Annotated in this window: 64 protein-coding genes (2 of these 64 running past the window's edge); 45 read left to right on the forward strand and 19 right to left on the reverse strand. The window is 67.8% G+C overall.

Annotated elements, in window-relative coordinates:
• From rplC to rplQ, 29 genes are all read left to right on the forward strand, one after another.
• Window positions 1-241, forward strand: partial view of a 50S ribosomal protein L3 gene (gene rplC / locus AB0259_RS12770; RefSeq protein ID WP_248170017.1) — the 3' end only. The gene continues 419 nt to the left of window position 1, outside the view; only the last 241 of its 660 coding nucleotides appear in the window; the start codon falls outside the window, past its left edge; it ends in the stop codon at window positions 239-241.
• Between the two features lie 2 nt (window positions 242-243).
• Window positions 244-906, forward strand: coding sequence for a 50S ribosomal protein L4 (gene rplD, locus AB0259_RS12775; RefSeq protein ID WP_251581798.1), 663 nt, complete (start codon window positions 244-246; stop codon window positions 904-906).
• Window positions 903-1202 (forward strand): 50S ribosomal protein L23, encoded by a 300-nt coding sequence (gene rplW, locus AB0259_RS12780; RefSeq protein WP_018187350.1) that lies wholly within the window; start codon window positions 903-905, stop codon window positions 1200-1202. Before rplD ends, rplW begins: the two co-directional genes overlap by 4 nt.
• A gap of 24 nt (window positions 1203-1226) precedes the next feature.
• Complete coding sequence (gene rplB, locus AB0259_RS12785) at window positions 1227-2066, forward strand: 50S ribosomal protein L2 (RefSeq protein ID WP_251581802.1); 840 nt, start codon at window positions 1227-1229, stop codon at window positions 2064-2066.
• A gap of 12 nt (window positions 2067-2078) precedes the next feature.
• Window positions 2079-2360, forward strand: a complete 282-nt coding sequence (gene rpsS / locus AB0259_RS12790; protein WP_018187348.1) for a 30S ribosomal protein S19 — start codon at window positions 2079-2081, stop codon at window positions 2358-2360.
• 40 nt (window positions 2361-2400) lie between these two features.
• A complete protein-coding gene (gene rplV / locus AB0259_RS12795; protein ID WP_064003329.1) occupies window positions 2401-2799 on the forward strand; it encodes a 50S ribosomal protein L22 in 399 nt (132 codons plus the stop codon).
• Complete coding sequence (rpsC, locus tag AB0259_RS12800) at window positions 2799-3554, forward strand: 30S ribosomal protein S3 (protein ID WP_064003328.1); 756 nt, start codon at window positions 2799-2801, stop codon at window positions 3552-3554. The genes rplV and rpsC overlap by 1 nt, the downstream gene beginning before the upstream one ends.
• Window positions 3554-3973 (forward strand): 50S ribosomal protein L16, encoded by a 420-nt coding sequence (gene rplP, locus AB0259_RS12805; RefSeq protein WP_064003327.1) that lies wholly within the window; start codon window positions 3554-3556, stop codon window positions 3971-3973. The genes rpsC and rplP overlap by 1 nt, the downstream gene beginning before the upstream one ends.
• Complete coding sequence (gene rpmC, locus AB0259_RS12810) at window positions 3973-4287, forward strand: 50S ribosomal protein L29 (RefSeq protein WP_018187344.1); 315 nt, start codon at window positions 3973-3975, stop codon at window positions 4285-4287. Before rplP ends, rpmC begins: the two co-directional genes overlap by 1 nt.
• Window positions 4287-4619, forward strand: a complete 333-nt coding sequence (gene rpsQ, locus AB0259_RS12815; protein ID WP_251581804.1) for a 30S ribosomal protein S17 — start codon at window positions 4287-4289, stop codon at window positions 4617-4619. Before rpmC ends, rpsQ begins: the two co-directional genes overlap by 1 nt.
• A gap of 3 nt (window positions 4620-4622) precedes the next feature.
• On the forward strand, window positions 4623-4991 hold the full coding sequence (gene rplN, locus AB0259_RS12820) for a 50S ribosomal protein L14 (RefSeq protein WP_064003326.1): 369 nt from the start codon (window positions 4623-4625) through the stop codon (window positions 4989-4991).
• Between the two features lie 2 nt (window positions 4992-4993).
• Window positions 4994-5353, forward strand: coding sequence for a 50S ribosomal protein L24 (gene rplX, locus AB0259_RS12825; RefSeq protein WP_064003325.1), 360 nt, complete (start codon window positions 4994-4996; stop codon window positions 5351-5353).
• A gap of 2 nt (window positions 5354-5355) precedes the next feature.
• Window positions 5356-5946, forward strand: a complete 591-nt coding sequence (gene rplE, locus AB0259_RS12830; RefSeq protein ID WP_251581806.1) for a 50S ribosomal protein L5 — start codon at window positions 5356-5358, stop codon at window positions 5944-5946.
• Window positions 5947-6080: 134 nt separating this feature from the next.
• Window positions 6081-6479 carry a 30S ribosomal protein S8 gene (rpsH, locus tag AB0259_RS12835; protein WP_064003323.1) on the forward strand — a complete coding sequence of 133 codons (399 nt, stop codon included), beginning with the start codon at window positions 6081-6083 and terminating at the stop codon, window positions 6477-6479.
• A 6-nt stretch (window positions 6480-6485) separates the two neighbouring features.
• Window positions 6486-7022, forward strand: a complete 537-nt coding sequence (rplF, locus tag AB0259_RS12840; RefSeq protein ID WP_251581808.1) for a 50S ribosomal protein L6 — start codon at window positions 6486-6488, stop codon at window positions 7020-7022.
• A 2-nt stretch (window positions 7023-7024) separates the two neighbouring features.
• The gene (gene rplR, locus AB0259_RS12845) at window positions 7025-7384 is read left to right on the forward strand and encodes a 50S ribosomal protein L18 (protein WP_251581810.1); all 360 of its coding nucleotides are present in this window, start codon (window positions 7025-7027) and stop codon (window positions 7382-7384) included.
• A gap of 20 nt (window positions 7385-7404) precedes the next feature.
• Window positions 7405-8061: a 30S ribosomal protein S5 gene (gene rpsE, locus AB0259_RS12850; RefSeq protein ID WP_308222255.1), complete on the forward strand. Its 657-nt coding sequence runs from the start codon at window positions 7405-7407 to the stop codon at window positions 8059-8061.
• Window positions 8061-8246: a 50S ribosomal protein L30 gene (gene rpmD, locus AB0259_RS12855; RefSeq protein WP_020098644.1), complete on the forward strand. Its 186-nt coding sequence runs from the start codon at window positions 8061-8063 to the stop codon at window positions 8244-8246. Before rpsE ends, rpmD begins: the two co-directional genes overlap by 1 nt.
• Window positions 8246-8806: a 50S ribosomal protein L15 gene (gene rplO / locus AB0259_RS12860; RefSeq protein WP_251581812.1), complete on the forward strand. Its 561-nt coding sequence runs from the start codon at window positions 8246-8248 to the stop codon at window positions 8804-8806. The genes rpmD and rplO overlap by 1 nt, the downstream gene beginning before the upstream one ends.
• Before the next feature lie 100 nt (window positions 8807-8906).
• Window positions 8907-10232, forward strand: a complete 1326-nt coding sequence (secY, locus tag AB0259_RS12865) for a preprotein translocase subunit SecY (RefSeq protein ID WP_064003319.1) — start codon at window positions 8907-8909, stop codon at window positions 10230-10232.
• Window positions 10229-10822, forward strand: coding sequence for an adenylate kinase (locus AB0259_RS12870; protein ID WP_366222927.1), 594 nt, complete (start codon window positions 10229-10231; stop codon window positions 10820-10822). Before secY ends, AB0259_RS12870 begins: the two co-directional genes overlap by 4 nt.
• On the forward strand, window positions 10822-11655 hold the full coding sequence (gene map / locus AB0259_RS12875) for a type I methionyl aminopeptidase (RefSeq protein WP_366222928.1): 834 nt from the start codon (window positions 10822-10824) through the stop codon (window positions 11653-11655). Before AB0259_RS12870 ends, map begins: the two co-directional genes overlap by 1 nt.
• A 13-nt stretch (window positions 11656-11668) precedes the next feature.
• Window positions 11669-12346, forward strand: a complete 678-nt coding sequence (locus tag AB0259_RS12880) for a thioredoxin domain-containing protein (protein ID WP_366222929.1) — start codon at window positions 11669-11671, stop codon at window positions 12344-12346.
• A 139-nt stretch (window positions 12347-12485) separates the two neighbouring features.
• A complete protein-coding gene (infA, locus tag AB0259_RS12885) occupies window positions 12486-12707 on the forward strand; it encodes a translation initiation factor IF-1 (RefSeq protein ID WP_017201569.1) in 222 nt (73 codons plus the stop codon).
• 66 nt (window positions 12708-12773) lie between these two features.
• Complete coding sequence (gene rpmJ / locus AB0259_RS12890) at window positions 12774-12890, forward strand: 50S ribosomal protein L36 (protein WP_005050492.1); 117 nt, start codon at window positions 12774-12776, stop codon at window positions 12888-12890.
• 148 nt (window positions 12891-13038) lie between these two features.
• A complete protein-coding gene (rpsM, locus tag AB0259_RS12895; protein ID WP_251581832.1) occupies window positions 13039-13413 on the forward strand; it encodes a 30S ribosomal protein S13 in 375 nt (124 codons plus the stop codon).
• 34 nt (window positions 13414-13447) lie between these two features.
• Window positions 13448-13846 carry a 30S ribosomal protein S11 gene (rpsK, locus tag AB0259_RS12900; RefSeq protein WP_018171470.1) on the forward strand — a complete coding sequence of 133 codons (399 nt, stop codon included), beginning with the start codon at window positions 13448-13450 and terminating at the stop codon, window positions 13844-13846.
• 117 nt (window positions 13847-13963) lie between these two features.
• On the forward strand, window positions 13964-14953 hold the full coding sequence (locus AB0259_RS12905; RefSeq protein WP_251581834.1) for a DNA-directed RNA polymerase subunit alpha: 990 nt from the start codon (window positions 13964-13966) through the stop codon (window positions 14951-14953).
• Between the two features lie 56 nt (window positions 14954-15009).
• Window positions 15010-15579 (forward strand): 50S ribosomal protein L17, encoded by a 570-nt coding sequence (rplQ, locus tag AB0259_RS12910; RefSeq protein ID WP_251581836.1) that lies wholly within the window; start codon window positions 15010-15012, stop codon window positions 15577-15579.
• Window positions 15580-15812: 233 nt separating this feature from the next.
• On the opposite strand, the gene AB0259_RS12915 is transcribed toward rplQ, so the two are convergent.
• A complete protein-coding gene (locus tag AB0259_RS12915) occupies window positions 15813-17756 on the reverse strand; it encodes an acyltransferase family protein (protein ID WP_366222930.1) in 1944 nt (647 codons plus the stop codon).
• A gap of 189 nt (window positions 17757-17945) precedes the next feature.
• Here AB0259_RS12915 and AB0259_RS12920 point away from each other — a divergent pair, with 189 nt between their 5' ends.
• The 3 genes from AB0259_RS12920 to truA are packed head-to-tail and all read left to right on the forward strand — an operon-like array spanning window position 17946 to window position 20601.
• Window positions 17946-18788: a universal stress protein gene (locus tag AB0259_RS12920; protein WP_251581840.1), complete on the forward strand. Its 843-nt coding sequence runs from the start codon at window positions 17946-17948 to the stop codon at window positions 18786-18788.
• 42 nt (window positions 18789-18830) lie between these two features.
• The gene (locus AB0259_RS12925) at window positions 18831-19736 is read left to right on the forward strand and encodes a PfkB family carbohydrate kinase (RefSeq protein ID WP_366222931.1); all 906 of its coding nucleotides are present in this window, start codon (window positions 18831-18833) and stop codon (window positions 19734-19736) included.
• Window positions 19737-19758: 22 nt separating this feature from the next.
• Window positions 19759-20601, forward strand: a complete 843-nt coding sequence (gene truA, locus AB0259_RS12930; protein ID WP_366222932.1) for a tRNA pseudouridine(38-40) synthase TruA — start codon at window positions 19759-19761, stop codon at window positions 20599-20601.
• Between the two features lie 74 nt (window positions 20602-20675).
• On the opposite strand, the gene AB0259_RS12935 is transcribed toward truA, so the two are convergent.
• On the reverse strand, window positions 20676-21242 hold the full coding sequence (locus tag AB0259_RS12935) for a hypothetical protein (protein WP_366222933.1): 567 nt from the start codon (window positions 21240-21242) through the stop codon (window positions 20676-20678).
• A 229-nt stretch (window positions 21243-21471) separates the two neighbouring features.
• Here AB0259_RS12935 and AB0259_RS12940 point away from each other — a divergent pair, with 229 nt between their 5' ends.
• The 3 genes from AB0259_RS12940 (at window position 21472) to AB0259_RS12950 (ending at window position 24829) form a co-directional block, all read left to right on the forward strand.
• Window positions 21472-22089: a hypothetical protein gene (locus AB0259_RS12940; RefSeq protein WP_251581853.1), complete on the forward strand. Its 618-nt coding sequence runs from the start codon at window positions 21472-21474 to the stop codon at window positions 22087-22089.
• Window positions 22090-22250: 161 nt separating this feature from the next.
• Entirely contained in the window at window positions 22251-23087 is an 837-nt protein-coding gene (locus AB0259_RS12945) for a fructose 1,6-bisphosphatase (RefSeq protein ID WP_366222934.1), read from the forward strand.
• Window positions 23088-23107: 20 nt separating this feature from the next.
• Window positions 23108-24829 carry a glycosyltransferase family 2 protein gene (locus tag AB0259_RS12950; protein ID WP_251581857.1) on the forward strand — a complete coding sequence of 574 codons (1722 nt, stop codon included), beginning with the start codon at window positions 23108-23110 and terminating at the stop codon, window positions 24827-24829.
• A gap of 190 nt (window positions 24830-25019) precedes the next feature.
• Here the strand turns inward: AB0259_RS12950 and AB0259_RS12955 are convergent, their stop codons facing one another.
• Window positions 25020-26090, reverse strand: coding sequence for a response regulator (locus AB0259_RS12955; RefSeq protein ID WP_251581859.1), 1071 nt, complete (start codon window positions 26088-26090; stop codon window positions 25020-25022).
• 85 nt (window positions 26091-26175) lie between these two features.
• Window positions 26176-27186: a glycoside hydrolase family 6 protein gene (locus AB0259_RS12960; protein WP_366222935.1), complete on the reverse strand. Its 1011-nt coding sequence runs from the start codon at window positions 27184-27186 to the stop codon at window positions 26176-26178.
• 31 nt (window positions 27187-27217) lie between these two features.
• On the opposite strand from AB0259_RS12960, the gene AB0259_RS12965 reads away from it, so the two are divergent.
• Window positions 27218-27913, forward strand: coding sequence for an endonuclease/exonuclease/phosphatase family protein (locus AB0259_RS12965; RefSeq protein ID WP_366222936.1), 696 nt, complete (start codon window positions 27218-27220; stop codon window positions 27911-27913).
• A 1-nt stretch (window position 27914) separates the two neighbouring features.
• Here AB0259_RS12965 and AB0259_RS12970 read toward each other — a convergent pair whose 3' ends face one another.
• The 6 genes from AB0259_RS12970 to AB0259_RS12995 all read right to left on the reverse strand — a co-directional run bounded on the left by AB0259_RS12970 (window position 27915) and on the right by AB0259_RS12995 (window position 36444).
• On the reverse strand, window positions 27915-28472 hold the full coding sequence (locus AB0259_RS12970) for a cell wall protein (RefSeq protein WP_366222937.1): 558 nt from the start codon (window positions 28470-28472) through the stop codon (window positions 27915-27917).
• Between the two features lie 93 nt (window positions 28473-28565).
• Window positions 28566-30365 (reverse strand): DUF4012 domain-containing protein, encoded by a 1800-nt coding sequence (locus AB0259_RS12975; RefSeq protein WP_366222938.1) that lies wholly within the window; start codon window positions 30363-30365, stop codon window positions 28566-28568.
• A 36-nt stretch (window positions 30366-30401) separates the two neighbouring features.
• Complete coding sequence (locus AB0259_RS12980) at window positions 30402-31532, reverse strand: hypothetical protein (RefSeq protein WP_366222939.1); 1131 nt, start codon at window positions 31530-31532, stop codon at window positions 30402-30404.
• Window positions 31529-33166, reverse strand: coding sequence for an ATP-binding protein (locus AB0259_RS12985; RefSeq protein WP_366222940.1), 1638 nt, complete (start codon window positions 33164-33166; stop codon window positions 31529-31531). Before AB0259_RS12985 ends, AB0259_RS12980 begins: the two co-directional genes overlap by 4 nt.
• 45 nt (window positions 33167-33211) lie before the next feature.
• Window positions 33212-34726, reverse strand: a complete 1515-nt coding sequence (locus AB0259_RS12990) for a sugar transferase (RefSeq protein ID WP_366222941.1) — start codon at window positions 34724-34726, stop codon at window positions 33212-33214.
• Between the two features lie 86 nt (window positions 34727-34812).
• Window positions 34813-36444 carry an ATP-binding protein gene (locus tag AB0259_RS12995; RefSeq protein WP_366222942.1) on the reverse strand — a complete coding sequence of 544 codons (1632 nt, stop codon included), beginning with the start codon at window positions 36442-36444 and terminating at the stop codon, window positions 34813-34815.
• 109 nt (window positions 36445-36553) lie between these two features.
• On the opposite strand from AB0259_RS12995, the gene AB0259_RS13000 reads away from it, so the two are divergent.
• A complete protein-coding gene (locus AB0259_RS13000; protein ID WP_366222943.1) occupies window positions 36554-36919 on the forward strand; it encodes a response regulator in 366 nt (121 codons plus the stop codon).
• A gap of 9 nt (window positions 36920-36928) precedes the next feature.
• On the opposite strand, the gene AB0259_RS13005 is transcribed toward AB0259_RS13000, so the two are convergent.
• From AB0259_RS13005 to AB0259_RS13020, 4 genes are all read right to left on the reverse strand, one after another.
• Window positions 36929-38668: a hypothetical protein gene (locus AB0259_RS13005; protein WP_366222944.1), complete on the reverse strand. Its 1740-nt coding sequence runs from the start codon at window positions 38666-38668 to the stop codon at window positions 36929-36931.
• A 19-nt stretch (window positions 38669-38687) separates the two neighbouring features.
• Window positions 38688-39563, reverse strand: a complete 876-nt coding sequence (locus AB0259_RS13010) for a hypothetical protein (RefSeq protein WP_366222945.1) — start codon at window positions 39561-39563, stop codon at window positions 38688-38690.
• 3 nt (window positions 39564-39566) lie between these two features.
• Window positions 39567-41081: a polysaccharide biosynthesis tyrosine autokinase gene (locus tag AB0259_RS13015; protein WP_366222946.1), complete on the reverse strand. Its 1515-nt coding sequence runs from the start codon at window positions 41079-41081 to the stop codon at window positions 39567-39569.
• A gap of 112 nt (window positions 41082-41193) precedes the next feature.
• Window positions 41194-42381 carry a hypothetical protein gene (locus tag AB0259_RS13020; protein ID WP_366222947.1) on the reverse strand — a complete coding sequence of 396 codons (1188 nt, stop codon included), beginning with the start codon at window positions 42379-42381 and terminating at the stop codon, window positions 41194-41196.
• 141 nt (window positions 42382-42522) lie between these two features.
• On the opposite strand from AB0259_RS13020, the gene AB0259_RS13025 reads away from it, so the two are divergent.
• A complete protein-coding gene (locus tag AB0259_RS13025; protein WP_366222948.1) occupies window positions 42523-43023 on the forward strand; it encodes an NUDIX hydrolase in 501 nt (166 codons plus the stop codon).
• On the opposite strand, the gene AB0259_RS13030 is transcribed toward AB0259_RS13025, so the two are convergent.
• From AB0259_RS13030 to AB0259_RS13045, 4 genes are read right to left on the reverse strand one after another with little or no spacing between them, the layout of a single operon-like run.
• Window positions 43016-43282, reverse strand: a complete 267-nt coding sequence (locus AB0259_RS13030) for a Dabb family protein (protein ID WP_366222949.1) — start codon at window positions 43280-43282, stop codon at window positions 43016-43018. The genes AB0259_RS13025 and AB0259_RS13030 overlap by 8 nt on opposite strands.
• 21 nt (window positions 43283-43303) lie before the next feature.
• The gene (locus AB0259_RS13035; RefSeq protein ID WP_366222950.1) at window positions 43304-44287 is read right to left on the reverse strand and encodes a GDP-L-fucose synthase; all 984 of its coding nucleotides are present in this window, start codon (window positions 44285-44287) and stop codon (window positions 43304-43306) included.
• A complete protein-coding gene (gmd, locus tag AB0259_RS13040) occupies window positions 44284-45312 on the reverse strand; it encodes a GDP-mannose 4,6-dehydratase (RefSeq protein ID WP_366222951.1) in 1029 nt (342 codons plus the stop codon). Before gmd ends, AB0259_RS13035 begins: the two co-directional genes overlap by 4 nt.
• Before the next feature lie 28 nt (window positions 45313-45340).
• The gene (locus AB0259_RS13045; RefSeq protein ID WP_366222952.1) at window positions 45341-46618 is read right to left on the reverse strand and encodes a glycosyltransferase; all 1278 of its coding nucleotides are present in this window, start codon (window positions 46616-46618) and stop codon (window positions 45341-45343) included.
• A gap of 591 nt (window positions 46619-47209) precedes the next feature.
• On the opposite strand from AB0259_RS13045, the gene AB0259_RS13050 reads away from it, so the two are divergent.
• From AB0259_RS13050 to AB0259_RS13060, 3 genes are all read left to right on the forward strand, one after another.
• A complete protein-coding gene (locus AB0259_RS13050) occupies window positions 47210-48388 on the forward strand; it encodes a glycosyltransferase (RefSeq protein WP_366222953.1) in 1179 nt (392 codons plus the stop codon).
• A gap of 340 nt (window positions 48389-48728) precedes the next feature.
• Window positions 48729-49598 carry a glycosyltransferase family 4 protein gene (locus tag AB0259_RS13055; RefSeq protein WP_366222954.1) on the forward strand — a complete coding sequence of 290 codons (870 nt, stop codon included), beginning with the start codon at window positions 48729-48731 and terminating at the stop codon, window positions 49596-49598.
• Window positions 49599-49652: 54 nt separating this feature from the next.
• The gene (locus AB0259_RS13060) at window positions 49653-50807 is read left to right on the forward strand and encodes an oligosaccharide flippase family protein (RefSeq protein ID WP_366222955.1); all 1155 of its coding nucleotides are present in this window, start codon (window positions 49653-49655) and stop codon (window positions 50805-50807) included.
• On the opposite strand, the gene AB0259_RS13065 is transcribed toward AB0259_RS13060, so the two are convergent.
• Entirely contained in the window at window positions 50804-51313 is a 510-nt protein-coding gene (locus tag AB0259_RS13065; RefSeq protein WP_366222956.1) for an acyltransferase, read from the reverse strand. The two genes, AB0259_RS13060 and AB0259_RS13065, sit on opposite strands and share 4 nt — an antisense overlap.
• Before the next feature lie 235 nt (window positions 51314-51548).
• Here AB0259_RS13065 and AB0259_RS13070 point away from each other — a divergent pair, with 235 nt between their 5' ends.
• From AB0259_RS13070 to glmM, 4 genes are all read left to right on the forward strand, one after another.
• Entirely contained in the window at window positions 51549-52958 is a 1410-nt protein-coding gene (locus AB0259_RS13070; RefSeq protein ID WP_366235834.1) for a hypothetical protein, read from the forward strand.
• A 240-nt stretch (window positions 52959-53198) separates the two neighbouring features.
• A complete protein-coding gene (rplM, locus tag AB0259_RS13075) occupies window positions 53199-53645 on the forward strand; it encodes a 50S ribosomal protein L13 (protein WP_064003290.1) in 447 nt (148 codons plus the stop codon).
• Between the two features lie 29 nt (window positions 53646-53674).
• The gene (gene rpsI, locus AB0259_RS13080) at window positions 53675-54160 is read left to right on the forward strand and encodes a 30S ribosomal protein S9 (RefSeq protein WP_064003289.1); all 486 of its coding nucleotides are present in this window, start codon (window positions 53675-53677) and stop codon (window positions 54158-54160) included.
• Between the two features lie 7 nt (window positions 54161-54167).
• On the forward strand, window positions 54168-54986 hold the 5' portion of the coding sequence (gene glmM, locus AB0259_RS13085) for a phosphoglucosamine mutase (protein WP_366222958.1). 525 nt of this gene lie beyond the right edge of the window; 819 of the gene's 1344 nt are visible here — the first part of the coding sequence; it begins with the start codon at window positions 54168-54170; the stop codon falls past the right edge of the window.

Raw genomic sequence — 54986 nt, forward strand, 5'->3', positions numbered from 1 at the left:
GGCTTCGCACGGTGCGCACCGCAACCACCGCAAGCCCGGCTCGATCGGCGCATCGTCGACCCCGAGCCGCGTCTTCAAGGGCATGCGCATGGCCGGCCGTATGGGTGGCGAGCGCGTGACCGTCCTCAACCTCACGGTGCACGCCGTCGACGCCGAGAAGGGTCTGCTGCTCGTCAAGGGCGCCGTCCCCGGTGCTCGTGGCCGCATCGTCTACGTCCGCAACGCAGTGAAGGGTGCCTGATCATGGCTGACTCGACTCTCGCGCTCGACGTCGTGAAGGCAGACGGCAAGAAGGCCGGCTCCGTGGAGCTGCCCGCCGCACTGTTCGACGTCAAGACGAACATCCCCCTCATCCACCAGGTCGTCGTCGCGCAGCTCGCGGCGGCTCGCCAGGGCACCCACTCGACCAAGCGTCGCGGTGAGGTCTCCGGTGCCGGCCGCAAGCCCTTCAAGCAGAAGGGCACGGGTAACGCCCGTCAGGGCTCGATCCGCGCGCCGCACATGACCGGTGGTGGCATCGTCCACGGACCGAAGCCGCGCAACTACTCGCAGCGCACCCCCAAGAAGATGGTCGCCGCCGCCCTGCTGGGCGCGCTCAGCGACCGGGCTCGCGGCGGGCGTCTGCACGTCATCGACTCGTTCGGCATCGAGGGCGCGCCGTCGACCAAGGCCGCTGCTGCGGTCCTGGGTCAGCTCGCCCCCACCAAGAACGTCATGGTCGTCATCACCCGTGATGACGAGCTGAGCATCAAGAGCGTCCGCAACCTCGCGTACGTCCACGTGCTCACGTTCGACCAGCTCAACGCCTACGACGTTCTCGTCTCCGACGACATCGTCTTCACCAAGGCGGCCTACGACGCGTTCGTCGCTGCGAAGGCCGGCGCCACCGAGGAGGTCTCGGCATGACCGCCGTCAACAAGGACCCGCGCGACATCATCCTGAAGCCGGTCGTCTCCGAGAAGAGCTACGGGCTCATCGACGAGGGCAAGTACACGTTCCTCGTGGACCCGCGCGCCACCAAGACCGAGATCAAGCTCGCCATCGAGAAGATCTTCGGCGTCAAGGTCGCGTCGGTGAACACGCTCAACCGCCCGGGCAAGGCCCGCCGCACCCGCTTCGGCACCGGTAAGCGCAAGGACACCAAGCGCGCCATCGTGAGCCTGAAGTCGGGCACCATCGACATCTTCACGGCCGTCGGCTGACAGCTGGGATAGAGGACTAGAGACATGGCTATTCGCAAGTACAAGCCCACGACCCCGGGTCGTCGCGGTTCGTCGGTCGCCGACTTCGCTGAGATCACGCGGTCGACGCCCGAGAAGTCGCTCCTTCGCCCGCTGGCGAAGACCGGTGGTCGCAACAACCAGGGCCGCATCACGACCCGTCACATCGGTGGTGGCCACAAGCGCCAGTACCGCGTGATCGACTTCCGTCGCAACGACAAGGACGGGATCAACGCCAAGGTCGCTCACATCGAGTACGACCCCAACCGCACCGCGCGCATCGCGCTGCTGCACTACGTCGACGGCGAGAAGCGGTACATCCTCGCCCCGAACAAGCTGTCGCAGGGTGACATCGTCGAGTCGGGTGCCGGCGCCGACATCAAGCCCGGCAACAACCTGCCGCTGCGCAACATCCCGACCGGTACGGTCATCCACGCCATCGAGCTCCGTCCCGGTGGCGGCGCGAAGATGGCGCGCTCGGCCGGTGCGTCCGTCCGCCTCGTGGCGAAGGACGGCCCGTACGCGCAGCTGCGTCTGCCCTCGGGTGAGATCCGCAACGTCGACGCGCGCTGCCGCGCCACCATCGGCGAGGTCGGCAACGCCGAGCAGTCCAACATCAACTGGGGCAAGGCCGGCCGTAACCGCTGGAAGGGCATCCGCCCGACCGTCCGCGGTGTCGCCATGAACCCGGTCGACCACCCGCACGGTGGTGGTGAGGGTAAGACCTCCGGTGGACGTCACCCCGTCACTCCTTGGGGCCAGGCCGAGGGTCGTACCCGCCACCCCAACAAGGAAAGCGACAAGTTGATCGTTCGCCGTCGCAACGCCGGCAAGAAGCGGAAGTAGGAGTAGAGGAAGATGCCTCGCAGCCTTAAGAAGGGCCCCTTCGTCGACGAGCACCTGCTTCGCAAGGTCGTCTCGCAGAACGAAGCCGGTACTAAGAACGTCATCAAGACCTGGTCGCGTCGTTCGATGATCATCCCGGCGATGCTGGGTCACACGATCGCCGTGCACGACGGACGCAAGCACATCCCCGTGTTCGTGTCCGAGACCATGGTCGGTCACAAGCTGGGCGAGTTCGCGCCCACCCGCACCTTCCGCGGCCACGAGAAGGACGACAAGAAGGGCCGTCGCCGCTGACGCGGCGACGCTCTCAGAGAGAGGAAGAGGAGGAGTACAAATGGTGGAATCCATCGCACGCGTGAAGCACATCCGCGTGACCCCTCAGAAGGCTCGTCGTGTCGTCGCGCTCATCAAGGGCAAGCAGGCTCAGGAGGCACTCGCCATCCTGAAGTTCGCTCCCCAGGGTGCCAGCGAGCCCATCTACAAGCTCGTGGCCGCTGCGGTCGCGAACGCTCGTGTGAAGGCCGACAAGGACAACGAGTTCCTGGACGAGCAGGACCTGTACGTGAAGAACGCGTACGTGGACGAGGGCACGACGCTCAAGCGTTTCCAGCCCCGCGCCCAGGGTCGCGCGTTCCAGATCAAGAAGCGCACCAGCCACATCACGGTCGTGCTCTCGACCCCCGAGGTCGCCGAGTCCGCCCCGGCTGCCCAGACCAAGAAGGCGAGCAAGTAATGGGACAGAAGGTCAACCCGTACGGCTTCCGCCTCGGCATCACCACCGACCACGTGTCGCGTTGGTTCTCGGACTCCACCAAGCCCGGGCAGCGCTACGCCGACTACGTGGCGGAGGACGTCAAGATCCGTCGCCTCCTGACGACGTCGCTCGACCGTGCCGGCGTGAGCAACATCGAGATCGAGCGCACGCGTGACCGCGTTCGCGTCGACATCCACACCGCCCGTCCGGGCATCGTGATCGGCCGCCGCGGCGCCGAGGCCGAGCGCATCCGCGCCGACCTCGAGAAGCTCACCGGCAAGCAGATCCAGCTGAACATCCTCGAGGTCAAGAACCCCGAGGCCGACGCTCAGCTGGTCGCGCAGGGCATCGCCGAGCAGCTCTCCGCACGTGTGGCCTTCCGCCGCGCGATGCGCAAGGGTCTGCAGGGTGCGCAGCGCGCCGGTGCCAAGGGTGTCCGCATCCAGGTCTCCGGCCGCCTCGGCGGCGCCGAGATGAGCCGGTCGGAGTTCTACCGCGAAGGCCGTGTGCCCCTGCACACGCTTCGCGCGAACATCGACTACGGCTTCTACGAGGCGAAGACCACCTTCGGCCGCATCGGCGTGAAGGTCTGGATCTACAAGGGCGACCTCACCAACAAGGAGCTCGCTCGCGAGCAGGCCAACGCGCCGAAGTCACGCCGTGACGACCGCGGTGGCGACCGTCGCCGTGGCCCGCGCAGCGAGGCCCCCGTCGCAGAAGGAGCGTCTGCCTGATGCTTATTCCCCGCAAGGTCAAGTACCGCAAGCAGCATCACCCGAAGCGTGACGGCGCCGCCACCGGCGGCACCGCGGTCACGTTCGGTGAGTTCGGCATCCAGGCCCTCACGCCCGCCTACGTGACGAACCGTCAGATCGAGTCCGCTCGTATCGCCATGACGCGTCACATCAAGCGTGGTGGAAAGGTGTGGATCAACATCTACCCCGACCGTCCGCTCACCAAGAAGCCGGCCGAAACCCGCATGGGTTCCGGTAAGGGTTCGCCGGAGTGGTGGGTCGCCAACGTCAAGCCGGGTCGCGTCCTCTTCGAGGTCGCGGGCGTCAACGAGCAGCTCGCTCGCGAGGCCCTGACCCGTGCCATCCACAAGCTGCCGCTCAAGGCACGCATCATCAAGCGCGAGGAGGGCGACGCGTAATGGCCGTCGGCACCAAGACGCTCGCCCCGAGCGAGCTGGACACGTTCGAAGACCAGCGCCTCGTGGAGGAGCTGCGCAAGGCCAAGGAAGAGCTGTTCAACCTGCGCTTCCAGTCGGCCACCGGCCAGCTCGAGAGCCACGGCCGCATCCGTGCGGTCAAGCGCGACATCGCGCGGCTCTACACCGTCATCCGCGAGCGGGAGCTCGGCATCCGTGCCACCCCCGCCCCGGTCGAGACGGCCACCAAGGCGAAGAAGAGCAAGGCCAAGAAGGCGGACGAGTCCGCTGAGGCCGCGAAGGAAGAGGCCGAGTGATGGCTGAGAAGAAGGATGCCGCTGCGGCGCCCGTGGCCGCCGGTCACGAGTCCGCCGAGCACGACGTCCGCGACGTCAACGCCCGTGGGTACCGCAAGGCCCGCCGTGGCTACGTCGTCAGCGACAAGATGGACAAGACGATCGTCGTCGAGGTCGAGGACCGCGTGAAGCACCCCCTCTACGGCAAGGTCATCCGCCGCACGTCGAAGGTCAAGGCTCACGACGAGCAGAACACCGCCGGCATCGGCGACCTCGTCCTCATCAACGAGACCCGTCCGCTCAGCGCCACCAAGCGCTGGCGCCTGGTCGAGATTCTCGAGAAGGCGAAGTAAGCAATGATCCAGAACGAGTCTCGCCTCAAGGTCGCCGACAACACCGGCGCCAAGGAGCTCCTCACGATCCGTGTCCTCGGTGGTTCCAACCGCCGTTACGCGGGCGTCGGGGACGTCATCGTGGCGACCGTCAAGGACGCGATCCCGGGCGGCAACGTCAAGAAGGGCGATGTGGTCAAGGCCGTCATCGTCCGCACCGTCAAGTCGACCCGTCGTCCCGACGGTTCGTACATCAAGTTCGACGAGAACGCCGCCGTCATCCTGAAGAACGACGGGGAGCCCCGCGGCACCCGCATCTTCGGCCCGGTCGGCCGTGAGCTTCGCGACAAGAAGTTCATGAAGATCGTCTCGCTGGCACCGGAGGTCATCTGATCATGGCGCACATCAAGAAGGGTGACCTGGTTCAGGTCATCAGTGGCCGTAAGCAGGACAAGGGCGGCGACCGCGGCAAGCAGGGCAAGGTCCTCGAGGTCCTCGTCGAGCAGAACCGCGTCGTGGTGGAGGGCGTGAACTACGTCACCAAGCACACCCGCGTCGGCCAGTCGCAGCGCGGCACCAAGACGGGCGGCATCGAGACGATGGAAGCCCCGATCCACATCTCCAACGTGGCGCTGGTCGACCCGTCGACCAAGAAGCCGACCCGTGTCGGCCACCGCGTCGAGGAGCAGACGAAGGACGGCGTCAAGCGCACCGTCCGCGTCCGCTACGCCAAGAAGAGCGGCAAGGACCTCTGAACATGAGCAACGCAACTGCCGCGGAGGCTGGCAAGATCCAGCCCCGCCTGAAGCAGAAGTACCAGAGCGAGATCAAGAAGGCTCTGCAGGACGAGTTCGGCTACGCCAACGTCATGCAGATCCCCGGTCTCGTCAAAGTCGTCGTCAACACCGGTGTCGGTGAGGCTGCGCGCGACAGCAAGGTGATCGATGGTGCGGTCGACGACCTCACCAAGATCACCGGCCAGAAGCCGGTCGTCACCAAGGCCCGCAAGTCCATCGCGCAGTTCAAGCTGCGTGAGGGCCAGGCCATCGGCGCCCACGTCACCCTCCGCGGTGACCGCGCGTGGGAGTTCGTCGACCGCCTCGTCAACCTCGCCCTGCCCCGCATCCGCGACTTCCGCGGACTGTCGGCCACGCAGTTCGACGGCAACGGCAACTACACCTTCGGTCTCCAGGAGCAGTCCGTGTTCCACGAGATCAACCAGGACAAGATCGACCGCGTCCGCGGTTTCGACATCACCATCGTCACGACGGCGAAGACGGATGACGAGGGTCGGGCGCTCCTGAAGCACCTGGGCTTCCCGTTCAAGTCGGCTGACGCTCAGGCGTGATCCGATAAGATCGATCGTTCGGCCTCGGGGCGTGCTCCGGGGCCGAACGACTGCACAACTGAATATCGCTCATTCATAGAAGGTCGCCTGTCGTGTAACGGCAGTCGAAACCTCATGACTAAAGGACAACACCTATGACGATGACAGACCCGGTCGCAGACATGCTGACCCGTCTGCGCAACGCGAACTCCGCGCACCACGACACCGTCGCGCTGCCGAGCTCGAAGCTCAAGACGCACATCGCCGAGATCCTCCAGCAGGAGGGCTACATCTCCGGCTGGGAGGTCTCCGACGCGCGTGTCGGCCAGACCCTCACCCTGACCCTGAAGTACGGCCCGAACCGCGAGCGGTCGATCGCCGGCATCAAGCGCGTCTCGAAGCCCGGTCTCCGTGTGTACGCGAAGTCGAACGAGCTTCCCAAGGTCCTCGGTGGCCTCGGCGTCGCGATCCTGTCCACCTCCTCTGGCCTCCTCACGGACCGCCAGGCCGAGCAGAAGGGCGTCGGCGGGGAAGTCCTCGCCTACGTGTGGTGATCTGACATGTCGCGTATTGGACGTCTTCCCATCGACATCCCCGCCGGCGTGACCGTTTCGGTCAACGGCCAGGACGTCGCCGTCAAGGGCCCCAAGGGTGAGCTGAACCTCACCGTGGCGCAGCCCATCGAGGTCAAGGTCGAGGAGAACCAGGTTCTGGTCTCGCGCCCCGACGACGAGCGCGAGTCGCGTGCTCTCCACGGGCTCACCCGCACCCTCATCAACAACAACATCATCGGCGTGACCCAGGGCTACACCAAGGGCCTCGAGGTCGTCGGCACCGGTTACCGCGTCGCTCAGAAGGGCACGGCGGTCGAGTTCGCTCTCGGCTTCTCGCACCCCGTCCTGGTCGAGGCTCCGGAGGGCATCACGCTCACCGTCGAGGGCAACAACAAGCTCACCGTCGCCGGTATCTCGAAGCAGGCCGTCGGCGAGGCAGCCGCCAACATCCGCAAGATCCGCAAGCCCGAGCCCTACAAGGGCAAGGGTGTGCGGTACGCGGGCGAGGTCGTTCGCCGCAAGGCCGGAAAGAGTGGTAAGTAACCATGGCTCTGAAGTCGAAGTCCGACGCACGTTCGCGTCGTCACGCCCGTCTTCGCAAGAAGATCGTGGGCACCGAGGCGCGTCCGCGTCTCGTCGTGACCCGTTCCGCCCGCCACGTCTTCGTCCAGCTGGTCGACGACAGCAAGGGCTTCACCGTCGCATCGGCCTCCACCCTCGAGGTCGACCTGCGCACGTTCGAGGGTGACAAGACCGCCAAGGCCCGCAAGGTCGGCGAGCTCGTCGCTGAGCGTGCGAAGGCTGCCGGCATCGACACGGTCGTCTTCGACCGTGGCGGCAACCGCTACGCGGGCCGCGTCGCTGCGATCGCCGACGGCGCTCGCGAAGGAGGTCTGAACCTGTGACCGAGAACAAGGAGAACGAAGTGACCGCGACCGAGCAGCCCGCTGCGGCTGCGGCCGAGGCGCCCGCCGAGCGCGAGCGCGAGCCGCGTCGCGGTGGCCGCGAGCGCAGCCAGACCCGCGACCGCAACTCGCGCGACCGCGGCGACAACCAGTTCCTGGAGCGTGTCGTCACGATCAACCGCGTGTCCAAGGTCGTCAAGGGCGGTCGTCGCTTCAGCTTTACGGCGCTCGTCGTCGTGGGCGATGGCAACGGACTCGTCGGTGTCGGCTACGGCAAGGCGCGTGAGGTCCCCCTCGCCATCTCGAAGGGTGTCGAAGAGGCCAAGCGCAACTTCTTCCGCGTGCCGCGTGTCGGCTCCAGCATCCCGCACCCCGTCCAGGGTGAGGCTGCTGCCGGTGTCGTGCTGCTCCGTCCGGCTGCTGCCGGTACCGGTGTTATCGCCGGTGGCCCGGTCCGCGCCGTCCTCGAGTGCGCAGGCATCCACGATGTGCTGTCGAAGTCGCTGGGTTCGTCGAACACGATCAACATCGTGCACGCGACCGTCGCGGCGCTGAAGTCGCTCGAGGAGCCGCGCGCCGTCGCCGCTCGTCGTGGTCTCGACTTCGACCAGGTCGCGCCCGCGCGTCTGGTCCGTGCCGAGGCCGACGCTGCCAAGGCTGCAAAGGTGGGTGCATGATGGCTGCTCGTCTGAAGGTGACCCAGGTCAAGTCCAAGGTGAGCGAGAAGCAGAACCAGCGTGACACGCTGCGTTCGCTCGGTCTGAAGCGGATCAACGACTCGGTCGTTCGTCCGGATGACGCGCAGACGCGCGGCTACATCAAGACCGTCGCGCACCTCGTGAAGGTTGAGGAGATCGACTGATGGCTGAGAAGAAGGACGAGACGGTCGAGACCGTCGAGCCCAAGGCCAAGAAGCCGGCAACCCGGAAGGCTGCGGCCAAGCCCGCCGCCGACAAGGCTGCCCCGAAGAAGGATGCGGCGCGCCCCGGCGTGCTGAAGGTCCACCACCTGCGTCCGGTCCCCGGCGCCAACGTCGCGAAGACCCGTGTCGGTCGCGGTGAGGGCTCGAAGGGTAAGACGTCGGGCCGCGGTACCAAGGGTACGAAGGCTCGTTACCAGGTCAAGGTGGGCTTCGAGGGTGGGCAGATGCCCCTCCACATGCGTACGCCGAAGCTGCGCGGGTTCAAGAACCCGTTCCGCGTCGAGTACCAGGTGGTCAACCTCGACAAGCTCGCGGAGCTCTACCCCAACGGTGGCGACGTCACCGTGACCGACCTCGTCGCCAAGGGCGCCGTCCGCAAGAACGAGAAGGTCAAGGTGCTCGGCACCGGCGACATCTCGGTCGCGCTGACGGTCTCCGTCGACAAGGTCTCGGGTTCGGCCGAGCAGAAGATCGTTGCCGCCGGCGGCTCGATCAAGTAATCACGTGCCAGGGGCCGGAGGATAACCTCCGGCCCCTGTTGCCGTATGTTGGAATGCGGCGTGCCTCGGCGCGCCCGGCATCCCACTGGAGGAAATCCCTTTGTTCAGCGCCATCGCGCGGGTCTTCCGCACTCCGGATCTCCGTCGGAAGATCGGTTTCACGCTCGGCATCATCGCCATCTACCGATTCGGCGCGCACATCCCGGCTCCGTTCGTGGACTTCCCGAACGTGAAGACCTGTCTCGACCAGTCCGGGTCGACCGAGGGACTGCTCTCGCTGGTCAACCTGTTCTCTGGTGGCGCGCTGCTGCAGCTGTCGATCTTCGCGCTCGGCGTCATGCCCTACATCACCGGCACGATCATCGTGCAGCTCCTCCGCGTGGTGATCCCTCACTTCGAGACCCTGTACAAGGAGGGCCAGGCCGGCCAGGCCAAGCTCACCCAGTACACGCGCTATCTGACGATCGCCCTCGCTCTGCTGCAGTCGACGACCCTCGTCACGGTCGCCCGCTCCGGACAGCTCTTCGGCATCACCGGTGTCGCCGAGTGCCAGCAGCTCCTCACCGACGAGGCGTGGTGGGCGCAGCTCCTCATGATCGTCACGCTGACCGCCGGCACCGGCCTCATCATGTGGATGGCCGAGCTCGTCACCGAGCGCGGCATCGGCAACGGCATGTCGCTCCTCATCTTCACCTCCATCGCGGCGACCTTCCCGTCGGCGCTGTGGAGCATCGCCGTCGCCCGCAGCTTCGAGATCTTCCTCCTCGTGCTCGCCGTCGGCATCGCCACCGTCGCCCTCGTCGTCTTCGTCGAGCAGTCGCAGCGCCGCATCCCGGTGCAGTACGCCAAGCGCATGGTCGGCCGCCGCACCCTCGGGGGCAGCAACACGTACATCCCGATCAAGGTGAACATGGCCGGCGTCGTGCCCGTCATCTTCGCCTCGTCGCTCCTCTACATCCCCGCGCTCATCGCGCAGTTCAACGCCAACCCGGCGGCGGACGGCAGCGTCCCGGGCTGGGTCTCGTGGATCCAGGCGAACTTCGTCAACGGCGACCACCCGCTCTACATGGCGGTGTACTTCCTGCTCATCATCGGGTTCACCTACTTCTACGTCGCGATCACGTTCAACCCGGTCGAGGTCGCCGACAACATGAAGAAGTACGGCGGGTTCATCCCCGGCATCCGTGCGGGTCGTCCCACCGCGGAGTACCTGGACTACGTCCTCACCCGCATCACCCTGCCGGGTTCCATCTACCTGGGCCTCATCGCCCTGCTCCCGCTCCTGGCCCTCGCGACGGTCGGTGCCAACCAGAACTTCCCGTTCGGTGGCGCATCGATCCTCATCATCGTCGGTGTCGGTCTCGAGACCGTGAAGCAGATCGACGCCCAGCTTCAGCAGCGCCACTACGAAGGACTCCTCCGATGACGCAGACCCCCGCCCGCCTCCTGATCATCGGCCCGCAGGGCTCGGGCAAGGGGACGCAGGGGGCTCGGATCGCCGACCTCCTCGGCATCCCGACCGTCTCCACCGGCGACGTCTTCCGCGCCAACGTCAAGGACGGCACCGACCTGGGTCTCAAGGTCAAGGCGATCATCGACGCCGGCGACCTCGTGCCCGACGAGCTGACGAGCGAGATCGTCCGCGACCGGCTGTCGCAGGAGGATGCCGCGCACGGCTTCCTGCTCGACGGATACCCGCGCAACCTCGCGCAGGTCGGTCACCTCGACGCGTTCCTCGACGGTCGAGGCGAGCCGCTGACCGCGGTCATCGAGCTGTCGGTCCCGCGGGACGAGTCGATCGCCCGCCTCTCGCGCCGCGCCGCCGAGCAGGGCCGCGCCGACGACAACGAGGAGTCGATCGCGAAGCGACTCTCGATCTACGAGTCCGAGACAGCGCCGATCCTCGACGTGTACCGCGAGCGTGGCATCGTCGACGAGATCGACGGCGTCGGGTCGCTCGACGAGATCACGGCGCGCATCACCGCAGCGCTCACGGCGCGCGGCATCACGGCCTGATGGTCTTCCGCCGCTCCATCTACAAGACGCCCGCGCAGCTGCGCGCGATGGTCGAGCCGGGTCTCATCACCGCCGCGGCGCTGGATGCCGTGCGTCCCGCTGTCCGCGCCGGTGCGACCACCGCGGAGCTCGACGCGATCGCGGAGCGCACGATCCTCGCCCGCGGCGCCGAGTCGAACTTCCAGCTCGTCCGCGGGTACCACCACACGACGTGCATCTCGGTGAACCAGGAAGTCGTCCACGGCATCCCCGGCGACCGGGTCCTGGAGCCGGGTGACATCGTCTCCATCGACTGCGGCGCGCAGTTCGAGGGGTGGAACGGCGATTCGGCGATCACGATCGTCGTGCCCGATCCCGACCGCCCCGAGCTCGTCGAGCGTCGTCAGCGACTCTCCGACGTGACCGAGGGTTCGCTGTGGGCCGGTATCGCCGCGCTCGCATCCGCCTCGCGTGTCGGCGAGGTCGGCGACGCGGTGCAGACCTATGTCGAGGCCTCGGGGGAGGGCTACGGCATCCTCCGCGACTACGTCGGTCACGGGATCGGCCGCAAGATGCACGAGGGCCCGACCGTGTTCAACTACCGTGTCGCGGACCTCGGGCCGGAGGTGCGCCCGGGGCTGTGCGTCGCGATCGAGCCCATGATCGTCGCCGGCGACGAGGCGACCCTGGTCGAGGACGACGACTGGACCGTCAGCACCGTCGACGGTCAGGACGGCTCCCATTGGGAACATAGCGTCGCGGTGCACGATGGAGGGATCTGGGTGCTGACCGCCCCCGACGGCGGCGCCGCGGGGCTCGCGGCATTCGGCGTCACCCCCACACCGATCTCCTGAGGAGGATACGCACATGGCGACGGCCACCGGCAAGACCAACTGGTTCGCGATCTGGGTCAGCGTCGCGGTGGTCGCGGTCCTCGCGGGTGTCGTGGCGGTGGTCGCGGTGTTGAACACCCAGGCGTCGGACCCGGGCCCCGTCCCGCAGGGCAGCGGCATCGATCGCGAGACGGGGGCGATCACCTTCGGCGACGGACCCGACACCGTCGCGACCTACGTGGACTTCATGTGCCCCTACTGCGGTCAGTTCGAGGAGACCGAGGGCAAGACCATCTCGGGTCTCGTGGATGACGGCAGCATCACGCTCGAGGTGCACCCCGTCACGATCCTCGACCGGCTCTCGCAGGGAACGGAGTACTCGAGCCGTGCGGCATCCGCCATGTACGCCGTCGCCGAGGCCGACCCGGACAACGCGTACGCCTTCTTCCGGGCACTGTGGGACAACCGGCCCCAGGAGCAGACACCGGGTCTGACCGACGATGAGCTCATCCAGATCGCGAAGGACGCGGGCGTCGACATGACGGCCAGCCTCGAGAAGTCGATCGCAGACCACGAGTACATGAGCTTCGCCCAGTCGCAGGAGCTGCCCGAAGGCGCCACCGGAACGCCCACGCTCGTCGTCAACGATGAGCTCGTCCCCGTCACCTACGACCCGCAGGCCGACATCGTCTCGCGCCTGTCCGCACGCTGAGCTCCGAGGCGACACGCCGAGTGGCGGGTCCGTCCGATATCACGTACACTAAATCTTTGGTGCGTTGCGCCTGCTTCGGCGTGTCACCACAATCCCCACTCACCGCAGACCGACCGGTCTGCCAACTGTAAGCGAGCGTATGGCGAAGAAAGACGGTGTCATCGAGATCGAGGGTGTGATCTCCGAGGCTCTCCCGAACGCGATGTTCCGCGTCGAGCTGAGCAACGGTCACAAGGTCCTGGCCACGATCTCCGGAAAGATGCGGCAGAACTACATCCGCATCATCCCCGAAGACCGCGTCGTCGTGGAGCTCTCGCCTTACGACCTCACGCGCGGTCGCATCGTCTACCGCTACCGCTGAGACCGGTCGAGAAGTAACGCCCCGCACACCCGTGTGCGCCGGCGAAGACAGCGAATCAGGAAAATCATGAAGGTCAACCCCTCCGTCAAGCCCATCTGCGACCACTGCAAGGTCATCCGCCGCCACGGTCGCGTCATGGTCATCTGCAAGTCGAACCCGCGTCACAAGCAGCGCCAGGGCTGATGGGATGCCGCGTTCCGGCGCGGCCTCGCAGGCTCACAACTGAACACATCTCGGCAGGATCAGAACCCGCTCAGCGGGGGACACCTCGGGTCGGAGGCCCGGGCACCGATCCTGCTCCACACCTCCACTCACTCCTAGGAGACATCGCATGGCACGTCTTGCCGGCGTTGACATCCCGCGCGACAAGCGCGTGGTGATCGCCCTCACCTACATCTACGGCATCGGCCGTACCCGCTCCGTCGAGATCCTCAGCTCGACCGGCATCGACGAGTCGATCCGCGTCAAGGACCTCACCGACGAGCAGCTGGTCGCCCTCCGCGACCACATCGAAGGCACCTACAAGGTGGAGGGTGACCTGCGCCGCGAGGTCGCCGCAGACATCCGCCGCAAGGTCGAGATCGGCTCGTACGAGGGTATCCGCCACCGTCGCGGCCTGCCCGTGCGCGGCCAGCGCACGAAGACCAACGCGCGTACCCGCAAGGGTCCCAAGCGCACCGTCGCCGGCAAGAAGAAGGCGCGCTAAAGCGCCGCCGCCACAGGTTTAGGAGAACACTCACATGGCACAGGCCAAGTCCGCTGCGCGCAAGCCGCGCCGCAAGGAGAAGAAGAACATCGCGCTGGGCCAGGCCCACATCAAGTCGACGTTCAACAACACGATCGTCTCGATCACCGACCCCTCGGGTGCGGTCATCAGCTGGGCCTCCTCGGGTGGCGTCGGCTTCAAGGGCTCGCGCAAGTCGACCCCGTACGCCGCCGGCATGGCCGCCGAGTCCGCTGCGCGTCAGGCGCAGGAGCACGGCGTCAAGAAGGTCGACGTCTTCGTCAAGGGCCCCGGCTCGGGCCGCGAGACCGCGATCCGTTCGCTGACCGCTGCCGGCCTCGAGGTCGGTTCGATCCAGGACGTCACGCCCCAGGCACACAACGGCTGCCGCCCCCCGAAGCGCCGCCGCGTCTGATCCTCGACGGATGCCGGGGGCGCCGACGCGAGTCGCGCCCCGGCATCCCGGTCACAACTCAACACTTCACCAACTGCACGTGTCATATAGCGGTCACGTGACTGAAAGGAACACATAGTGCTCATTGCACAGCGTCCCACTCTGACCGAGGAGAAGGTCGGCGACTTCCGCAGCCGATTCGTCATCGAGCCCCTCGAGCCGGGCTTCGGCTACACGATCGGCAACGCGCTGCGTCGCAGCCTGCTGTCGTCGATCCCGGGTGCCGCGGTCACCAGCATCCGCATCGACGGCGTGCTGCACGAGTTCAGCACCGTCCCGGGTGTCAAGGAGGATGTCACCGAGATCATCCTCAACATCAAGCAGCTGGTGGTCTCCAGCGAGCGCGACGAGCCCATCACCGCGTACCTGCGCAAGACGGGCGCCGGCGAGGTCACGGCCGCCGACATCTCCGCTCCGGCGGGTGTCGAGGTCCACAACCCCGAGCTGGTCATCGCGACGCTCAACGACTCGGCGAAGTTCGAGCTCGAGCTGACGATCGAGCGCGGCCGCGGCTACGTCTCGGCCACGCAGAACCGCAACGAGTACGCCGAGGCCGGTCAGATCCCGATCGACTCGATCTACTCGCCCGTCCTCAAGGTCAGCTACCGCGTCGACGCCACCCGTGCCGGTGAGCGCACCGACTTCGACAAGCTCGTCCTGGACGTCGAGACCAAGTCCTCGATCAGCCCCCGCGACGCCGTCGCATCGGCCGGTCGCACGCTGGTCGAGCTGTTCGGTCTCGCCCGCGAGCTGAACGTCGAGGCCGAGGGCATCGAGATCGGTCCCGCACCGGTCGCCGAGGTCCTGACCAACGAGCTCTCGATGCCCATCGAGGACCTCGACCTGTCGGTCCGGTCGTACAACTGCCTCAAGCGCGAGGGCATCAACACGGTGTCCGAGCTCGTCGCCCTCTCGGAGACGCAGCTCATGAACATCCGCAACTTCGGTCAGAAGTCGGTCGACGAGGTCAAGGACAAGCTCGTCTCGCTCGGTCTGTCGCTGAAGGACTCGGTCCCCGGGTTCGACGGCGCGCACTTCTACGGCGGCTACGACGACGAGACCGTCTGATCGGACTCCGGTTCGCCCCGGTCCACTGACTGACTTTTTTTCCAGGAGTAATTGACATGCCCAAGCCCACGAAGGGTGCCCGCCTCGGTGGCGGCCCCGCCCACGAGCGTCTTCTGCTTGCGAACCTCGCTGCCGCGCTGTTCACGCACAAGTCGATCACCACGACCGAGACCAAGGCCAAGCGCCTGCGTCCGTTCGCCGAGCGTCTGGTGACCTTCGCCAAGCGCGGCGACCTGCACGCGCGCCGTCGCGTCCTGTCGGTCATCGGCGACAAGTCCGTCGTGCACGAGCTCTTCGCCGAGATCGCGCCGCTGGTCGCCGAGCGTGAGGGTGGCTACACCCGCATCACCAAGGTCGGCAACCGCAAGGGTGACAACGCGCCCATGGCCGTGATCGAGCTCGTCCTCGAGCCCGTCACCCCCAAGGCGAAGTCGTCGAAGAAGGCTGCTCCGGCTGCCGCTGCGCCGGCCGCTGAGGAGCCCGCTGCCGAGGAGACCGAGGTCGAGACGCCCGCTGAGGACGCCGCCGACGCCGGTGCCGAGTCGCCCGAGGAGGGCGCCGCTGCCGAAGCCACCGCCGAGGACGCCGTCGCGTCCGAGGACGAGAAGGCCGACGAGGCCAAGTAAGGCTCCCTCTTCGGAGGGAATCCGAGGGCCCGCCCCCGTTTCGGGGCGGGCCCTTTCTCGTGCAGACGCGACGCCCAACGGGCTTCGCGTCTGGCGTCGACATCATGTGCTCGGAACGAGTGCACACGCTGCGTACCGGTCACGACGTGTGTTCTCGTCGCGAGCACATGATGTGGACAGCCTGGGGGCGGACGAGCCGGCGCCGGTGAGCGCACCCGGCCTGCGGGCGGGCGTCAGCGCGGGGTGTCGAAGGCGTCGGCGACGGCCCACTGGGCCAGCTCGACGCGATAGCGCAGCTGTGCGCGGCTGTTCTCGACGCCGTCGATCGCGTCGGCGACAGCCTCGGCGTAGCGTTCCCCGCCGCGGACGCCTGGATGGATGCCGTCGCCCGCCAGCAGGTCCTCGTGACCGGTGATGGCGCTCGACCAGTCCGCGATCGCGACGCCCGGAGTGCGCGCCGCGAACGATTCGAGCTCGTCGTTCACGCCCGGAATCCAGTCGCGCGGTGCGTGAGCGGTCACGAGCACGAGCGTGCGGTCCGGGCCGACATCCTTCTTCAGGCGGGCCAGATCATCGGAGTCGACCGGTCCGTTCGTCCCCAGCCCGACGACGACGTAGTCGCGCAGCTGCCCGCGTGCGGCGAGACGATCGACGATCTCGACACCCGCCCCCATCGACCGTGACACCTTCGCGTCGATCTCGGCCCCCGGCATCCGATCGAGCAGTCCTCCGGCGGACGCGAGCATCACCGAATCGCCCACGGCGGTGACACGGGCGCCGGCGACGCGGATCTCCGCCGGGGGAGCGGGGCGGCCGTCCGGCGGCGTGCAGAGTCCGTCGTCGTCGCTGAGGTGCGCCGACGGGCACTCGGGCCGCAGGACGGCGTCCTCGCTGCGGACGGCGGCGCCGGGCAACGTGGCGTGGTGCGAACGAGCGGATGCCGCGTTCAGAGCGGCGCGCCCGTCCCGGACGGCTGCTTCGCTCGAGGCCAGCTGAGGCGCGTCCGCGACGGCGGCCGTCGTCCCCGCGACCACGAGGATGCCCGTGGCGACCGCCGTCGTCGCGGCGAGTCGGCGCACCGGACCGCCCCGGAACGCGCGCCCGACGGCGCGCAGCGACGCACGGAATCCGAGGCGGCGCACGGGCTGCTCGATGAAGCGGAACGACACCTCCGCGGCGAGAACCGTCAGCGCGAGCGTCAGCAGCGCGACCTCGAGCGGTACGGCGACATCGGGCGACGAGCGCGTCGTCGCCACCGTGAGGATGACGACGAGCGGCCAGTGCCAGAGGTAGATCCCGAAGGATCGCTCACCGACCCACCGCAGCGGCGCGACGTCGAGCAGGCGCCCGAGCGGCGAGCCCGCGCGCACCGCGCTCGCGATCGCGACGACGGCCAGAGCGGATGCCGCGACCAGAAGCCCCGGGAAGGTCTCGACTCCGTCGCCGGGCGTCACGAGCGCGAGGGCGACGATCCCGACAAGGGCTGCGCCGCCGACGACGGGCGGCACCCCGGGCCGACGCTCGGACGGACGCAGGAACGCCAATGCGACGCCGAGCAGCAGCCCGAAGGCATGGGTGTCGGTGCCGTAGTACACCCGCGTCGCTCCGCCGACGGAGAGCCAGGCAGCCGCGAGGACGGATGCCGCGGACAATCCCACCGCGACTGCCACTCGCCCGCGGCGCAGCCGCAGGACGAGGGGGAGCAGCAACGGCCAGAGCAGGTAGAACTGCTCCTCGACGGCCAGAGACCAGAGGTTCCGCAGCAGCTCGGGGGCGGAGGAGTCGAGACCTCCGCCGAAGTAGGAGGAGCCGTTCGCGACGGCGACCCAGTTGTAGGAGAAGGTCGCGGCGCCCAGCAGCTGCTCGCCGAGGCCGACGAGGATGTCGCCGCCGACCATCCAGGCGAGGGACGCGGTCACGAGAACGACGACGCCGATGGCAGGCAGGAGGCGTCGGGCTCGACGCCGCCAGAAGTCCGCGAGGCCGATACGTCCGTTCGCCTCCCGTTCGCGCAGGAGGAGTGTCGTGATGAGGAAGCCGGAGATCACGAAGAACACGTCGACACCCAGGAACCCGGAGGGCAGAGCCGGGAACAGGTGGTAGACGACGACGAGCAGGACGGCGACGGCGCGGAGTCCGTCGAGCCCAGGCAGGCGCGCGGAAGGAAGTCGAGTCATGTCGAAGCGGGGGGATGTCGAAGGGCGAGTGGGCGATTCGCGGCATCCAGTCTAGGTCGGCATCCTGCATGGCCACCCCTTCCCGCCCCGCCCGTGGCCGGATAAGTTGGCATCACCGAGACACGGACGAGCGCCCCAGACGTCACCGCGATCCGGCTGGCGCATCGTCCCCCAGAAGGGACGTGCAGCATGGCTGGGAAGATCATCGTCGGAGTGACGGGCGCACCCGTCTCGCGCCGCGCGGTCGACTGGGCGATCGATCGCGCCGCACGTCGGCACCAGTCGGTCGAGCTCGTGTCGGTCGTCGGCGGCGCGGTGGGGGCGGTCGGCGAGGCTGAGGTCCTCGGTGCGGCGCAGACCGCGACCCAGCAGCTGCTCGATGGGGAAGCAGCCCGAGTGACGGCCGCCGGTGTCACGGTCTCGACGCGGGTGGAGTCCGGCAACCCCGTCACGAAGCTGATCGATGCCGCCGCGGGCGCGGCGCTGCTCGTCATCGGCAGCGACTACCGCGGGCCGGGCACGGGGCCGGCGCGCGGGGTCCACGGCATCCGGATCGCTGCGGGAGCGAAGTGTCCCGTCGTCGTCATCCCCGATCGGGACCTCGGCGAGGGGATGGGGGTCGTCGTGGGCATCGACGGCTCGGATGTGTCGGAGCATGCGATCGAGTTCGCCGCCGCGGAGGCCGATCGCCTCGGCGAGCCGCTCATCGCCGTCAACGTGTGGACGCCCGTGCACACGCCGCGCAACGCGATGGAGGTCTACCCCGACCTGTACCTCGCGAACATGCAGTCGACCGCCGAGGAGGTGCTGGCGCTCTCGGTCGCCGGTCTGTCGTCGCGCTACCCCGACCTGCGGATCGTCCGTCGTGTGGAGCGCGGCTATCCGTCTCAGGTGCTCGCGGGGATCGCGGCCGACGCGCGCATGGTCGTCGTCGGCACCCACGGCCGCGGAGCGATCGCGCGGTTCCTGCTCGGGTCGATCAGTCAGGAGCTCCTCTCACACCTGCCGACGGTCACCGCAATCGTCCGGTGACATCGACGTGCGCGCCCGAGGGCGACGTGCGAAAGTGAGGGCATGACCTCACGGCCTTCCGTCCTCGTCCTCGGCGAGGCGCTCATCGACATCGTGGAACGCGAGGGCGGTGACGTCGAATTCGTCGGCGGCAGTCCCGCGAATGTCGCCGTCGGCATCGCACGGCAGGACATCGCCACGCACCTGCTGACGCGCCTCGGCCGCGACGACCGCGGCCGGTGCATCGCCGATCAGGTGACGGCGTCGGGTGCGCTGATCCACGACGCCTCGTGGACGGATGTCGCGACCTCGACCGCTCGTGCGCGGCTGCGTGCCGACGGCTCGGCGGCGTACGAATTCGACATCGTGTGGGCGCTCGACGCCGAGGCCGCGGCGGAGGCGGCGGAGGCGGCATCCGTCGTCCACTCCGGATCGATCGCGCTGTTCCTGCAGCCCGGGGGAGAGGTCGCGCTGTCGACCCTGGAACGCGCGAAGCGGGCGGGCACGATCGTGACGGTCGACCCGAACGTGCGGCCGGCGCTCGTCGGCTCCGACCCGCGACCGGTCGCCGAGCGCGCATTCACGGCCGCGACGCTGGTGAAGCTGAGCGACGAGGATGCCGAGGCGCTCTACCCCGGTGTGTCCGCTGCCCGTGTGCTCGAGACGATCGCGGCGCTCGGTCCGCGGGTCGTCGTGATGACGCGCGGCGGTGAGGGGGCCCTCGCTCTCGGTCCGTCGGGTGTCGTCGATGTCGCGCCTCTCGTCGTCGAGGTCGCCGACACGATCGGCGCGGGTGACGCCTTCATGGCGAGCCTGATCACGAGCGTCGTCGACGACGCCGACCTCCTCGGGGGTGACGTCGCCGCTTTGCATCGAGCGCTTCGCCGCGCCGCGGTCACCGCGGGCATCACCGTGTCGCGGCCGGGCGCCAACCCGCCCACGCGCGCGGAGGTCGACGCGGCGGTCTGACCGCCGCGGATAGGCTGGCACCGTGCGCCTGCGGATCGATCTCGCCTACGACGGCACCGACTTCAAAGGCTGGGCGCGGCAGCCGGGCCTGCGGACCGTGCAGGGGACGCTCGAGGCGGCGATCGCCCGCATCCTCGGCGGCGACCCGCGGCTGGTGGTCGCCGGTCGGACGGATGCCGGGGTTCACGCATCGGCGCAGGTCGCGCACCTCGACCTCACCGACGGGCAGGAGCGTCGGCTGCTGTCGGGACGGAGGCCGGAGCCCGAGGCGCTCGCCGCGCGCATCAACGGAGTGCTCGGTCCGTACCCGGACGTCGCCGTCCACCGGGTGGGTGTCGCGCCGGAGGGTTTCGACGCGCGCTTCTCGGCCGTCTGGCGCCGGTACGCCTACCGCGTCGCGGACCGCGTCACCGGGTACGACCCGTTGGAGCGCGGCCGCACGACGTGGGTCGCGGCGGACCTCGACGTGGCGGCGATGGATGCCGCGGCCCGCAGCCTGCGCGGCCTGCACGACTTCGCGGCCTACTGCAAGCCGCGTGAGGAGGCGACGACGATCCGTACGCTGCTCGAGTACGGGTGGCGCCGGGACGAGTCCGGTGCGCTGGTCGCCTCGGTCAAGGCGGATGCGTTCTGCCACAGCATGGTGCGGGCGCTCGTCGGCGCGTGCGTCGCGGTGGGGGAGGGGCGGATCGGGATCGATCGGGTCGCGGAGATCCGCGACGAGCTCGTCCGTACGAACGAGGTCAAGGTGCTGGCGGCCCGAGGGTTGACGCTCACCGAGGTGGGCTATCCCGCCGACGATCTGCTCGCGGCGCGCGCCAAGCAGACGCGCGCGCGACGGGAACTCGGCGCCGCCGACGACTGAGCGGACGCGGCACAACGAAGAACCCCCGGACCGCGGCCCGGGGGTTCTTCGTTGTGCGATGGTTCGCGAGTGCCTTATGCCCGGCGCGTGCGGCGGACCGAGGTCGCGACCGCGATGCTCGCACCGGCGAGGACGAGGACGCCGCCGCCGACCCAGAGGCCGAGGAGTGCGTCACCGTCGAAACCGGTGTCACCGAGGGCCGGGCCGCCGGCGCTGCCGCCGTCCGTGCCACCGTCGCCGCCCGCGGCAGCGGCAACGCCGACCGCCGGGAAGGCGAACGAGGCGCCGCTCTCGCTGACGGCCGTCAGCGCGTAGCTGCCGGTGGCGTCTTCGGGCAGCGTGACCGTGGCGACGGCGCCGCCGTCGGCCGTGGCCTCCTTGTCCACCGAGGTGGAGGAGACGGCGAAGGCGACGAACGCGAGGTTGGCGGGACCGACGCCCTCACCCGTGAGCGTGAACGTGACCGTCTCGCCGGGGACGAAGGTTCCCGCCGGAACGGCGAGCGGCGTGGGCACGCCGGGAACCAGGGCCGAGGGGACGGGGGTGTCGGGAGTGTAGGCATTCGCGACGGCCGGTGCCGCGAAGACCGCCGCGATGGCGACGGCGAGAGCCGCCGCGGCCTTGCTGATCTTGTGCTTCATGGTGCTTCTTTCGGTCGTCGTGAGTTCGAGGCGCAGACGGCAAAAGAAGATCCAACCGACCGCCCCCCGTTGGTTGGACAGTGCAAGTATTCAGGAATCGCTCAGGAACAGCAACTATGGCGGGTTTCCATCAGGTAAACACTGTCGCGCCTCGACACATCGGGCGCGCCAGGCGCCCGGCGTCCGCGCTTGTAGACTGACGGCACCGCAGGGAGGGGTCATGATGCGGATGAGAACCATGCGTCTGGCCGCTGCCGCAGCGGTCGTCGGAAGCGCCGTCGTGCTGTCGGGCTGCGGCCCGTCGCCCTGGGCGTTGCAGAGTCCGACGCCGTCTGCTCCGCCGGTCGTGTCGAGCCCCCCGGTCGTGGTTGCCCCGCCGGTGGAGAACGACCTCTCGAGCGGTTCGACCCAGCGGGACCTGAAAGCCGGCGCCGTGAGTGTGGCCGTCAACTACTGGTCCGACCTGCGGATGGATCGGTGGACGGCTAACGCCGTCAAACCCGTCAGTCTGTCGCTGGTGACGACCATCACGCCCAACGACGGACAGAAGGTGTACCTGCAGAAGGCCACCATGCTCGCCGTTCCGGCGAACGCCGAGGAGACCTTCCCCGCCCTGGATCCGCAGGTCGACGAGGCGAGCGTGAAGAACGGCTACCTGGTCCTGAAGCCGTACAGCTATTCGCAGACCTTCAACGTCGGTCAGGTCCCCGAGGGAGCGACCTACGTGACGCTGCAGTTCACGTACGACTTCCTCGTGCAGACCAAGCCCAAGGCCGACGAGTACGCGAAGCAGACCGCGACGGACACGGTGACCGTCGCCATCGCGCAGCAGGCGGCATCCGGCTGAACCTCAAGAACCTCAAGATCCGGTAAAGGCCAGCGCGAGGCTTCACGAAGTCGCCGGAGAGCGGGGCTTTCCGCCCCTACGGTGAAGACGTGGCACTGGCGGCGGCGACCCGAACCCCGCCGCCGGTGCCCTCCATCCTTCACACCGAACGAGGTTCGCGCATGTCCATCCGTCCCACCGCCCGTCGCCGGCTCGGCGTCGCCGCCCTGGCCGCCGCGGCTGCGCTGTCCCTCTCGGGGTGCGCCCAGGTCGTCGATGCCTTCAACTCGATCTCGGGGACGACCGAGAACGTGGCCGCCACCCCGGCTCCGAACGCGACGCCCGCAACCGGGACGGCGGAGATGCCGTTCGACTCGCAGTTCACCTACGACGGCTCCGTGCAGATGACCTACGAGATCGCGGACGGGCTCGATATCATCCTCGACTTCTGGGCCGTCGACTCCAAGCGCACCCGCGAGTGGTACCCGGACAACGCGAAGACCTTCGGCTTCGCGGTCAACGTGAAGGACACCCGCGTCGACGAGAAGGCGGTGCTCAAGCAGAAGCGTCGCGTGTACCTCTCGAACGTGTCCATCTCGTCGCAGACGGCGCAGACGTCGAACCAGGTGAGCTCGCCGTTCCAGTTCAGCGCCGACCCGCGCACGCTCGTCCCGACCGACACGATCCGCTCCAGCAAGGGGCTGCTCATCAACAGCTACCAGGGCGGTCTGCTCGTCCCCGAGACGACGATCAACCAGCTGCCGCCGGACACTTACGGCATCACGCTGCAGTTCGCGCTCGACGTCTGGGTCGAGGGCACCGCCAACGACGACAAGTCGTTCGTGCAGCAGACGGTCTACCCCGTCATCCCGATTGCGATCTATCCTCGTGAGACAGAGACCGACGGGTCCACGGGGGGCACGACTGACGGTACGTCGTCTGACGACGGCTCCCAGGGAACCACGGGCTCCGACGGGTGGACCACCACCCCCGGGTCCGGCGGTCCCACCACTCCGTGAATCCAGTTCGAGGAACCGACGTGACGAGTCCGTACATCCCCGGCCCGCAGGGCTGGCAGCCCGCGCAGCCCGCAGCGGGCGCGCAGCCGCCGGCCGGCGCGTGGCCGGGTCAGGAAGCGCAGTGGGGTCAGCAGCCCACGTGGCAGGCCGCGCAGTGGCAGCAGGCTTCGCAGCCCGTGCAGCCAGTTCAGCAGCCTGTTCAGCCGCAGTGGCAGCAGCCCGCGCAGCAGTGGCAGGAGCCGCAGGCGCAGTGGCAGGATGTCGCGCCGCAGGGCTCCTGGCAGACGATGCCCGATCAGGCCGGGTACGCCGCAGCTCCCGGCGGTCCGGGCGAGATCGTGCCGGTCGACGAGTTCGCCGATGACTTCGCCTCGGTCCTCGAGAACCACTCGGTGCACCGCTCGACGATCGGGTGCGTCGTGCCGGCGTACAACGAGGCCGAGTCGATCGCCGACGTCATCCGCTCGCTTCTCGAGCAGAGCCGCGTGCCCGACGTCATCCACGTCGTCGTCAACAACACGTCGGATGACACGGTCAAGATCGCCTCCGAGTTCTCAGGGCCGCACGAGGTCGAGACCGAGCTCGGGCTGCAGTTCACCGAGGTCTTCGTCCACGACATCGGCAAGAACCCCGACAAGAAGGTCGGCGCGCTCAACTACGGCTACGCCCTCGTCGAGGGGTACGACTACCTGCTCGGTGTCGACGGCGACACGACCGCCGACCGACGCGCGGTCGAGTACCTCGAGAACGAGGCTGTGTCGGATTCGCGTATCGGCGGGATCTCGGCGATCTACACGATCGACGATCGGCCCATCAAGGGCTTCATCGCCAAGTGGCTGATCGCCGGCCAGCGCACGCAGTTCGCGGCCTTCAACATGCAGAACCTGCTGCGCGGCCGCAACATGGCCGTGCTCGGCGGACAGTTCTCGATCTTCTCGACGACCGCACTGCGCGATGTCATGAAGGAGAACCACCAGAACTCGCCGTGGGTCAAGGACTCCGAGGTCGAGGACTCGCTGCTCTCGCTCCAGATCAAGTCGGCCGGCTACCTCACCAAGATCAGCCCGTTCGCGCGAGCGGATGTCGGTGGCATGACCACGCTCAAGGGCTACGACGCCCAGCAGGTGAAGTGGACCTACGGCGCCATCGAGCTGATGTGGCCGGGGCAGCGCGGAGACACGAAGGGGCAGCCGTTCCACCCGAACCTGCGCCTGCGGTGGTTCGAGCAGTTCTCCATGCTGACGAACTTCTTCGTCCGCGTCGCGTTCCTGACGCTGCTCGTCGCATCGCTGTCGATCAACGCGTTCGTGTTCTCGCCGTGGTGGCTCATCCCGCCGCTCGTCGCCGCGGGGCTGAACCTGCGCATGGCGCGGGCGATGGAGAAGTCGAACTCGCGCGACATCGCGTTCGCCGTGCTGCTGTTCCCGGCCGAGATCTTCATGTGGATCCGCATCAGCCACTTCATCCGCTCGTGGACCCGCTTCCTCTCCAAGAAGAAGGTCGACAATTGGGCGCTGCAGGCGCGTGCCGAGAAGGGTGGCGTGAGCTTCGGCCACTGGACGCCCTTCATCATCCTGGCGATCGTCGCGATCGCGATCGCGGTCATCTGGAACCTGCTCGACCCGATCACCCAGTCCGCCATCCTGTGGGTCGGCTGGCCGATCGTCGGCGTCGTCACAGTGCTGCAGACCCTCACGATGGCCATCAAGCTGTTCCAGCGCCACCAGGGGTACAAGGTCTGACCCCGCTCGACAGAAGCCCCCGGAGTTCGTCTCCGGGGGCTTCTGTTTTGTGCTCGCGGTGGTCGCGGATGCAAGGGATCTGGGGCGACACGCCGGGTGGTCGCGCGTGGGCGCGGGGTGTCGCGCGGCATCCATTGCATCCGTGCACGGGGTCGGCGGATGCCGGTGTCGCTGGCCCCCGTGGGCCCGGTCAGGCGCCGGCGACGGTCTCGGAGGTGAGGCGGTAGCCGACGCCGCGGACGGTCTCGATGTACCGCGGGTTGTTCGGGTTGTCGCCGAGCTTGCGTCGCAGGTTGGTCATGTGCGCCTCGATCGCGCGCTTGTCCGCCTCGCCGACGAAGTAGCTCGTCACGTAGGACTCGCCACGCAGCACGAGGGTGAGGTCGGCCTTGCTGCGGACACGGCGCTTGGACTCCATGAGGGTCGACAGCAGATCGAACTCGGTGCGGGTGAGGGTGAGCTCCCGCCCGGCGACGAGGACGACCCGGTGCTCGGCGTGCACGGCGAGGTCGCGGTGCACGGTCCACCCCGGTCCGCCCACGGGCGGGACAGCGGATGCCGGGGCCACCGCGTTGCCCGGATGCGCGACCGGCGGCTGCGCGCCGTACTGCGGCGCGACCTGGGGCGGCATCGACTGCTGTGGCGCACCCTGCTGCTGTCCACCCTGCTGCGGCGCACCCTGCTGCGGAGCGATCTGCGGCGGGAGCACCACGGCGTTGCCCTGCTGCGGCTGCTCGCTGTAGACCGGGGTCATGATGCGCTCGTCGAACACGGGGGAGGTGGGGACGGCGTCGTACTGCGGGGCCGCGGGCCGCGCGCCGGGGAAGGACGGTCCGGTCGCCTCCTGGCGGGGCGCCTGGGCGACGCTCGTCCCGGTGGCCCGCGGGCGGCGCAGCAGCGACTCGACGCGCGCGCGCAGCTCGCGCGGGCGGAACGGCTTTACGACGTACTCGTCGGCGCCCGCACCGAGGCCGAGGACGACGTCCGCCTCCTCCTCGAGCCCGGTGATCATGATGATGTAGGTGTCGCTCTGTGCCCGGATGCGGCGGGCCGCCTCGAACCCGTCGATGCCGGGCATGTTCACGTCGAGGGTCGTGATCAGCGGCTGGTACGAGAGCACCGCGCGCACGCCGTCGATGCCGTTGCCGACGGAGACGGTCGAGAAGCCGGCGGCCTCGAGGACCTCGACGATGAGATGACGGATGTCGGGATCGTCCTCGACGATGACCGCCGTCTTATGCATCGACATCGAATCACTCATCGATGTAGCCCCCCGATTTGCGTGTGAAAGTCGGTCCTCATGCTACACAGAGGCGGGCGACCGCCTCGCGCACGACGACGGCGCCTCACCGGACGTCCTGGGTCAGTTCGACGCCCGCTTCGGGCCAGTAGACACCGGCTGCGGGGCCTCCGTTGCACTGACCGTCGCTCTCGCCGGGAGGCTTGATCCAGAGATTGGTGTCGACCACGGCGTCGTGGAATGAGCCGCCCGGCTCGCCCACGAGCTGTCCCGAGGGGTTGCACCATTCGCCGCCCGAGGTCGCCGCGCCGCTGCGCGAGGTGTCGACGATGGCGTGCGCACCGCCGAGGAGCGCCGAGAGCGACGCCGCGTACGCGAACTCGTCGGCGGGTGCCTGGTAGTTCGAGACGTTGGTCGCGAACCCGCGGACGCGGTCGATGACACCCATCTGCGTGATGAGGTCCGCCATCTGGTCGGGCGGCAGCCAGTTGCTGTGTCCGCCGTCGATGTAGATCCAGGTGTTGGGGGTCGTGATCAGATCGACCGCGGTGCCCAGCTGCCGTGCACGGTCGGCGATGTTGCCGCACTCCTGGGAGAGCGCGATGCTGTCGGGCTCGAGAGCGACGATCTTCTGCACGTCGGGAGCGGTGTCGAGGGCGGCGCCGATCTCGCGCAGCCACACCGGGTAGTCCTCTTCGGAGAGGCCGCCGGAGGAGTGGTTGCCGCAGTCACGGCCCGGCAGCCCGTAGACGACGAGTGCGACCGACCGGCCCTGATCGCGTGCCTGCGAGATGAGGTCGAGCACGGTGCCGCCGGCCGTGCCGATCGGATCCTGCTCGGGGGTGAGCCAGTACGCGGTGGGCTGGGCGGCGAGGTACTCGGCGGCATCCTGCTGCTCACCGGAGAGCTCGCGTGCGGCGGCCGCGGCCTTCGCCTGCGTCGGCGCGATGACCGTCGTCCCCAAGTCCGGAGCCCGCGCCGTGAGCGCCTGGAATCCGCGCGTCACGGCGTTGCCGATGACGCCGATGAGCACGAGGACGACGACGAGTCCCAGCACGATGCCCACGGGGACGAGTACGCGGGCCGGGGGCATCCGCAGCTTCTTCCTGGGAGCCACTCTTGAACTCTAGTCATAGGCTGATACTCCGATGATCACTGTCGTCTCGTACAACCTGCGCAAGCACGCCGCAGCGGGAGAACTGACCGAATTGGTGAGCCGCTACGACGTCGACGTGCTGTGCCTGCAAGAGGTCGACACGACCGACATGCCCGAGCGTATCGGCGGTCTGGTGCTCGCCGACGCGACACGGTCGAACCGCCTGGGCCTGGCGATCTACTACCGCGAGAACGGGTTCCGCGCCGGCGCCAGCCGCACGTTCTCGCTGAAGAAGTCGCTGCACGACATCCTGCTCAAGCCCGCGGACGAGCGGATGCTGGGGCTCCACCTGCGTGACATCGACAACGGCACCGAGTTCATCGTCGCGTCGTTCCACGCTGCGCCCCTCACCGCGTTGAACTCGCTGCGCCGTCATCAGATCCGCGCGGCGCTCCGCGAATTGTCGACGCTGGGCAAGGGGGCACCGATCCTCATGGTCGGCGACTTCAACTACCCGGTCTTCAAGGAGAATCTCGGGCAGGTCATCCGTGAGAGCGGCTACGAGCTCAGCCTCAGCGATGCGCGGACGTACACGCGGTACAAGTTCTTCAAGGGCTACTACGACTTCGCGACGTCGAGCGGGTTCGAGATCCAGCAGGTGCGCACCCTGCCCCAGGGAGCGAGCGATCATCTGCCGATCCTGGTGACCGCGAAGCCGATCGTCCGGTCGAAGCCGAACGTCGCCTGACTCAGTCGTCGATGCGGTCGCGGCGGCGGCGCAGACCGGTGGCGATGAGGATGACGGCGCCCGCCGCGACGAGCGCACCGGCACCGATCCAGAGCCCCATGAGCTGACCGCCGTCGAAGCCCGCGCGCACGAGCGGGTCGCTGCTGGTGCTCGTGTCGATCACCGCGCTCGCCGTGCCGCCGGCCGAGCTCGCCGAGACGGCCGCGATGTTGTAGACGCCGCGGGCGTCGGCAGGGAGGGTGATGCGGATGGTCGGGAGGGCACCGTCGGCGTCGGACTGGTATTCCTTGCTCGCGGTCGAGACGGCCATCCGCACCATGGCGAACGTCGCGCCCGCACCGTTCTCGCCGGTGACCGTGACGGTGACCGCCTCGTTCGCCGCGAACGAGCGGGAGTCGCACGAGAAGCTGATGGTCGAGCCGGGGCCGGCACCGGCGGCATCCGACTGGCAGGCGTCGACCGGCGGGTAGATCGTCGACGCGTGTGCCGCGGCGGGGGCACCGAGCATCATCGTCGCGAGGACGAGAGCGGTGAGGAGGGCGCGGGGGGAACGGCGCATGGGTGCTGCTTTCGGGGCCGGGGGCTCACCTGAGTGTAACCGAGGGCGTCCGATCTGGGATTTCGGTCCGATGACGATCGGATGCCGTGTGGATCAGCCGAGCGCGGCGCCCGCCCCGGAAGACTCGCAGCTCGCGCTGACGATAGGTGACAGCTCTGCGTCGGCCGTCGGGGTGACCCACGCCTCCGCCTCGCGGATGTCGGTGTCCGCGACGACGGCGATGGCGACCGTCTGCGTGTCGCCGGGCTTCAGATCGACCGAGTACGAGAGCACCTGGCGGCCACCGACGACTCCGCCGCCGAACCCGCGATCGGCGGAGATCTCCGTCGACGCCACCTCGAAGCCCTCGGGCAGGTAGACCTCGCCGACGACCCGCGCGATGCCCGGCGCCACCCCGTTGGCCCCGCCGCCCGTGATGTAGTCGGGCAATGAGGTGGCGGCATCCGCTGGTGCGTTGCTGGTCAGTGAGATCTGCAGGGAGAGGGTGCGTGGCGTGGAGCCGGTTCCGCACCCGCTGAATCCGAGCCGCACGTCGGGTGTGACGTAGTAGTCCATTTTCGAGCCGGTGCCGTCGTTGAAGTACACGCCGAACCGCGCCGTCGACGCGTCGTCGGCGGGGGGCGCTCCGGCGAGCGTCGTCCCGGCCAGTGCGTCCGCGTCGGATTCGACGGCGCTCCAGACGTAGAGACGGTGCTCGCTGCCCGCGCGGGAGAGCGCGCGCAGGAGGGCGCCGGCGTCGACGTCGCCGTTCGTCAGAGCCGAGAAGACCGCTCCTGCCGCGGCGGAGAAGATCAGATCCTGCTGGTCGGCGTCGGGGTACTGAAGGTAGACGTCGTTCAGCAGGAACTGTGCGGCGTTGGCGCTCGTCAGCGTCGCCCCGCCGGGCAGCTCGACCGGACCGGTCGCCTCGAGCAGGTAGGAGAGGGCGACGGGATCGATCGACAGGACGCCGTCGACCGCGACGTCTTCGCGGGTCGCGAACTCCTTCGCCAGGTCGGCCGTGACGCGGAAGTCGGGGACCTGGGTGATGTTCTGCAGGAATCGTCCGGGCTTCGCCTGGTAGATCGCGGCATACTCCCCGAGGTCGAGGATCGATTCGGGGTACTGCGTGGTCGACCGAGCCTGGATCTGGTCGCCCAGCGACAGGTTCCCTTCCTGCGCGCGGATGGGGGTCATCGAGCCGACGATCCCACCGAGCGAGCGCCATTCGGCGTTGTTCTGGACGAGCAGCAGATGGTTGCGCGGGCCGTCGGCTCCCAGCATCGACGGCAGCAGCCGGCTGGCGCGCGCCAGGGTGTCGGTGCCGGAGGCGACCTGGCTCATGAGATCGCCCAGCTGGTCGACGGCACCCGCGACCGGCGCCACCAGCGGAGCACGATCGATGGACGCGAGGCCGTCACGAGCGGATGCCGCGACCTCCGCGGCGTCGGTGGCGGGCTCGGCGAGCGCGGCGAACACCGACGTGTCGATGCGCCCGTCGACGGGGACGAAGGCTTCGACGCCGAAACCGCCCGCGACCCTCGCAATCGGACGGACGGTGCCCGTGACGACGTCGTCGACAGCCGCCGCCGCGTCGCCGAAGGCCGCGAGCTGGGGACCCAACCACGCGACGCCCTCGGCGCCCTGCCAGATGGGGTCGGACGTCAGCTCGCGAGCAGTCGCGGTGTGTCGCGCGATCTCGTCGATCGCCTCGCCCGCGGCGCTGAGGTCGCCGATGTCCGAGGCGACCGCCGGCGCCTGCTTCTGGGCGCTCGACAGGTGGTCGTAGGCGAGGTACCCGCGCACCGCGATCCACCCGAAGGCGAAGAGCAGGAAGAGGAGTGCGAACCCGACCACCCACACGACGATGCGGCCCGCGGTACGGGCGGCAGGGGGCAGGAACGTCTCGGGCATCGGCACGATCCTACGGTGACGAATGCGCGAGCCCGATCAGGGAGCGAAGACCGCGCGTTCCCACCGGTCGCCGCCCGACACCTGGGCGTGGGCGGCGGCCTCCCCCGCAGCCGCGCGGAGGCGATCGAGGTCCCAGTCGGCCAGGGGAGCGGCCGCGACTCCGATGCTCGCCGAGAGTCGCACCGGGACCGCCTGCTGGTCGGTGAAGGTCCCGATGCGTTCCAGCAGCTGGGACATCAGTCCGCGCACGGCGGTGTCGGGACGCGGTAGCAGGACGAGGACCTGTGTCCGTGACACGGCATGGAGGTCTGCTTCGGGAGGCATCACGTCGCGGATGTCGCTCGCGAACCGGGTCGTCACGCGGTGGAAGGCGCGGCCGCTGGAGGCGTCGAGCAGCTCGCCCGGGTCGTCGAGACGGATGTCGAGAAGCGACCACCAGCGGTCGTCGGCGGCCTTGGCGCGGGCAAGGCGATCACGCGCGACCGCGGAGAAGTCCAGCGTCTGCTGTGGGTCCGTGCCCTGCGATCCGCGTCGCACCAGGTAGAGCAGGGTGACGAGCGCGCACACGAGGTAGAGCAGGGCGACGAGCTCGTTCAGCGAGTAGAGCCCCGACATGTCCGCCTCGGACTGCCCACCCTGACCGTTCACCCACCGCACGACGCCGTCGATCCCCACGAGGAGCGCGAGCCCGACGAATCCGACCGATGTCACGAGAAGCGGGAGCGACATCTCCAGCTCCGGCTTGCGCAGACGAACCAGCTCCCACACGGTCAGTCCCGCGACGACGGCGCCCACGGCGAACGCGACGCGGAAGACCAGACCGTACACGTCCGTCTCAGCGGTGAGGCCCAGTGCCACGGTGAGCACGCTGAAGACGACGATCGTGGGGATCAGCATGATCGGCTCGCGGCCGCGACGCGCGCGCAGGCCCACCCAGATGAAGCCGGATGCGCAGAGGATCGGGCCGTGCGCGGCCGCTCGGACGAGACTCGAATCGACCTGGTCAGCGGCGACGAGCAGGTAGCAGCTCAGCATGGCGACGGCGAAGCCCGAGGACCAGATGGCGGCGGCTCGCCCGGGGAAGGACAGGAACCCGAGGCCGATCATCATGATCGTGCAGGCGGTGGCGAAGGCCACCAGCACGATCGTCACGTCGACATGCGTCATCGCTCGCCCCCCTCCTCACGACCTGCGGCGGGGAGACGGACCGTGACGGTCGTCCCGCGTTCGAGAGCGCTCTCCACGGCGATGCTACCCCCGTGCGCCTCGACGATGTCGCGCGTGATGCCCATGCCGAGGCCCGTGCCGGGGACGGAGCCCTCCTGCGCATTCTGGGCACGGAAGTACGGGGTGAACACCCGCTCGACGTCTTCTGACGTCATGCCGATGCCCTCGTCGGCGATCGAGATCACGACCCATCCGTCGTCGTCGAGGCCCGCGACGACGCGGAGCGTGCCGCGGTCGCTGTACTTGATGGCGTTGCTCATGATGTTGTCGACGACCTGCCGCAGGCGGAACTCGTCGCCGTCGACGGGGAGGGGGCCGGCGACGATCGGGTCGATCGAGAGGGCAGACGCGGCTGCCGCCGGCTCGAACGCCTCGATGGAGGCCTCGACCAGATGGGCGGCGTCGAACTCCGCGTGTTGGTCGGCGGCATCCGTCGACTGCGCGAGCAGACCCTGGATCAGGGTGAGCATCCGCTCGCTCGCCGACTCGATGACGTCGAGATGGTCGCGCTGGCCCGGGGTCAGATTCGACCCTTCGAGCAGCAGGTCGGCGTGGCCGAGGATCACCGTGAGCGGGTTGCGCAGCTCGTGCGCCACCACGCGGGTGACGTGCGGCCGCTCGCGCTGGGCTTCGGCGATGGCGGTGAGGTCCGCCAGCTCGATCACGGCGGTCGGCTGGCCGAGCGAGTTCGGCGCCGCGTCGCTGATGGACAGCCCGAGGGCGCGCCAGGTGCCGCTGCGGTCGAAGAGCCACAGACGTTCGTTCTCGACCACTTCGCCGCGGCTGGCCCGCGCGATGGCGGTCTCGGAGGGGCTGAGGGCGCGTCCTCGATAGTCGGAGTACTCGACGGCGCCGCCGAGCGGAAAGCGAAGATCCTGCGTATCGAGGGAGTACAGCGCGCGGTAGGCGGCGTTGGCGGACACGATCTCGCCGCCGCGGGTCACCCGGGCGAGGGCGACGGAGATCGAGTCGAAGACCGCGTTGACACGCTGTTCGGCCGAGTGGACGCGGCCGACGGTCGCGGTCAGCCGCTGCGCCTGATTGCGGGCGAGGATGCGGAACGCCCGCGTGCGCCGCGCGCCGACGGCGATCGTGATGGCGAGGAACGTGAGGGCCAGCACCACGATGAGCAGCTCGACGATGACACCGGGCGAGAAACCCCAGCGGTCGGGATCGGCCAGGTTCATGACGGCGACGGCGCTGATGGCCAGCACGATCTCGGCCGTGCCGAAGTACGTCGCGATCCAGGCGATCGGGAAGAGCCAGAGGTAACCGAGGATCGGTTCGACGAGCGTGAGGAACCCGATCGCGACGATGTCGGCGAGGGGGAGCACGAACGCCGCGTGTCGAGGGACGCGCGCCCAGGGCGTGACGAGAGTCGCGATCGAAGAGATGATGATGACGAAGACGCCGATGAGGTAGCCGGGGCTCGCCATCAAGCCCACGTCGAGGATGCTGACGACGACCGTGATGGCGACGACGCTGAACGTGAAGATCAGCTGCCACTGCCAGACAGACCTCACACGGGTGCCGATGAGCTGACTGTCAGCCCAGCGGCTCTCGGTTGTCGGCATCAGGTGGCTCCGTCGCCAGTGTAGCCACGTGCGGACGGCGCGATGTCAGAAGGCGGTCTCACCGGGCGCGAGCGCAGCCTTGGCGGTCTTGAACAGGATGACGACGTCGCCTACCAGGGTCCAGTTCTCGACGTACGAGAGGTCGAGTCGCACCGACTCCTCCCACGTCAGCGACGAGCGTCCGCTCACCTGCCAGAGGCCCGTGATGCCGGGCTTCACGAGGAACCGGCGGTGCACGTGGTCGGCGTAGAGCTCGACCTCGCGGGGGAGGGGCGGCCGGGGGCCGACGAGCGACATCGATCCGCCGATGACGTTGAACAGCTGGGGCAGCTCATCGAGGCTGAGGCGGCGCATGATGCGACCGATCGGCGTCACGCGCGGATCGTGCTTCATCTTGAAGAGGACGGTGTTGCCGGCATCCCGATCCTGCTCGAGCAGGGCGGCGAGACGCTCCTCCGCGTCGATGACCATCGAGCGGAACTTCAGCATCGTGAACTCGCGACCGCCGTGACCGACGCGCGTCTGGCGGAACAGGATCGGGCCGGGGCTGGACAGTCGGATCGACATCGCGAGGAAGAGCAGGACGGGGCTGATCAGGGCGACGCCGAGCGACGCCGCGGCGACGTCGAGGATGCGCTTGGCGACGCGCTGCCCACCGCTGAAACGCGGGGTCTCCACGTGGAGCAGCGGCAGGCCGGCGACGGGGCGGCTGCTGATGCGCGGACCGGCGACGTCGGCGATGCCGGGGGCGATCACGAGGTGCTGCCGGCCGGCTTCGAGGCTCCACGAGATCTGCTTGACCTTGTCCGCGGGCAGCTCGTCAGTGCTCGTCACGACGACGGTGTCGGCCTTCGTGACAGCCATCGCGCTGCTCAGTGCCGAGATCGACCCGATGATCGGGATGTCGGTGCCTTCGATGGTGTCGGCGACCGCCGCACCCGGGATGCACGCGCCGACGACGTGGTAGCCCGCACTCGGGGTGCGGACGAGCTCGTTCGCGATGTCGACGACCGACCGGCGCGACCCGACGAGGAGGACGCGCGCCGAGAAGTCGCCGGTGCGGCGCTGGGCGATGAGCCACTGCCGCCAGAGCCACCTTTCGAACAGCAGGACGAGGATGCCGAGGGGCAGGCTGAGAAGCAGGAAGCCGCGCGCGACCTCGATCTGAGTCAGGAAGGCGACGATGGCGATGACGCCGAACAGGGTGACGCTCGACCGGGCGATCCGCGCATACTCGGCGGAGCCGGCGCCGATCACGCGGTAGTCACGGGTGTCGGCGAGGCTGAGGGCGAGCATCCACACGAGGATCAGAGCGGTGGAGAACACCCAATACGAGATCTCGCCGTCGACCCGCCCGTCGCGGATGGCGACCTCGGCGGCGCCGAGACCGAACCACGCGATCTGGGTGCCGTAGACGATCCAGACGAGGACGAGGAGGTCGCTGACCCACAGTCGCCGGGCGTAGACGTGACGCCACGAGCCCCGCTGCGGCGTCGGCGTGGTCGCGGCCGGCGTCCGCTCGTCGTGGCCGTCGGCTGTGTCAGTCACCGTGCTCGCCATCTTCCCCCCAGGAGAGGGCTCTCCCCCGCCCTCGCAGGCACCGTACCAGTGACCTGTAACACGCGTGTGTCCGAGACGTGATCGATCTACGTCGTCGTCGGCGCAGCCGGCAGGCGGAGGGTGGCGACGACACCCTGCCCCGGTGACGAGGTCAGGGTGATGTCGCCGCCGTTGCGGCGGGCGAGGTCGCGGGCGGTGGCGAGGCCGAGGCCGAGCCCGCTGGCCGTGCGCCCCTCTGCCTCGCGGCCGCGGAAGAAGCGTTCGAAGGCGTGGGCGAGCGTCTCGGGAGACATGCCGGGGCCGTCGTCGGCCACCACGATCGCGATGTCGTCGCCGATGCGGCTGGCGGACACTTCCACGGTTCCGGCTTCGGCGAACGTGACCGCGTTGGCGACCAGGCTCCACAGCGCGCGCCGGGCGTCGGCGTCGACGGCGATCACGTGCAGGCCGGTCTTCGTCGTGACGAGCTCCGTGCGCCGCGCGACTGCCTCGGCCTGGTGGGCCGCGCGCACGTCGCCGACGAGCTCGTCTACGGCGAGGCGCACGCGCTCACCCGGCGAGGCCGCTTGCGTCAAGCCGTCGAGGAGGCCGGCGAGGCGGGCCGCGCCGCGTCGGGTGGCATCGACCCACGATCGCTGTTCCGTCGTGAGATCCGATTCGCTCAGCAGGTCGGCGTACCCGAGCACGTTGGTGACCGGCGTGCGCAGCTCGTGGCTGGCGGCGGTGACGAAGTCCTCGCGCTGGCGCTCGAGATCGAGTTGAGTCGCCATGGCGGACGCGCGCGCGCGTTCGGCGGCGGCGATCTCCTCTGCGGCCTGCACCGCCACCGCGGCGTTCGTGCGACCCTCGAACCGCGCGACCGAGACCAGGACGGTGAACAGCCCGATGGCGCTCATGAACACCACGAGAGTGACCGCGGCCTCGGCCGACTGGACGGTGCCCAGACCCGCGGTGCGCCCGGAGGTGAGTGTCAGCAGAAGAGCAGTGACGGAGGTGACGAGGGACGACCAGATCGCGACGCGGAGCGGGAACCGAAGGCATCCGGCCGCCAGGACGGCGAAGGTCAGGAACGACAGCTCCGTGTAGCCGGGCGGGCCGAAGGCGAGGAGCACCGCGCCTCCGACGACCACCACATGGGCGATGAGTTCGACGGGGCGGACGCGTTTGCCAGTGTCCCGGGGCAGGATCGCGAGGCTCCCGATGAGCATCATCGCCGAACTGTGCGAGGCGAAGATCACGATGGACGTCGGGAGGAACGTGCCGCCGCTGACGACGACGTTCGCGGTGGTGATACCGGCGGCGGCGACCGCAGCGCCGAGGAGGACCGCCCCCACGAATCGCGCAGCGTCGGTCAGCGAGTCGAGTCGGAACCGGGCACCGCGTCGGCGAAGGAGGGCGACGACGAGCGCGATCTCGATCGCGTTGAAGAGCCCGTAGAGCAACCACAGCTGCCAGGGTCGCCCGCCGATCGCGTTGGCGAGAGCGGTGAGTCCGAAGATGAGGGCGATCGCCGTCCACCGGCGCTGGGGTGCGACGCGCAGCGCGAACGCGACCGAGACGCCGGCTGCGGGCCACCAGATGGCGATCGGAAGCCCGTTCGCCTGGAGCCGGACGCCGATGAGCGCGAGGAACACGATGGCCAGCGAATTCAGCGTCCACAACGTGATCCGACGGCCCGATGGCACGGGGCCGAGCCGCTGACCCTCGATCCCGATCACGCGTACACCGTACAACCGGTTCGTCATAACGGGCGTCTCGCACGAACGGCGAAGTGTAATGTCAGCAGCATCGCCGACGTTCGGGTTCGGCAGGACACGAGGTGACCGCGTGGCGCACGTGCTGGTCGTGGAGGACGACGTCGATGTGGCGTCCTTGCTGCAGCAGGTGCTCGCGCGCGTCGGCCACGAGGTCGACGTCGCCCACGACGGCGGCGCGGGATTGGATGCCGCGCACGCCCGGCATCCGGATGTGGTCATCCTGGACTGGATGATGCCGATCAAGTCGGGCATCGAGGTGTGCTCGGAGTTGCGGTCCGACCCGGGTTTCGCCGACACGCGCATCATGATGCTGACGGCCCGCTCGTCGCCGCAGGACGTCTCGCGCGCGAAGGCGGCGGGAGTCGACGACTACGTCACGAAGCCGTTCACGCCGCGGCAGCTGCGCGAGCGGATCGAGACGCTCCTCGCCGGCTGAGCAAGCGCGTCACTGCGGCGGGAGCTCGAACTCGCGCTCGAGCACGACCTGGTCTCCGACCTGACGCAGGGTCGTGCCGACAGCGCGTGTACCGAGTCCCTGCGGTGCGGGCGTCGCGGACGCCCGTGGGGACAGGACGCCGGGGCTCGAGATGCGCAGCCGCAGTCGGTCACCGGTGCGTTCCATCTCGACGGCGGCCTCGCGCGCAGCGGAGTGCTTCACCGCGTTGACGAGCGCCTCGTTGACCAGCCGGCTCGCCTCCTCTCCGATCGCGGGGTCGTCGAAGGCCGCTCGCGCGTCAGGCTCGGCGCCGACGCGCACGTCCATGACGACGGACCATGCCTCGACGAGGTCGTCGATCGTCTCCTCGACGACGAGGTGCGCACCGGTGCGGAGTTCGTCGAGCACCTCGTCGGTCTGCGTGCGGAAGGTGTCGATGGTCGCCGTGTCCGCGGAGGACTCGTCCACGTGCGCGGCGAGGATCACGCACCTGCTCTGCAGTCGGCCGTGCAAGAGGTCGCTCGCGCGGCGCAGCGGCGCGCGGGCCGACTCGACGGCGGACGCCAGGGTACGGGCCGAGACTCGCAGGACGGATGTGGCGCGCACCTCCTCGGCTCGTGCTCGGCGGTATGCGTCGACGGACATGCTGATGACCGAGGCCGTGAGCGGCAGCGCGAGCAGCGGCACCAGACCGAGAGCGCCGACGTTCGGGAGCAGGGCATAGGTGAGCGCCAACACTCCCGCCCCCGCGAGGGCCCAGGTCGCCAGGAACACGAGACCGCGCAGCGTCACCCGCAGGCCTCGCGCACGGCGCGTGATGAGGGATGCGACGAGGTCGAGGGCCGCGCAGGCCGTCACCGCCGCCACGACGACCGACGGACCGCCGTGCGACAGCCCGAAGGGGAGTGTCGCCGCGACGTAGGTCAGCCCGACGCTGAGCGGTGGTGTGGTGCTGAGGCGTGCCAGGACCGGCACCCCTCGTGCATCGTCGAGATCGATGTCGACGGGGGCGTCGTCCGGCGGCCACTGCGTCAGCTCGTCGAGTCGGTGGCTCGCGGCGCGCACGCGGGCGGAGTAGTCGCGCACCGCGTCGTAGTCGACGGTGCCGTCGAGCAGCGAGTCGCGGTGCCGCCGCAGGTCATCGGAGATCTGCGCGAGCACGGTCGGCACGGTGCTCTGCAGGTGGGCGGCTTCGGCCGTGCTGACGCGCATGAGCGCGCTCGCCGAGCGCAGTCGACGCGTGGTCGCCCGCAGGCGTCGGTGATACGTGACCGCGATCGCGCAGACGGTGAACAGGATGACCGACGTGACGATGTTCGTGGTGATGCGCGTCGCCCAGTTGCCACCGGTGGACAGCCCGAAGAGGGTCGCACTGACGGCGTCGTTGAGGAAGGGGCGGACGGCGGAGAGGCCGACGATGGCCGCTGCGATCACGGCGACCCGTTCGCCCGGGCTCTTGGCGAGGCGCCTTTCGGCGTAAGCGGCGAACAGTCCGAGGGCGGCAAGGGGTATCCATCCGACGGCCGCGACGGCGACGCCCCGCAGGTACCCGTCGAACGAGGGGATGCCGACGCTCGGCACGCTCAGGAAGGTGCCGACGACGAACGACATGAGGAGCGACCATCGCGTGAAGTATTCGCCGCTGACGAAGGGGGCACCCAGCACGGCCAGAGAGGTGCGGATGCGGCGTTCCAGCGCGGCGCGACGGTCGTGACGCGTCACCGTTCCCCCTTCCTGCATGACGGCCATGGGAAGCGTAGCGCTCGGATCAGCGAGGCGTGGACGTCAGGGCGTCCCCGTTCCAGAGCCAGATCGCGTCGTCGGTGAGAGTCAGGGCGGTCGGTGCGGCGGCATCCGCGTCGACGCAGGCGATCTCCTGGCGGTCGCCCGACAGCGCGGTCAGCTGCAGGCCGTCGCATTCCGGCGCCACCGAGGCGGCGACGATCTCGCCGTCGTGGATGTCGAGGGCGACCACGCCGTCACCGATCCGCGACGTCTGCCCGCCCGTCGTCTCGTACGCGGTTCCGTCGCAGAGGAAGGCGGCGGTGTCGCCGGAGGTGCGGAGTCCCCACGGCTCGGCGCAGGGGGCGGTGAGCGCGGTGCCGTCGATGACGACGGTGCCGTCAACGAGGTAGGTCGATCTCGCGAGGACCTTCTCGTACGGCGACCAGAAGGCGCCGTCGGTGAACGTCTGCAGCGCTTGGGTCTCACAGCGGTCACCGACGTCGGCGATGGCGGTGGCCTGCGTGTCGGCGAGGGGGGTGAGCGCGTGGACCTGTGCGATGTCGCGGTAGGTGGGCGTCACGTCGTCCCAGGTCGCCCCGTTGTCGTCGGAGCGCTCGACGACAGGGGCGGTGGTACCGCAGCTGCCGGCGGTCGCGCGCCAGATCACGTCGTCGCCCACGACGAGGAAGCGCTCCACGGTGCCGGGCGCGGTGATCGCCGTCGACGACGCGGAGGGCGACGGGGACGGTGACGGAGTCGTCGCCGGCACGGGATCGGCGGTCCGATCGGCGACGGGAGCGCCCTGCCCGCGCTGCAGTGCGAGCGCGACGAGGCCGCCGACCGCCACCGTCAGCGCGACGACGAGGACGGCGACGACGACGGAGGGCAGGCCTCGGCGGACCGGGGACCGGCGGGCCATGGGTCAGCGGACGGCGGTGTCGCCGGCATCACGCGCTTCGCGTCGCGTGTCGAAGCCGATCTCGCCGATGGCGGGAGCGGTGTCGGGGACGACGGCGACGGGGGCCTTGCGCTTGCGTCCGCGGGCCGCCTTCGGCTGCTCCTGCGTGTAGCCGTAGCCGCCGTACCCGTAGCCATATCCGTAGCCGTACCCGTTGTAGTACGAGTCCGGGCCACGGGTGGGGACCATCGACATGACGAACCCGGCGACCTTCGCACCCACCGTGTGGAGCGCCTCGACGGCACCTTCGAGCTGGTGGCGGGTCACCTTGCCGGCCGAGGCGACGAGGATCGCGCCGCTCGTGCTGCGGGCGAGGATGGCGGCATCCGTCACGGGCAGCAGCGGAGGAGCGTCGCACAGGACGACGTCGAAGTCGCGCTCGAGGACGTCGAGCAGCGTGCCCATCTGCTTCGAGCCGAGCAGTTCGCTCGGGTTCGGCGGGATCTTGCCCGCGGGCAGGACGAACAAGCTGCGGCCGCCCCAGGGGAGCATGACGTCGCCGACCCGGGCCCGGCCGATGAGCACATCGGTGAGGCCGACACCGCCCTCGATGCCGAGGTATTCGGCGACCTTGGGCTTGCGCAGGTCGGTGTCGAGGAGCGCGACCTTCTTGCCGGCATCCGCCAGCGCGATGGCGAGGTTGATCGTCGTGGTCGACTTGCCTTCGCTGGGGACCGAGCTCGTGATGACGAAGCTCGAGCGGCCGCCCATGTCGAGGAACTGCAGGTTGGTGCGGAGCGCGCGGAACGACTCGGCGCGGGGGCTGAGCGGGTCGGCGTGCACGATGAGCGGGCGTTCCTTCGCCTTCGTGTCGTACGCGATCGCGCCGAGCGAGGGGGACGAGGTGATCTGCTCCGCCTCGCGCGGCGTGCGGACCTTGTTGTCGAGCACCGTGCGGAGCACCGCGATGCCGATGCCGAGAGCGAGTCCGACGAGCGCGCCGAGTGCGAGGTTGAGCGGGACGTTGGGGCTGGCGGGCGCGAGGGCCGGCTGCGCGTCGCTGACGCGCGTGAGGCGGATTGGGCTGCCGCCCTCGTCGATCTGCGGCTCGATCTCGGGGACGACGGTCGACAGGCTCGCGGCGATCTGGTTGGCGAGGTTCGCTGCCGCGACGGGATCGGGGTCGGACACGGTGATCGTGATGATCGTGGTGTTCAGCGCGGACGAGGCGCTGACCTGCTCGGCGAGGGACTCGGCCGTGACGCCGAGATCGAGCTCGGCGATGACGGGGTTGAGGACGATGGGCGTCCGCACCAGACCGACGTAGGTGTTGATGCGCGTCTGCGCGAAGTTGGCGCCCTGCTGGATGTCGGATGCCGTGCCGCCGGTCTGTGTCGAGACGGCGACGCTGCTCGACGACTCATATATAGGAGTGCGGGTCAGCGAGTAGGCCGCGGCGGCCCCCAGGCCGACGAGCGTCAGCACGACGATGATGAGCCAGTTCTTGCGGAGGACGCGGATGTAGTCGCTGAGCTCCATGGTGCCTCTCGTGCCTTACGCCTCGTCGGGCGTCCGATCAATTCGGCTCAGTCTGCCACAGGGGTGTGTCGGGCAAATGACGCGGGGTATCGATCTCGATGACCGGCGAGAATCACGCCGAGCGGATGCCGCGCCGTCGCCGCCCCTTCCAGGCGAGGGCGGTGCCGGCCACGATCATGGCCAGGGCGGCCGCCGAGACGCCGGCCAGCCCGGTGGGACCGCCGGTGTCGGCGAGGCGCGGACCGGTGTCGTCATCGCGCACCTCGGCGACTTCAGGCTCGGGCTCGTCGTCGATCAGCCACATGAAGTGAACCCTCTGGAAGTACAGCACCGTTCCCCGCGCGTCCCGAACGACGAATCGGATCACATCGGCCGGGTCTCCGATGGGTGCCTCGAAGGCGAACCGCCCGTCGCCGTCGGGTGTGACTGTTCCGAGGACCAACGGGTCGGCGTCGAGCGGCTGCTCGGACGAAGCCTCGGCGTCGCTGAGCGGATCATCGTGGAGTTCGACCGTGAGCTCGTCCGTGTCGAGGAAGTAGGTGCCCAACAGACGGATACCAAGCCCCTCGGCGAGGTTGACGATGTCCGCGTCCACCGTCGGCCCCGGAAGGACGGTGACTGGCGCGGACGTCGCTTCGACCGGCGTGTAGCCGTAGGCGGCTGACGAGGCGGTGACGGCCAGGGTTGAGCCCGCGCTGACGCCGAACTGGGCGAGGTCGAGGGTCTGCTCCCAGGCGTCCGCCAAGGGTTCGCCGTCGACGAGCCAGGTGTACTCCGTGTACGTCGGCTCGGGGGACACATCACCACCGAGGACCGCGGTGACGACCTGAGACGCCTGGATGGTCTGCGGCAGCGCCACCGTCAGGCTGCCGGTGTGCTGAGCCGGCGCGATCGGATCGCTCGCAGGAGATGTGCCTCTCCCGGTCTCCGCCTCGTAGCCCTCGAGCTCAGGCACAGCCACGACGGTCAGGCGGCTGTCGACGTACCACGGGTCGACGACGAGCGTCGGCGCGGTTGCTTCCGGGATCTCCTCGTCATCGACGTACCAGCGGTACGAGTACGACGTCGGTTGCGGCACGGCATCCGCGGTGATGACGGCCTCGACCACCTCATCGCTGCGCACGGCGCCGCGGATCTCCACCGTCGCCGGCGACGTGAACGAGCCGAGAGCCGCCTCATCGATCGTCGCTTCATCGGTCTCGGGAGTTTCGACGACCGGCGCCTCGCTGACCGGCGCCTCACTCGCCGTCGGCTCAGGCGTCGCCAGAGCGGATGCCGGCACCGCTCCGATCAGCATCATGCTGACTCCTGCAACGCCGACCACGACTGTGCTCCAGGCGCGACGACCCATGTGTTCCCCCTTGCCCGGCGACCACCCAGATCCGCCGCGGCACCCCTCAGTATGGAGGATCAGCCACCGCGCCGCGGGCCAAGATGGAGCGTGACCTTCCTTCCCGACGACGTCTACGCGCTCATCGAGCGCTCCGTGCCGATCGCCTGTGTGGACTTCGTGCCGACACGCGTCGCCCTCGACGGTCGCCGAGAGGTCGGACTGATCCAGCGCGACTCCCCATTCGGTCGCGTGTGGTGCCACCTGGGCGGCCGCGTGCAACATGGCGAGACGATCGTCGGGGCCCTTCGTCGGCACGCCCGCGACACCCTGAACGTCGGCCTGGTCGTGGAACCGAACGCGCAGCCCGCGTATGTGTACGAGTGGTTCCCGCCGGAGGTCGCGCCGACCGACGGCACCTCACACGGAGCCGACCCGCGCAAGCACTCGATCGGCCTGTCTTTCGTGGTCGACATCGACGGCGCTCCGACGCCGCAGAACGAGGCCCTCGACTTCGGCTACTTCGACGCGTCTGCGCTCCCCGAACCGATGTGGCCGGGGTCGGCCGAGCTGATCGAGCTGCTGCAGCGCCAATCCGGCGCGTTCAGCTGACGTAGTCGCCGATCCACCAGTCCGAGATCTCGGCCATCCGCGCAGCGACCTCGCGATGACGCGGGTCGGTGCGGAAGGAAGCGAAGGCTGTCTCGTCGGCGAACGTCCCCTCCTCGACGAGGATGCGGCCCTTGCGCTCGTCGAGCGATCGGGCGATGTGCCAACTCTCGACGCACGGCAGGTCGGCGAGAGACCGGAGTGCGTCGACGGCTGCGTCGACGTCGTGCTCTTCCACGTGGTCGTGGATGCGGAAGAGCACGACGTGACGGTAGATCACTGCTTACTCGCGGATGGTGTCGGCGTGGTCGCGGTACCAGGCGACGGTGCGTTCGAGGCCTTCCTGCAGGCTGATCTTCGCGGTCCAGCCGGCGTCGGCGAGCTTGGACACGTCGAGGAGTTTCTGCGGGGTGCCGTCGGGTTTGGTGGTGTCCCATTCGGTGTCGCCGGTGAACCCGGTGACGTCCGCGATGGTGTCGGCGATCTCGCGGATGGTGACGTCTGTGCCGGTGCCGACGTTGACCTGGTCGGGTCCGTCGTAGTGCTCGAGGAGGTGTAGGACGGCGTCGGCCATGTCGTCGGAGTGCAGGAACTCCCGCCGCGGGGTGCCGGTGCCCCAGTTGGTCACCGCGTCGGCGCCGGTCTTCGCGGCGTCGTCGTAACGACGGATGAGGGCGGGCAGGACGTGCGAGCCCTTCGGGGAGAAGTTGTCGTTGGGTCCGTACAGGTTGGTGGGCATGGCGCTGATCCAGGGCAGCCCGTACTGGCGGCGGACCGCTTGGGTGTGGAGGATGCCGGCGATCTTCGCGATCGCGTACGCGTCGTTCGTGGGTTCGAGGTGCCCGGTGAGGAGGGAGTCCTCGCGGATGGGCTGCTCGGCGAACTTCGGGTAGATGCAGGACGACCCGAGGAACGCCACCCGTTCGACGTCGTTGGCGAGGGCCGCGTCGAGCACGTTGGTCTGGATCCGCATGTTGTCGGAGAGGAAGTCGACCGGGTACGTGCTGTTGGCGAGGATCCCGCCCACCTTCGCCGCGGCGAGCACGATGTAGCGGGGTTTGATCTCGGCCATGTACGCGAACACGTCGTCACGGTTCTTCAGGTCGAGCTCCGCGGAGCTCTTCCCGACGACGTTCGTGAATCCTTCGGCCTCGAGCTTGCGCACGATCGCCGAGCCGACGAGCCCGCGGTGCCCGGCGACGTAGAACGTCGCGTCGCGGTCGAGCTCGCTGGGGGTGTAGGTGACGCCGTCGGTGGCGGTGGTCACTTGGTGCCCCACGATGCGAGCTTCACGGTGTCGATCCACTCCGGACCCTTTTCGAGTGCTTCCACGTCCGCGTCAACCATGAGCTTGGCCAGTTCCTTCCCGTCGATGGTGGGAACCCAGCCGAGCTTGTCGGCGGCTTTCGACGGGTCGCCGATGAGGGCGTCGACCTCGGTGGGGCGCAGGTAGCGCTCGTCGAACTTGACGAACTCCTGCCAGTCGAGCCCGACGTGACCGAACGAGGTCTCGAGGAAGTCCTTGATCGTGTAGCCGACACCGGTGCCGAGGACGAAGTCCTCCGGTTCGTCGACCTGCAGCATCCGCCACATGCCCTCGACGTACTCGGCGGCGTACCCCCAGTCGCGGATGGACTCGAGGTTGCCGAGGTAGAGGTCTCTCTGGACGCCGGCTTTGATGCGGGCGACGGCGCGCGTGATCTTCCGGGTGACGAACGTCTCACCGCGTCGCGGGGACTCGTGGTTGAAGAGGATCCCGTTGACGGCGAACATGTCGTACGCCTCGCGATAGTTCTTCACGATCCAGTACGAGTACAGCTTCGCGACGCCGTAAGGGGAGCGCGGGTAGAAAGGGGTGTCCTCACCCTGCGGGGGAGGGGTCGCCCCGAACAGCTCCGAGGTGGATGCCTGATAGAACCGGGTCTTGATCCCCGACAACCGCACCGCCTCGAGCAGGCGGATGGTGCCGGTGCCGGTGGTGTCGGCGGTGTGCTCGGGCTCGTCGAACGAGACCCGTACGTGCGACTGCGCAGCGAGGTTGTACACCTCGTCCGGGTTGATCTCGCTCATGAGCGTCACCATGCGGGCACCGTCGCTGAGGTCGCCGTAGTGGAGGAACAGCTTGGCGCTCGGGTCGTGCGGGTCGACGTAGAGGTGATTGATGCGGTGGGTGTTGAAGGTCGACGCGCGCCGGATCAGACCGTGCACCTCGTAGCCCTTCGAGAGGAGCAGTTCGGCGAGGTACGAGCCGTCCTGGCCGGTGATGCCGGTGATGAGAGCGCGCTTGGTCACGGTTTTCCCCCTGGGCTAGGTGAGGTCGTCAACTCGCCGACGCGAGGGTGCGCGGGGACCGCGCACGGTCCCCGTCGATGAGCGTTGCGAGCAGAGTAGCGAACGATTCGATCGCGAATGTTTCGTCGAGCACCGTCTCGCGGTAACGCTTGCCGTTCTGTCCGAGCTCGTCGGCGCGAGCGTGGTCGCGGCCGAGCGCCAGACTCTCGCCGAGCAGAGCCTTGGGGCTGCCGGCCGGCACGACCACACCGGCGCCGGCGGAGCGGATCTCGTCGGCGGTGATGCCCTTCTCGTCGGTCGCGGCGATGACGGGCCGCCCGCTGGACAAGTAGGACGTCAGCTTGCTGGGGACGGCCATCTCGCTGACGCCCGCCAACTCGTTGACGAGCAGGATGTCGGCTGCCGCTAGGGCTGCCGAGAATTCGGCATCGGGCAGCGGGTCGATGAACTGCAAGGTCGGGATGCCGTCGCCCAGGGCGCGCAGGCGGTCGCGCTCGCCGCCGCCGCCCATGAGGACGAAGCGCACGTTCTCACCTCGCTCGGCGGCAAGGCGTGCCGCGTCGACGACGTTGCCGAGGCCCTGCTTGATTCCCATGTTGCCGGCGTGCAGCACGACGACCTCGTCGCCCCAGCCACGGGCGGCGCGCGCCTGAGCGCGGTCGACGGGGGGAGTGGGGGCGAGGTGAGTCCAGTTGCGTACGACGCGGATGCGGTCGCGCGGGATGCCGAAGTCTTCGCTCACCCGGGCGGCGAAGCGATCGTGGATGACGACGACGCGATCGGCGTTCGAGAGCAGCCACTTCTCGGTCAGCTGGATGATCCTGCTGCTCAGCCCACCGGCCTGACCGGTCTCGCGGAGACCGAGCCAGTAGAGGTCCTGTACCCAAACGACTAGGGGCGTCTTACGGTGGAACATCTTGAGCCGCAGGGCCGCGGCCGCAGAGGAGAAGAGGGCCGGCGACACGGCGACGACCGCATCGGGCTGCTGCAGGGGCGCGGTGAGCAGGCGGATCCCGAAGCTCAGCTCGGAGAGTAGGCGACGGATGCCGCTGGGCTTGCCGGGAACGTAGTGCCGCAGGCGGAGCACATGGGCGCCGTCGAGATGTTCCCTCCGTGACCACTGTCCGTAACCTGGCGATACACGCCACTCCGGATAATGAGGATGCGTCGTGACCACGTGAGTCCGGTATCCCCGCCTCGTCAGGCCGCGCGTCATCGCACCGGTGTAGGGGGAGATCCCGGTCGGCTCGGGAGGGTAATTCACTCCCAGTACAGTGACTGCGGGGGCGGGACGCGACATGTTCATGACCCTAGCCGCGCGTCGGTTTCGGTCTGGTTTCAGAAGGTGGACGATGTCTGACATCCCGGTGATCGATCTCTCGAAGGCCCCCGGCGAGCGTGCAGCATGGGACCGGCCGGCCTGGTTCGTCTATCTCTGGGCCGTGTGCGAGCTGCTGTTCGTGACCAACCCGTGGCAGATCAGCTCGGGGCTTCGGGTTCGAGTGCTCCGAGCTTTCGGGGCAGACATTGGCGAAGGCGTCGTTTTTCGCCCGCGTACGCGAGTCAAGTTCCCTTGGAAGCTCAGTATCGGCGCGCGATCATGGATCGGCGAGGGCGTTTGGTTTCACAACCAAGACCGAATTTGGGTTGGTCACGACGTTGTGATCTCTCAAGAGACGCTTTTGACGACTGGTAGTCATGCGCACAGACGAGATATGGCACTGCTCACTCGTCCCATCCGGATCGAGCCCGGCGTCTGGGTCACGTCCCGCTGTGTTGTGACCGGTGGAGTCACAATCGGTAGGTCAGCTCTCATTCGCCCGCTGACCGTCGTCGACTCGGAGGTGCCGCCGAACACGATTTGGGCAGCTAGTGCGGCAGAGCGGAGATTCCCGGCATGAAGGTGCTCATGATCGTGCCGCTCGTCTCACGTGACGGCGCGTTCGGGGGGCCGGTCGCGGTCGCGATTGAGCAGGCGCAAGCCTTGCGGCGAAATGGGGAGGAAGTCACATTGGCCGCTGGATGGGATGGTCGACCGATTGGGCTGAAGCCCTCGGGGACCCTTAACATTCGTCTCTTCCGGTGCCTGAGGATTGCACCTGGTCTCACTGGGCTAGTCTCGCTTGGCCTCGTCCTCTATGCGTTCATGAATCTGCGGAAGTTCGATGCCGTCCACATTCATGCAGGACGCGACCTGATCTCGTGCTCGGTGTTAGTGGCAGTTCGCATGACTCGAACCAAAGTAGTGATTCAGACGCACGGGATGATCATGCCCGATGCCCGCTCGCTGGTACGAGCTTTAGACCGGGTGCTAATCCGGCGCGCCCTCGGAGCAGCGCGATGCGTGATCGTCTTGACGGAGACCGAGGCCGCAGGTATCCGGGCGGTCGCCTCGTCGGCCACGATAGAAAGACTTCCGAACGGGATCTCGGCCGGTGTCGCCCAGGGCGCCAAACGAGATGACGACCTTGTTGCCTTCATTTCTCGGCTTCATCCGAGGAAGAATTTGCGCGTCTTCCTCGAAGCTGCCGCGATCGTGTCTGAGCAACGAGAGCGCACAGTCTTCGAGTTCTACGGCCCCGACGAAGGGTCGCTCGCTGACGGGCTCCAATTCATCGCAGACAATCCAAGCGTCAATGTCCGGTATGGCGGTGCCCTCACCCGGGAGGGCGTGATCGAGGTGCTCACGAGGGCTTCAGTGTTCGTTTTACCAAGCGAAGGTGAGGTGTTCCCGATGGCAGTCCTAGAGGCACTGGCGGCTGGCGCGGTTCCCGTCGTTTCGGATTCTTGTGGCATCGCTTCCGATTTGGAGAAATTCAGGGCGGCTGTTCTCGTCGACTCGACACCAGAGGCAGTTTCGACTGGCGTGTTGCACGTCATGAGCTCGCGCACTTCCCGTGAGCGGCTCGTGAGAGGTGGTCGAGCGGCGCTACAGGACTGGCTCGATATCGACAGAATTGCGAGAGAGCTGATCAACCTGTATCGAGGTGCGCCCACGACCAGTCGAGACTTCTCGAACGTCGGGTTGTCGGGAGAGGGCGCGGTGGGAGGCCGCTCAAGCGATGGATCAGTCTAAATCGGCTTACCGGGTCGCGCTCGGATTTAATGTGCGGAATGGTACTTACATCGCTTCGGCGCTCGCCGATTCCGGGATGCTTGAATCTTTTGTCGGAGTGCCTCTTCGCAGTGAGCCGATCGCACTCCATCCACCCCTTAGCAAGATCTCGCCGGCCCAGCGGGCGATATACCGATTCAATCAGCGACGGGTCGTTCCAGGTCTCTCGCATCTGCGTTACACACCGTCTTACCTGAGCGAGGTGCTACTCCAGGTTCCGAGGTCAGCGCCGTTAGGGGCGCGGCTCGCGCGGTCACAGAAAGCATTCGGGAACGTTCTTGCTCGCTCGATCACGTCCGAAGTGAATGCCGTCCACTTTGCGAGCGGTGTCGGGCTCGAATCGATGCGGCAGAACAAATCGCGCGATCTGCTCTGGGTGTGCCAGCGGCGCGCACTTCACCAGGAAGTGGAGGCGAGGCTGTCTGAAGCGGAAGGTTCCGACTATGTCCATCCGGAGCGTGTGATCTCGAGCAAGCTGAACAGCGAATATGAGCGGAGTGACGTTATTCTCTGCAATAGTCGGCTGACTGCTTCGACCTTCGTGTCGATGGGGTATCCCGAGAGCCGTCTCCGAGTGGTGCACAACGGCGTGGACACTGAATTCTTTCGTCCCGACGACGCAGATGATCCCGCGAGCCATCAACGTGATTCGCCGTGCTCTCTCCGCATGCTTTTCGTTGGGTCCGTTGATCGACGGAAAGGGTTCGATCTGCTGCTGGCTGCGCTCGACCGCCTTCCAGAAAGTGTCCAACTGCGCGTGGCGGGAGCTGCGAGCGCCAGCGCTGTTGCGCGAGTCGCGCGGGATGAACGTGTGCTGTACCTGGGTAAGCTATCCCCGGGAGAACTGCGAGCCCAGTACCGATGGGCGGATGTCACAGTGCTGCCATCTCGCGCAGACGCGTTTGGGTACGTTGGTTCTGAGTCGCTTGCATGCGGTACTCCGGTCGTAGCGTCGGATATGACGGGTGTGAGTGAGGTGATCGCCGATCACCGAGCAGGGTGGGTCTTCGAGTCCGGGAGAGCCGACTCGTTGCTAGAGGCTCTCGAGCAAGCGATCGACGAGCCCGAGATGCTGATCGCAGCGAAACTCGGAACGGCTCGATCGAACCCGTATCTCGGGTGGGGACGATTCGCGCGCGAACTCATCTCTGTCTACTCGGACTCGTTCTAAGGCAAGTCGGTAGGCGTTCCAATGCTGCGACGGGTGAGGCCCTTCCTCCTTGTGATGGCTTCGAACATCGCGATACCAGTTGCATCGCTCGCGACCGGTCCGCTTCTGGCGCGAGGTCTCGGCGTCGATGATCGGGGCGCGTTGGCAGCGATCATGGCCGTCCTGATGATCGCGCCTGCGCTCTTCTCGTTCGGGCTGCAGGACGCGAGCGTGCTTCTTTATCGGCGTGCGGCGGCAAGATTCTCGATTTCGGCGAGCGCTGTAACCATCGCGATCGCGATCCTCGCTTCAGCTCTTTCTGCACTCCTGACGATAACTATTCCGTTCGTCCAGGGCGGCGCCGCTCCGCTTCTGGCGTCTGCGTACGTCGGCACGATGATCGGTCTCATGCCTCTTCGCGGAATGATTGTCGCGGCGGAACATTTTCGCGCTATCGCAGCCGAAAAGTGGACTCAAGCTACGTTGCGGGTCGTGGGTACTATCTTCCTTTTCGCTACGCAATCGATGACCGTCGAGTCGGCTCTTTTGGTGTTACTTGGCTCGACAGCGCTCGGTGGGATTCCATTAGTCCTTTTCGCGCGAGCCAAACTCGCGCGCGGCGGACTTCCTCGTGGCGTTACTGCGAGCGCATTGGTCCGATTAGGGTGGCCCATCTGGCTAGCGGCAGTTGCCCAACTCGCGCTACTCCGCCTCGACCAGGTGACATTGTCGTTCATCGGAACTAGCTACGAGCTTGGGCTCTATGTGGTCGCAGCCACCCTCGCGGATGTTGCCCTGATTGCATCGACGGCGATCCGGTTGGTCATCCTTCCTCGACTGGCGGGTGGTGAAAGCAGTCGACTCGCGCGAGCCGCACCCGTTGTGTTTAGTCTGGGCCTCCTAGGCGTCCTCCTATCCATCTGGCTAGGTGACCCCTTGATCTCTTGGCTCTTTGGGGGACCCTTCTCGTCGGCGTCGGAAATTTTGCCGTGGCTAGTTGTCGCATCGACTCTTGGAGTCTGGCTAGACATAGTTAGCGCCCAAGCGACCGCTCGCGGACGAGCAGGGCATCTTGCGGTCGGGAGCGGTGCCGGCGCCGTCCTCTCGCTGATCGGTTGTTTCGCCCTTTATCCTGTGGTGGGCGTTGACGGAGTCGTTATCGCGAGAATTGCAGGGTACGCAATCGCCGCAGTCGCGGCGAGCTGGACGGCCTTCCGAGCGGGCGACTAACGCCGGCGGCGCGAGCTGGAGAAGCGGCCTCGACTGCCCGCCCAATACTCCTCGGTCGTCCGGACGAGCCTTGCCGGATTCCCCGCCACGACGGTATTGCTTGCCACATCCTTCGTAACTACAGCTCCGGCCCCGACAATCGCGCCTTCGCCGACCCTGACACCTGGCATGAGGATCGCGCCCATTCCGATGAACGCGCGGTCCTCGATTGTGACCGGCGCGCGGTACGAGAGCTCGTAGTCAGAGATACCGGTCTTGGACTCAGACACGCGGTCCAAGCTGAAGTCGTGGGTGAGGATTTTCACGTAATGACTGATGACACAGCGGTCTCCGACTGAGATGAGTCCCGACCTCGGCGCGTCCCAGTAAACGCGGGGGCTCACCCAGAGCGGTGTCCCAGTGACCTTCACTCCGAAGAGTCTCATCGCTCTCGCAGCCGCCGCTCGATATGCGGTCTGGCTCGCGCGATCAAGGATCGAGACGACTTTCAGACTTGTTGCAAGCACATGAACTCCCCGAGTACATCGCTGGCCCCACCAGTTCGCGTGATCGGGCTCCGTGGCCGCGCCAGCGCGGAATCACGCCGAGTCTACTGCGGTCGCCCCTCATCTGGGATCGCCTGGGCGACGCGCCTAGGGCGCACGAAGACCCGCGTTCTTGTTGGCGCCCAGAGCAATCGCCTACTTCGAGCATTCTGATGGTGCGACGGGCGCGCAAAGTACCACTGCTAGCCTGAGCACCATGGGGGCACTGAGGTCGAAGATCGGTTGGGTGGTTGCGGGCATCGTCGTGACCGTCAGCATGGTCTTCTTGGTGCTCAGTGGCGTCACCTCTGCGTTTTACCCCGCTCTCCTGTGTCTGCTGCCAATTGTCGGTCTCGTCCTGTTGCGGCGTGACCTACAGACGCCGCTTCTATCTCCGGTGTGGATCACCGTCGGCGTTCTTTCGGCCACCGGGTTCTTCGGGTACGTTCTCGCTGACAAATTGGAAGGGTTGGAAGGCGGGGGGATGACACTTCGCCTCACACCCGAGGTGCGAGTAGAGACGGCGATCCTCTTCGCACTCTCTGCCGGCCTTATCGTGGTCGGCGCAGCAGCGGTCGTTCTGCTCCGGCGCGCGGGCGGGCATTCGACCTCCTTGCGAGAAGGGATTTCGTTTGCGCGGGGCGCTGAGCGGTGGATCTTGCCGCTCACTTTAGTTCCGATGGTGCTAGTGGTTGGGTCGCTTGGCGATCGACTCGTGTACCGCACGGTCTATCTTGCGGGTGGCGCGGAGATGACCTTGTTCGGGCTGGGTCAGCAATTGGCCATTGCTGCGGCAGCTGTCCTCGGCTATGTGGCGGCCAACTCCGCAAGCCGTTCCATTCGTATCGGGACGCTGCTCTTGCTTGCTGCGTATATCGTTGTTTTTCTGGGAATGGGCTCGAGGCGACTCGCGCTCATTCCGCTTTGTTTTGCGATCGGATACGCGCTGGCGAAGCCGAGGCGAGCGTTGAGAGCTGTTATCCCGACTGGGCTCGCCGCCGTACTGCTGCTGCCTCTCCCGCTCTTCTTTCGAGACAGTGCGGTACACGGGTTGGTTCCGTACGCATCCAAGCTCGCTGAATTCTCGTATTTTGAGGTCGATTGGCCCGAGACTCTCAACAATGTACTGATCGCATTCCCGACCACTGGAATCACAGCCTTCGGAGTCGCTCCGATACCGTTGCAGAATCTAGTGATCTCGCTCAACCCGGCGCCCGGTGGCATGGCTGGTTGGTACGACATCTCGAGGGACATGAACCTCAACGCGTGGACGCCGTTTTCGGCTGTGGGTGAACTGGGAAACTACGGTCAACCGTGGCTCACCCTCGTGTGGGTTGGATTCGGCGTCGTTCTAGGTTCACTAGAAATGCTCGTCACTCGGCTCCTTGCTCTGAGGCAGCCGCTCTTTGGTATCGCGATTGTCGGCCTATCTGCACTCTTCGCCCTGCAGTCGATTCAATATGGCCTTCGACTCTCGAGTCGAATGATCGTGTACGCCGTTCTTGCTGGCCTGGTTGGGCTACTTATTGCGCGACGTGTGCGGCCGAAAGGTCGCGTTGTCACTGCCGCCCCTCGTCAAAGTGTCGCGGTGGGCTTATCCAGTAATCGCATGCCGCGCGTTGACTAGGGGAGCGGTCGGCGGAACACTAGCTACCTGGATCCCCGGTTCGTGCTGAAGGTCGGCGACTGTCTCGCGTAGCGAACCGGGGTCCGATCGCGTATCATTGACCCCTGGTGCCTGCGCCCTGCTGGCCTCGCACCGCGAACGTGAGCCCTCCACTGGCGTGTTCGACCGGCATCCCGAGCGAACCACCCCGGAGTGGGATTCACGAACCTCTCCGTTCGAATCGATGAAAGCAGCACTACTGTGACGCGCACGTACACCCCCAAGGCCGGTGAGATCACCCGTGAGTGGGTGGTCATCGACGCATCCGATGTCGTCCTCGGCCGCCTCGCCTCGCACGCTGCCACGCTTCTGCGCGGCAAGCACAAGCCCACCTTCGCGAACCACGTCGACACCGGCGACTTCGTGATCATCATCAACGCCGACAAGGTGGCCCTCACCGGCCAGAAGCTCGAGCAGAAGAAGGCCTACCGTCACTCGGGGTACCCGGGCGGTCTCAAGTCCGTCACCTACTCCGAGCTCCTCGAGAAGAACCCGGTGCGCGCCGTCGAGAAGGCCGTCCGCGGCATGCTCCCCAAGAACAGCCTGGGTCGCCAGCAGCTGTCCAAGCTCAAGGTCTACGCCGGTGCCGAGCACCCGCACGCGGCCCAGCAGCCCACCACGTACACCTTCGACCAGGTCGCCCAGTAAGCGCCGCAGAGAAGAACAAGGATTATCTGATGGCGAAGATCGCTGACTCCCTCGACCAGACCCCCGAGAACTACTCGACCGAGACCCCGGCTGCCGCTGAGGCCGCCCCGGCTCGCCCCGTCCTCTCCGTCCCCGGCGCAGCCGTGGGCCGCCGCAAGCAGGCCATCGCCCGTGTGCGTCTAGTTCCCGGCTCGGGCACCATCACGGTGAACGGTCGCACCATCGAGGACTACTTCCCCAACAAGCTGCACCAGCAGCTCATCAACGACCCGTTCACGGTCCTCGGCCTCGCCGGTGGCTACGACGTGATCGCCCGCATCTCGGGTGGTGGCCCCTCGGGCCAGGCCGGCGCCCTGCGCCTCGGCATCGCGCGTGCTCTCAACGAGATCGACGCTGAGAACAACCGCCCGACCCTCAAGAAGGCCGGCTTCCTCTCGCGCGACGCTCGCGTCAAGGAGCGCAAGAAGGCTGGTCTCAAGAAGGCGCGCAAGGCTCCCCAGTACTCGAAGCGTTAATCCTTCGATGGCACTGTTCGGGACGGACGGTGTGCGGGGCCTCGCAAACGGCCCCCTCACCGCCGATCTCGCGCTCACCCTGGCCCAGGCGACCGCGGTCGTCCTGGGCCAGGGTCGTATCGCCGAAGCCCGCCGCCGCAGCGGACGCCGCCTCACCGCCGTCGTCGCCCGCGACCCGCGGGTCTCGGGTCACTTCCTCAGCGCAGCCGTCGCCGCGGGCCTCGCCTCGTCGGGCGTCGACGTCCTCGATGCCGGCGTGCTGCCGACCCCGGCCGCCGCGTTCCTCGTCGGTGACATCGACGCCGACTTCGGCGTCATGATCTCGGCATCGCACAACCCGGCGCCCGACAACGGCATCAAGATCTTCGCCCGTGGCGGCGTCAAGCTGCCCGACGTGGTCGAGCAGCGCATCGAAGAAGCCATGAGCGGCCCCAAGCTCGCCCCCACCGGGGGAGCGGTCGGCCGCATCCGCCGCTTCGCTGATGCCGAGGACCGCTACGTCGTGCACCTGCTCGCGTCACTCCGCACCAGCCTGCGCGGCCTGCACGTCGTGCTCGACTGCGCCAACGGTGCCGCCTCCGGTGTCTCACCCGAGACGTTCCGGGATGCCGGGGCCAAGGTCACCGTCATCGGCGCCGACCCCGACGGCATGAACATCAACGACGGTGTCGGTTCCACACATCTCGACGTGCTCGTCGCTGAGGTGCTGCGCACCGGTGCCGACCTCGGCATCGCCCACGACGGCGACGCCGACCGCTGCCTCGCCGTCGACGCCGACGGTCGCATCATTGACGGCGACCAGATCATGGCGATCCTCGCTGTGTCG

This window comes from Microbacterium sp. NPDC080005 (genome assembly GCF_040702445.1).
Classification (GTDB): Bacteria; Actinomycetota; Actinomycetes; order Actinomycetales; family Microbacteriaceae; genus Microbacterium; species Microbacterium oleivorans_D.

Bases quoted from the DNA above. Each gene is read 5' to 3' on its own strand.
- rplD (WP_251581798.1), top strand. From the start codon at position 244: ATGGCTGACTCGACTCTCGCGCTCGACGTCGTGAAGGCAGACGGCAAG.
- rplW (WP_018187350.1), top strand. From the start codon at position 903: ATGACCGCCGTCAACAAGGACCCGCGCGACATCATCCTGAAGCCGGTC.
- rplB (WP_251581802.1), top strand. From the start codon at position 1,227: ATGGCTATTCGCAAGTACAAGCCCACGACCCCGGGTCGTCGCGGTTCG.
- rpsS (WP_018187348.1), top strand. From the start codon at position 2,079: ATGCCTCGCAGCCTTAAGAAGGGCCCCTTCGTCGACGAGCACCTGCTT.
- rplV (WP_064003329.1), top strand. From the start codon at position 2,401: ATGGTGGAATCCATCGCACGCGTGAAGCACATCCGCGTGACCCCTCAG.
- rpsC (WP_064003328.1), top strand. From the start codon at position 2,799: ATGGGACAGAAGGTCAACCCGTACGGCTTCCGCCTCGGCATCACCACC.
- rplP (WP_064003327.1), top strand. From the start codon at position 3,554: ATGCTTATTCCCCGCAAGGTCAAGTACCGCAAGCAGCATCACCCGAAG.
- rpmC (WP_018187344.1), top strand. From the start codon at position 3,973: ATGGCCGTCGGCACCAAGACGCTCGCCCCGAGCGAGCTGGACACGTTC.
- rpsQ (WP_251581804.1), top strand. From the start codon at position 4,287: ATGGCTGAGAAGAAGGATGCCGCTGCGGCGCCCGTGGCCGCCGGTCAC.
- rplN (WP_064003326.1), top strand. From the start codon at position 4,623: ATGATCCAGAACGAGTCTCGCCTCAAGGTCGCCGACAACACCGGCGCC.
- rplX (WP_064003325.1), top strand. From the start codon at position 4,994: ATGGCGCACATCAAGAAGGGTGACCTGGTTCAGGTCATCAGTGGCCGT.
- rplE (WP_251581806.1), top strand. From the start codon at position 5,356: ATGAGCAACGCAACTGCCGCGGAGGCTGGCAAGATCCAGCCCCGCCTG.
- rpsH (WP_064003323.1), top strand. From the start codon at position 6,081: ATGACGATGACAGACCCGGTCGCAGACATGCTGACCCGTCTGCGCAAC.
- rplF (WP_251581808.1), top strand. From the start codon at position 6,486: ATGTCGCGTATTGGACGTCTTCCCATCGACATCCCCGCCGGCGTGACC.
- rplR (WP_251581810.1), top strand. From the start codon at position 7,025: ATGGCTCTGAAGTCGAAGTCCGACGCACGTTCGCGTCGTCACGCCCGT.
- rpmD (WP_020098644.1), top strand. From the start codon at position 8,061: ATGGCTGCTCGTCTGAAGGTGACCCAGGTCAAGTCCAAGGTGAGCGAG.
- rplO (WP_251581812.1), top strand. From the start codon at position 8,246: ATGGCTGAGAAGAAGGACGAGACGGTCGAGACCGTCGAGCCCAAGGCC.
- AB0259_RS12870 (WP_366222927.1), top strand. From the start codon at position 10,229: ATGACGCAGACCCCCGCCCGCCTCCTGATCATCGGCCCGCAGGGCTCG.
- map (WP_366222928.1), top strand. From the start codon at position 10,822: ATGGTCTTCCGCCGCTCCATCTACAAGACGCCCGCGCAGCTGCGCGCG.
- AB0259_RS12880 (WP_366222929.1), top strand. From the start codon at position 11,669: ATGGCGACGGCCACCGGCAAGACCAACTGGTTCGCGATCTGGGTCAGC.
- infA (WP_017201569.1), top strand. From the start codon at position 12,486: ATGGCGAAGAAAGACGGTGTCATCGAGATCGAGGGTGTGATCTCCGAG.
- rpmJ (WP_005050492.1), top strand. From the start codon at position 12,774: ATGAAGGTCAACCCCTCCGTCAAGCCCATCTGCGACCACTGCAAGGTC.
- rpsM (WP_251581832.1), top strand. From the start codon at position 13,039: ATGGCACGTCTTGCCGGCGTTGACATCCCGCGCGACAAGCGCGTGGTG.
- rpsK (WP_018171470.1), top strand. From the start codon at position 13,448: ATGGCACAGGCCAAGTCCGCTGCGCGCAAGCCGCGCCGCAAGGAGAAG.
- rplQ (WP_251581836.1), top strand. From the start codon at position 15,010: ATGCCCAAGCCCACGAAGGGTGCCCGCCTCGGTGGCGGCCCCGCCCAC.
- AB0259_RS12915 (WP_366222930.1), bottom strand. From the start codon at position 17,756: ATGACTCGACTTCCTTCCGCGCGCCTGCCTGGGCTCGACGGACTCCGC.
- AB0259_RS12920 (WP_251581840.1), top strand. From the start codon at position 17,946: ATGGCTGGGAAGATCATCGTCGGAGTGACGGGCGCACCCGTCTCGCGC.
- AB0259_RS12925 (WP_366222931.1), top strand. From the start codon at position 18,831: ATGACCTCACGGCCTTCCGTCCTCGTCCTCGGCGAGGCGCTCATCGAC.
- AB0259_RS12935 (WP_366222933.1), bottom strand. From the start codon at position 21,242: ATGAAGCACAAGATCAGCAAGGCCGCGGCGGCTCTCGCCGTCGCCATC.
- AB0259_RS12940 (WP_251581853.1), top strand. From the start codon at position 21,472: ATGAGAACCATGCGTCTGGCCGCTGCCGCAGCGGTCGTCGGAAGCGCC.
- AB0259_RS12945 (WP_366222934.1), top strand. From the start codon at position 22,251: ATGTCCATCCGTCCCACCGCCCGTCGCCGGCTCGGCGTCGCCGCCCTG.
- AB0259_RS12955 (WP_251581859.1), bottom strand. From the start codon at position 26,090: ATGAGTGATTCGATGTCGATGCATAAGACGGCGGTCATCGTCGAGGAC.
- AB0259_RS12965 (WP_366222936.1), top strand. From the start codon at position 27,218: ATGATCACTGTCGTCTCGTACAACCTGCGCAAGCACGCCGCAGCGGGA.
- AB0259_RS12970 (WP_366222937.1), bottom strand. From the start codon at position 28,472: ATGCGCCGTTCCCCCCGCGCCCTCCTCACCGCTCTCGTCCTCGCGACG.
- AB0259_RS12975 (WP_366222938.1), bottom strand. From the start codon at position 30,365: ATGCCCGAGACGTTCCTGCCCCCTGCCGCCCGTACCGCGGGCCGCATC.
- AB0259_RS12980 (WP_366222939.1), bottom strand. From the start codon at position 31,532: ATGACGCATGTCGACGTGACGATCGTGCTGGTGGCCTTCGCCACCGCC.
- AB0259_RS12985 (WP_366222940.1), bottom strand. From the start codon at position 33,166: ATGCCGACAACCGAGAGCCGCTGGGCTGACAGTCAGCTCATCGGCACC.
- AB0259_RS12990 (WP_366222941.1), bottom strand. From the start codon at position 34,726: ATGGCGAGCACGGTGACTGACACAGCCGACGGCCACGACGAGCGGACG.
- AB0259_RS13005 (WP_366222944.1), bottom strand. From the start codon at position 38,668: ATGGCCGTCATGCAGGAAGGGGGAACGGTGACGCGTCACGACCGTCGC.
- AB0259_RS13010 (WP_366222945.1), bottom strand. From the start codon at position 39,563: ATGGCCCGCCGGTCCCCGGTCCGCCGAGGCCTGCCCTCCGTCGTCGTC.
- AB0259_RS13015 (WP_366222946.1), bottom strand. From the start codon at position 41,081: ATGGAGCTCAGCGACTACATCCGCGTCCTCCGCAAGAACTGGCTCATC.
- AB0259_RS13020 (WP_366222947.1), bottom strand. From the start codon at position 42,381: ATGATGCTGATCGGAGCGGTGCCGGCATCCGCTCTGGCGACGCCTGAG.
- AB0259_RS13045 (WP_366222952.1), bottom strand. From the start codon at position 46,618: ATGAACATGTCGCGTCCCGCCCCCGCAGTCACTGTACTGGGAGTGAAT.
- AB0259_RS13050 (WP_366222953.1), top strand. From the start codon at position 47,210: ATGAAGGTGCTCATGATCGTGCCGCTCGTCTCACGTGACGGCGCGTTC.
- AB0259_RS13060 (WP_366222955.1), top strand. From the start codon at position 49,653: ATGGCTTCGAACATCGCGATACCAGTTGCATCGCTCGCGACCGGTCCG.
- AB0259_RS13070 (WP_366235834.1), top strand. From the start codon at position 51,549: ATGGGGGCACTGAGGTCGAAGATCGGTTGGGTGGTTGCGGGCATCGTC.
- rpsI (WP_064003289.1), top strand. From the start codon at position 53,675: ATGGCGAAGATCGCTGACTCCCTCGACCAGACCCCCGAGAACTACTCG.